Consider the following 57,140-nt stretch of genomic DNA (forward strand, 5'->3'; position numbering starts at 1 on the left):
ATGGCCGAGATCCACGTCCGCGGCGCGCAGGCCGCCGACGTGCTCGACTACGCGCTGGTCGGCAACCTGACCGGCGTGAAGCCGGGCCGTGCCCGCTACACGATGATCTGCGACGCCGACGGCGGCGTGCTGGACGACCTGGTCGTCTACCGGCTCGCCGACGAGGAGTACCTGGTCGTGGCCAACGCGGGCAACGCCGCCGTGGTCGCGGACGCGCTGGCCGAGCGGGTCGCCGGGTTCGACGCGGTGGTGGAGAACCGGTCCGCGGACACCGCGCTGATCGCGGTACAGGGCCCGAAGGCGGTCGACGTGCTCGCCGCGGTGACCGACGCGGACCTCGCGTCGCTGAAGTACTACGCGAGCGTGCCCGCCGTCGTGAAGGGCATCGACGTGCTGCTGGCCCGCACCGGCTACACCGGCGAGGACGGCTTCGAGCTGTTCGTGCCCGCGGCGCAGGCTCCGGCGCTGTGGCAGCTGCTGACCGAGGCGGGGCAGGAGCACGGCCTGGTCCCGTGCGGGCTCGCCTGCCGCGACACGCTGCGGCTGGAAGCCGGGATGCCGTTGTACGGCAACGAACTCAGCCGCGAGCTGAACCCGTTCGCCGCCGGTCTCGGCCGGGTCGTGAAGTTCGAGAAGCCGGGCGACTTCGTGGGCCGCGCGGCCCTGGAGGAGCTGAAGAAGGCCGACGTCCCGCGCGTGCGGGTCGGCCTGCGCGGCACCGGCCGCCGCGCCCCGCGGCACGGGTACGCCGTGCTGTCCGGGGATGCCACTATCGGGGAGATCACCAGCGGCGCGCTGTCGCCGACGCTGGGCTACCCGATCGCCATGGCGTATGTAGACCGGGAGCACGCCGAGCCCGGCACCGCGCTGTCCGTCGACATCCGGGGCCGCGTCGAGCCGGTCGAGGTCGTCGCCCTGCCCTTCTACTCCCGAGCCTGAAAGGCCCTAGCACCGTGAGCATTCCCCAGAACCTGTCCTACACCAAGGAACACGAGTGGCTGTCGGTCAACGACGGCGTCGCGACGGTGGGCATCACCGCGTTCGCGGCAGGCTCGCTCGGCGACATCGTGTTCGTGCAGCTGCCCGGCGTCGGCGACACCGTCACCGCGGGCGAGGTGTTCGGCGAGGTCGAGTCGACCAAGTCGGTCAGCGAGCTGTACTCGCCGGTCAGCGGCGAGGTGGTGGCGGTGAACGAGGCCACATCGGACACCCCCGAGGTCATCAACTCCGACCCCTACACCGAAGGATGGCTGCTGCAGGTGCGGCTCTCGGGCGACGTCCCGGAGCTGCTCGACGCGTCCGCGTACGCCGAGCTGACCCAGGAGAACTGATGACCGCCCCGTTCGACGCCCCCCTGTCCGAGGTGGACCCCGAGGTCGCCGCCGCGGTGGCCGCGGAGCTGGACCGCCAGCAGTCGACGCTCGAGATGATCGCCTCGGAGAACTTCGCGCCGGTCGGCGTGCTCGAGGCGCAGGGCTCGGTGCTGACGAACAAGTACGCCGAGGGCTACCCGGGCCGCCGCTACTACGGCGGCTGCGAGCACGTCGACGTCGTCGAGCAGCTCGCGATCGACCGGGCCAAGGCGCTGTTCGGCGCGGAGCACGCGAACGTGCAGCCGCACTCGGGCGCGCAGGCCAACGCGGCGGCGATGTTCGCGGTGCTGAAGCCGGGCGACACGATCCTCGGCCTCGACCTCGCGCACGGCGGCCACCTGACGCACGGGATGAAGATCAACTTCTCCGGCAAGCTGTACAACGTGGTCGCCTACCACGTCGACAAGGAGACCGGGATCGTCGACGTCGCCGAGATCGAGCGGCTGGCGGTCGAGCACAAGCCGAAGCTGATCGTCGCCGGCTGGTCGGCCTACCCGCGCCAGCTCGACTTCGCCGAGTTCCGCCGGATCGCCGACCTGGTCGACGCCAAGCTGATGGTCGACATGGCGCACTTCGCCGGCCTCGTGGCCGCCGGGCTGCACCCGTCGCCGGTGCCGCACGCGGACATCGTCACGACCACCACGCACAAGACCCTCGGCGGTCCGCGCGGCGGCCTGATCCTCTCCCGCCAGGAGCTGGCGAAGAAGATCAACTCGGCGGTGTTCCCCGGTCAGCAGGGCGGTCCGCTGGAGCACGTGATCGCGGCCAAGGCCGTGGCGCTCAAGATCGCCGCGACCGACGGGTTCCGCGAGCGTCAGGAGCGCACCCTGGAAGGCGCGAAGATCCTCGCCGACCGGCTGTCGCGCACCGACTGCGCCGAGGCGGGCGTCCGCGTCCTCACCGGCGGCACCGACGTGCACCTGGTCCTCGTCGACCTGGTGAACTCCCAGCTCAACGGCCAGGAGGCGGAGGACCGGCTGCACTCGGTCGGGATCACCGTCAACCGCAACGCGGTGCCGTTCGACCCGCGTCCCCCGATGGTCACCTCGGGCCTGCGGATCGGCACCCCGGCGCTGGCCACCCGCGGTTTCGGCGCCGACGACTTCACCGAGGTCGCCGACATCATCGCCGAGACGCTCAAGCCGGACTTCGACGAGGCCGCGCAGCAGGCGCTGCGCACCCGGGTCGAACTGCTGGCGAAGAAGCACCCGCTGTACGCGGACCTGAGCCGATGAGCGCGCAGCCCGAAGGGCGGAAGCTGTTGCGGCTTGAGGTGCGCAACAGCGAGACGCCGATCGAGAAGAAGCCGCCGTGGATCAAGACGCGGGTGCGGATGGGTCCGGAGTTCACCGAACTCAAGGGGCTCGTGCGCCGCGAAGGCCTCCACACGGTGTGCGAAGAGGCGGGTTGTCCCAACATTTACGAATGCTGGGAGGACCGGGAGGCCACGTTCTTGATCGGCGGGGACCAGTGCACCCGGCGCTGTGACTTCTGTCAGATCGACACGGGCAAGCCTGCTGCGCTGGACCGGACGGAGCCGCGGAAGGTCGCGGAGTCGGTGCAGGCCATGGGGCTGCGGTACTCGACGATCACCGGCGTGGCTCGTGACGATCTCGAGGACGGCGGGGCCTGGCTGTACGCGGAGACGGTGCGTCAGATCCACGCGTTGAACCCCGGTACCGGTGTGGAGTTGTTGATCCCGGACTTCAATGCGGAGCCGGATCAGTTGGCTGAGGTGTTTGGGTCGCGGCCGGAGGTTTTGGCGCACAACGTGGAGACGGTGCCGCGGATCTTCAAGCGGATCCGTCCCGGTTTCCGTTATGCGCGGTCGTTGGATGTGATCACGCAGGCTCGTGCGGCTGGTTTGGTGACGAAGTCGAACCTGATCCTCGGCATGGGGGAGACCCCGGACGAGGTCAGCGTCGCGTTGCAGGACCTCTTCGACGCGGGCTGCGAGATCATCACGATCACCCAGTACCTGCGGCCTTCCCCGCGGCACCACCCGGTCGACCGCTGGGTCAAGCCGGAGGAATTCGTCGAGCACGCGAAGACCGCTGAGGCCATCGGGTTCCCGGGCGTGATGGCCGGTCCCCTGGTCCGCTCGTCCTACCGCGCCGGACGGCTCTACGCCCAGACCAAGGCGCACCGCGGCGAGGCGCTCCCGGAGAACCTCGCCCACCTGACCGCCGAAGGACCGGCGGCGCAAGAAGCCAGCAGCGTGCTGGCGAGGAACTAAGAGAAGGGGCGGATCAATGGCGATCAGCGTCTTCGACCTGTTTTCGATCGGCATCGGGCCGTCGAGTTCGCACACGGTCGGCCCGATGCGCGCGGCCAAGACCTTTGTGGACGGTCTGGTCGAGGACGGCGTGCTCGAGACGGTCGCGCGAGTGCAGGCCGAATTGTTCGGCTCCCTCGGCGCGACCGGGTTCGGGCACGGCAGCGACAAGGCGGTGCTGCTCGGGCTTTCCGGGGAGCGTCCGGAGGAAATCGACACCGACACGGTGCCAGCCAAGGTGGCGGCGATCCGGGAGTCCGGGCGGCTGGCTGTCGGCGGGACGCACGAGGTCGCGTTCGTCGAGGACACCGACCTGACGATGCACCGGCGGAAGTCGCTGCCCGCGCATCCCAACGGGATGGTGTTCCGCGCGTTCGCCGCAGACGGTTCGCTGGTGCGGGAACGCACGTATTACTCGGTCGGCGGCGGCTTCGTGCGGGACGAGTCGTACGAGACCGACACGGTGTTCGTGGAGGACTCCACGCCGGTCCCGTACCCGTTCCGCACCGGGGCGGACCTGCTGAAGCATTGCTCGGACACCGGGCTTCCGGTCAGCGAGATCATGCTGCAGAACGAGCTTTCCTGGCGCAGCCACGAGGAAATCCGGGCTGGGCTGCTGCAGATCTGGCAGGTGATGGCCGAGTGCGTGCGCAACGGGTACACGCACGAGGGCGTGCTGCCGGGCGGTCTGAAGGTTCCTCGGCGGGCCAAGTCGTTGCACGACAAGCTGCTCGCCGAAGACGGCGCGGACGATCCGTTGTACGCGATGGACTGGGTCAGCCTGTACGCCCTCGCGGTCAACGAGGAAAACGCCGCGGGCGGACGCGTCGTCACCGCTCCGACCAATGGCGCGGCCGGGATCATTCCGGCGGTTTTGCATTACTACCAACGGTTTGTGCGCGGGTCTTCGGACGACGGCATCGTCACCTTCCTGCTCACCGCGGGCGCGATCGGCTCGATCCTCAAGCAGACCGGCTCGATCTCGGGCGCCGAGGTCGGCTGCCAGGGCGAGGTCGGCTCGGCCTCGGCGATGGCGGCTGCCGGGCTGACCGAGGTGCTGGGCGGGTCGCCCGCCCAGGTCGAGAACGCGGCGGAAATCGGGGTGGAGCATCACCTCGGATTGACGTGCGACCCGGTGGGCGGGCTGGTGCAGATCCCGTGCATCGAACGCAACGCAGTCGGTGCGTCCAAGGCGATCCACGCCGCGCGCATGGCGATGCGCGGCGACGGAAGCCACGTGGTGACGCTGGACAAGGCGATCAAGACCATGCGCGAGACCGGCGCGGACATGTCGGTGAAGTACAAGGAGACCGCACGCGGCGGGTTGGCCGTGAACGTCATCGAGTGCTGATTTTCGTTCCGTGAAGGGCTCCTTGCGGGAATCAGATTCCTTCGAGGAGTCCTTCACGGCGTTTCGGGGTGGCGAGGCGAAGGCCCACGGTCATCAGCCACCAGCCGAGCCGTTGCCGGGCAGGCGTTCGGGGCGGGAGGCGGACGGCGGCGGCGAGGAGTTCGCCCTGGCGGTCGGCGGCGAATTCGGGCAGGAACGGGTGCATCAGGATTCCCCCTGGTCTTCGGATGCGACGGTCGCGTGCGGGAACGCCGCCCACTGCGTGATCACCGTTTCGTCGCCGGGCCGGGCCGGACGGCGGTAGCGTTCGATCACCGCTTCGATTTCTTCGATCAGCCGTTGGGATTCGTCCGGGGTGAGCGGCATCCGGGTGCTGCTCAGCGTCGCGCTGTCCCGCCATTCGTCCGCCCAGCGCGGCAGTTCCGAGACGAACTGCGCTTGTTCGCGGTAGCGGATGTCCACGTGCTGGTGCAGGAAAGCCATGAGCGGCCCGGCCATCGCCGGGTCGTCGACGAAGTCGGCCGCGTGCATCCGGGTCGATTCCTGCGCCGCTTTCCACCAGCGTTCGCGCTTCGAGCCGCGGCTGGTGTCTTCCTCGACCAGCCCGGCGTCCGCGAGCTGGCGCAGGTGCCACGACGTGGTGCCGGAGCTTTCGCCGACGCGCTTGCCGAGCCCGGTCGCGGTGGCCGGGCCGTCGACGGTCAGCAGGTCGAGCAGTTCCATGCGCAGCGGATGCGCCAGCGCGCGCAGGGTGCGGGCGTCGATCTGGCGAGCGCGGCGTTCGTCGGGCATGCTCCGTACTGTAGACCGCAGAGAACTCTTTGCAAAGACTTCTCTGCAATCGGGCAGCATAGAATCGGGCAGGTGGAGTCGACCTCGGTGGTGAGCGCGAACGCGGCCCTGTTCCGGCCGGTGCGTGCCGGGAACGCCTTCGAGGAGACCGTCGAGCGGCTGTTGCAGGCGATTCGGCTCGGGGTCGTCGGCGCGGGGGACCGGTTGCCCTCCGAGCGCGAGCTGGCGGAACGGCTCGGCGTGAGCCGGGTGACGCTGCGGGAGGCGATTCGCGCGCTGGCCGACGCCGGGTACGTCGAGTCGCGGCGCGGGCGGTACGGCGGCACGTTCGTGAACGAGAAACTGCCGGAACCTGCCGAACGGGCGGTTGGCGAGGTGGACGCGGCCGGGCTGGAAGACGCGTTGTGCCTGCGGCATGTCCTGGAAACCGGCGCGGCGGAGGCAGCCGCGGCTCGGACGTTGAGCCCGGCCGACCGGCAGCATCTCACCGGCACCCTCGCGGAAGCGTCGGCGGCCAGTCTCGCCGATTACCGGCGCAAGGATTCGCGGCTGCACCTGGCGATCGCCGAGGTCACCGCGTCCGCGTCGCTCACCAGCACGGTCGCCGACGCGCGAACCCGGGTCAACCAGCTGCTCGACCGGATTCCGCTGCTCGAACCCAATCTGGAGCATTCGAACGCGCAGCACGAGGCGATCGTCGACGCGATCCTGGCCGGCGATCCGGTGGCCGCGCGGCAGGCGATGGCCGAGCACATCGAGGGCACCGCGTCGCTGCTTCGCGCGTTCCTCTCGTGATCAATTCACCGGGTCGACAGAACCTTGTCACTGGTTCAGCCGTCATCCATTCGTGGAGCCAGCCCCGGAGAGTGACCAATCCGCTGTTGCCCGTCGCAAGTGGCGCCGCATCCGCAGGGGTGCCTACTACCTGACCGGCTTCGCGGTCGGCGTGCCGCTGATCGCGTTCTGGATCGCCTACCTGCTGCTGGACGTCCGCAGTCCGCAGGACGTCCTCGCCTCGCTCGGCAAAACCGTCACGCTGAAGTACGCCGACGGCAGCGAGCTGCTGCGCATCGTGCCCCCGGAAGGCGACCGGCGGTTCGTGCCGTTCGACCAGATCCCGCAGAAGCTGCGCGACGCCATCGTCGCCACTGAAGACCCGACCTTCTGGGCCAACTCCGGCTTCGACCCGACCGGGATCGGCCGCGCGTTCCTGACCGGCGTCGGCGGCGGGTCCGGGATCACCCAGCAGTACATCAAGAAGTCGACCGGCGACGAGGATTCGACGCTCTCCCGGAAAATGCAGGAACTCGTGCTGGCCACGAAGATCACCCAGGAACAGAGCAAGGAACAGATCTTCGAGAGCTACGCCAACATCATTTCGTTCGGCCGCAACACTTTCGGCCCGGCGGCGGCGATGAACGCGTTCTTCGGCCGTCCGCTGGACAACAGCATCACCTGGAGCGAGGCCGCGTTCCTGGCCGGGATGATCCAGTCGCCGTCAGTGCACGATCCGGCGGTGTCCGGCGACGAACACGCGGCGAAGCGCTGGCGGTACGTGCGCGACAAGCTGGTCGAGCGCGGTTATCTGAAGAACTCCGACGGCATGGCTTATCCCGGCGCGGAGATCAAGCCGCCTGCCGAGACCCGGGTGAGCCTGAATTACGACCAGTACCACCTAAAACAGCGAGTGCTCACTGAACTGGAGGCGGCCGGGTTCTCGCTTTCCCGGTTGCAGCAAGGGAATCTGACCGTCCAGACTACCCTGGACCCAGGGTTGCAGACCGCCGCGCACGCCGCGCTGAGCGACCGGTTGAAGGGCGAACCAGCGGAGTTCCGCGGCGCGCTGGTGGCCGTCGATCCGGCCAGCGGTGCGGTGCGCGCGTACGACGGCGGCAACCACGGGGTCCGGGATTATGCGGCGACCGGTCATCCGCTCGGCTCCGCGTTCTACCCGTTCACCGCGGCGGCCGGCTTGAAGAACGGGATGTCGCTGGACGAGAAAGTGGCTGCTCCCCGGGAGATCCAGTACCTCGGCGAGAAGTTCGACTATCCGCCGAAGTGCCCGCAGCCGTGCACCTTGCGCAGCGCGTTGACGTCCGGGGCGGATACGCCGTTCATCACGGTCTCGAAGAAGATCGGCGTCGACGAGGTGAGCGAGGCGGCCCGGTCAGCGGGAATCCCGGACGAGGTGGACGGGACGCCGACCATGCGCGAACAGGACGGTGCCACGATCGGCTCGGGCATCGTCGTCGGCCGGTATCCGATGCGCCCGCTCGACGTCGCCGGGGCGTACGCGACCTACGCTGCCAACGGGATGCACGCGCCGGTGCACCTGGTGGACAAGGTGCTCGATCAGTCCGGGAAAGTCGTGTGGCAGCACGAAAACCAACCGGTCGCCGCCGTTCCGGAGCAGGTCGCGCAAGACGTGACTTCCGTTCTGCAGACGACGTTGCCGGACGGTCGCGCGGCCGCTCTGCGCACGGGCGAGTTCGAGCGCGGCAATTCGCGCGACAACCAGGACGCCTGGGCGGTCGGCTACACGCCGCAGCTGGCGACGGCGGTGTGGCTCGGCACCGATGACAACCGCAAGCTGCTCGACGCGACGGGCAAGAAGGTGACGGGTTCGTCGGTCCCGGCGGACGTGTGGCGGTCGTTCATGTCCCGCCGCTGAATCACGCCGCGCGGCGGCTGACCTTCGGGATCACCATCGGGCTCCCGCTTTCCGGGCATTCCATCACCCGGCACGGCAGCTCGAAAATCCGCTCCACGTTCTCCGCCGTCACGACCTCCTCCGGCGTCCCGGTGGCCAGCACCTTCCCGTCGCGCATCGCGATCAGGTGCGTCGCGTACCGGGCCGCGTGGTTGAGGTCGTGCAGCACGGCGACCAGCGTGCGGCCCTGTTCGCTGTGCAGGGTCGCGCAGAGGTCGAGGATGTCGAGCTGGTGCGCGATGTCCAGGTACGTCGTGGGCTCGTCGAGCAGCAGCAGGTCGGTCTGCTGGGCCAGCGCCATCGCCATCCAGACGCGCTGGCGCTGCCCGCCGGACAGTTCGTCGACCATCCGCTCGGCGAGGTCGTCGACGCCGGTCGCGCGCATCGAATCGGCGACCACCGTCGCGTCCTCGCGGGACCATTGGCGCAGCAGTTTCTGGTGCGGGTACCGGCCCCGCGCGACGAGGTCGGACACGGTGATCCCGTCCGGCGCGATCGAGCTTTGCGGCAGCAGGCCGAGCCGCCGCGCGACCTCCTTCGCGCCGTAGCTGGAGATCACCTCGCCGTCGAGGTAGACCGAGCCCGCGCGCGGCTTCAGCATCCTGGCGAGCGCGCGCAGCAGCGTGGTCTTGCCGCAGGCGTTGGGGCCGACGATGACCGTGAACGACTTGTCCGGGATGACCACGCCGAGCCGTTCGGCGACCGTGCGGCCGTCGTAGGCCAGCGTCAGGTCCTCGGCGTGCAGTCGGGTGTCTTCGCTCGTCCGTGCCACACAGGTAAGGCTAACCTAGTGACCCCCGTCCGGGGAGTTCCGTGGGTCGCATTAGCGAACAGTGACCGGCCGGTGCCATGATGCGTCCGGAGAATCCCGGCAGAGCGAGGGTGGGATGGACGACTACCGCGTCGTCGCGGACGAACTCGCCGCCGACATCGAAGCCGGCCGGCTGCGGCCCGGCGACCGGCTGCCGCCGCAGCGCAGGTTCGCGCGCGACCGCGGCATCGCCGGCTCCACCGCGGCCCGCGTGTACGGCGAACTCGTCCGCCGCGGCCTGGCGGTCGGCGAGGTCGGCCGGGGCACCTTCGTACGCGCGGCGAAGCCCGGCCCGGAACCGGCGCTGTCCGAACCCGGCGACGCGCGCGTGGATCTCGAACTCAACTTCGCCGTGCTGCCGACCCAATCGGCCAAACTGGCGCAGGCACTCGAACCTGTGCTGCGCGCGGACGTCTTCACCGACGCCCTGCATCCGCTCGGCGCGGCCGGCACCAAAGCGGTCCGCGAGGCGGCGGTCTCGATGCTCGCCCGGGGCACCTGGCGGCCGGATCCGGACCAGGTGCTGGTCGCGGGAAACGGGCGGCAGGGCATTGCCGCAGCGCTAGCGGCGTTCGTGCCGACCGGCGAGCGGCTGGCGGTCGAATCCCTGACCTATCCGGTGGTCAAGGCCGCGGCGACTCGGCTCGGCATCGAGCTGGTGCCGATCGAAACCGACGCGCACGGCCTGGTCCCGGCCGCGCTCGCGGCGAGCGCTCCGGTGCGGGCGCTGTACGTCCAGCCGACCCTGCACAACCCGCTCGGCACCACGATGCCGCCGCGGCGCCGCGCCGAACTGGCCGAGACCGTCCGCAGGCTGGACCTGCCGGTGATCGAGGACGGCATCTACACCTTCCTCCGCCCGGACACCGAACCGCTCGCCGCGCTGATGCCGGAGCGGACGGTGTTCGTGGACAGCCTGTCGAAACGCGTCGCGCCCGGGCTCACCGCCGGGTTCCTCGTGGTGCCGCCGCCGTGGGTCGCGCGGCTGGCGAGCGCGATCCGGTCCGGCGGCTGGTCGGCGTCGCGGTTCTCGGTGGAGGCGGCGCGGCGGTGGATCACCGGCGGCGTGCTCGCGGAGGTCGAAGCGGCGAAACGCGCGGACGCCGGGGCGCGGGCCCGGATTGTCGCGGAGCGGCTGGCGGGTTTCCAGGTGTACGGCGACGCCTCGGCCTACCACCGGTGGTGGGTGCTGCCGGACCAGTGGCGGGCCGAGACCTTCGTGGCCGCCGCTGCTCGCCGGGGAATCGCGTTGTCCCCGGCGGCGGCGTTTTCGGTGGTTCCGGGGCACGCGCCGAACGCGGTGCGGATCGCGGTGTCCGCGCCCTCGGAGGAGACGTTGGCGAGTGCGTTGGACGTGCTGGCCGGGCTGGCCAGCGGATCGCCGGACGACCTGCTGGTGGATTCGTGAGTGTCGTTGCCGGTTCTCACCGTGCTGAACACTCACGACGTCCTTAGGCCTTCCGCCGCCACACCAGCCGCGTCAGCGTCGCCGCGACCTTTGCCGAAGCGGGCTGGCGGGGCAGCTTTTTGGCTTCCGGCGCGGATTCCGGCATCACCCGGTAGACGAGGTGCGCCGCGAACCGCGCGAGGTCCGGCGCTGCCAGCGAGGCCAGTTCCGCGGCCCGGCCCTCGGGGAGGCTCAGGATCTGTGGTCGCCGTTCGATCGCCTTCACCACCAGCGCCGCGGCGCGTTCCGGTGAACTCGCGGGCAGCCCGCGGTACGAACCGGTCGGCGCGATCATGTCCGTGCGCACCAACGGCATCCGGACCGAGGAGAACGTGACGCCGTCGGACAGCGTCTCGCGCCCGGCGGTCAGGCTGAACTCCTCGAGCGCGGCTTTTGAAGCCAGGTAAGCGGAAAACCGCGGGGTGTCGGTCTGCAGGCCTTGCGTGGTGACGTTCACGATGTGGCCGAACCGGCGTTCGGTCATCGACGGCAGCAGCCCGAGGATCAGCCGCACCGGGCCGAAGTAGTTGATGGCCATGGTGCGTTCGTAGTCGTGGAACCGTTCCGTCGACAGCTGCACCGAGCGTCGGATGGAGCGTCCGGCGTTGTTCACCAAGACGTCCACCGCGCCGTGGTCGGCGAGGACCGCCTTCACGAGACCGTCGACCGCGTCGCCGTCAGTGAGGTCGCACGGGTACGTCGCTGCTTCGCCACCTGCTGCGGTGATCTCGCTACGCACGTCTTCGAGTTCTTCGGCACGACGCGCGATGAGAAGCACCTTCGCACCGCGTCGTGCGACAGCGAGCGCACTAGCGCGGCCAATGCCCGACGACGCACCGGTAATGAGGACAACGCGTCCTTCAAGCCCTGGGCGGCGAGCGTGGTCCGGATCAAGATGCGCGCGCCAGTAGCGGTAAAGCGGTTCTGCGTAGTCGCGAAGCTCGGGAAGGTGGACGCCGCTGCCGTACAGCTCCGAAGTGGTGCGCGCGGTGTCGAACTCCACCTCCATGTTCAGGTGGGGGAGTACTTCGAGCGGAATTCCCAGCTCGGTCAACACTGCTGCGCGCGTCGCACGTCCAGTCGGCAGGCGGTCGACAGCGGTCGCGAGGCGAGACGCTGTGCTGCGAAGCAGACCGGACGGCACCGTCGTGCGTACGCGCGGCGCTCCGGCAACGCGGGCGAAGGCGTTGTAGACCTCGTGCAGCTTCTGCGGTCGCGGCGAAGCGAGGTGATACGTACTGCCCGAAGGCGCTTCGCGGTGCATGAGGTTTTCCATCGCGGCGACGACGTAGTCGACCGGGACGAGGTTGGTGGCCCCGAAATCGGGCGCGGCGAGCGGCAGCTGCTTCGGCAGCGCGGCAAGGCGCGAGATGGCGGGCAGGAAGTAGTACGGACCGTCGATCTTGTCCATCTCGCCGGTGCGCGAATCGCCGACGACCGCGGAGGGCCGGTAGACGCGAAACGGCACGTCGGACTGTGCGCGGACCAGCTTCTCGGCCTCGAACTTCGTGGCGTGATACGGAGAACTGAAGGACTGTCCGAGGTCGAAATCGGCTTCGGTGAAGCGGCCGGCGTGATCGCCCGCGACGGCGATCGACGACACGTGGTGCAGCAGTCCCGCGCCCGCAGCGGCGGCGAATGCGAGCAGGTTCCGGGTGCCCTCGACGTTCGCGGCCTGGTTCGCCGCGTCGTCGGCGGTGAAGTCGTAGACCGCGCCGAGGTGGACGACGTGATCGACCCCGTCGTAGCCGGCCGGGTCGAGGCCCAGCAGCGGTTCGGTGAGGTCGCCGACGGCGGGGACCAGGCGGTCGGCGTTCGGCCAGTCCCGCGCCAGCGCGGCCAGGCGGTCGCGCGAGGTGTTGCGGACGAGCACGTGGACGGCGGTCGTGTCCCGCCGCGAGAGCAAGCGGGCGACCAGGCGCTTCCCGAGGAAGCCCGTCGCGCCCGTGACGAAGTAGGTGGTCATGGCCGGCACCTTTCGGGGTCTGCGGGTGCCGACTCTACCTACTCATGAGTAGGAACGGTAGTTGTCAGTCGGTTCCGGTGCGTCGCGCCGACGTCGCGGTGGCCACCACGGCGTCGCGCAGGGCCGCGCGCAGCCGCCCGACCTCCAGCGGCCCCAGCACGGCCGCCTCTCCCGGTGGCGCGACCAGGACGACTTTGTCGTCGCTGCTCACGAACACCGTCACGTCGCGCCGCCTGCCCGCCAGGTCCCGGCAGCCGACCGTCCACTCGTTCCGCACTGCACTGTCGTCCCGCGCTGTCACGGCCCTCGCCTTCCGATCACGTAGCACCCGTGTCCTTCGTGCGGGGGTGTGACCGCGCCCTCCGCGGCGGCTTACGCCGGTTCACCCGAATTGCCTACCGGCCGGTTTTCCACGGGGTGTGACCAGCCGCATACCGGAGTAGCGTCGGCCACCGCACGCCGCGGGCACTCAGGAGGACGCATGTCGGAACCTCGGAAAATCGTCATCGTCGGAGCCGGACTGGCCGGTGCCACCGCCGCGGCGACAGTGCGAGAACGCGGTTTCGACGGTGAGATCCTGCTGCTGGGAGCGGACACGCACCGGCCGTACGAGCTGCCGCCGCTGTCGAAGGCGGTACTGCTCGGCAACGCCGACGAGCCTGACTGGGTGCGCGAAGAGGGCTACTGGAGCGAGCACGACATCCAACTGCTCTCCGGCACCACCGCAACCCGGGTTGAACTGGGCGCCCGCCTGGTCCTTGACGACGCTGGCGACGAACACCGCTACGACCGCCTGGTCTTAGCGACCGGTTCACACCCGCGGACGCTGAAGGTGCCCGGCGGCGACCTACCCGGCCTCTACATGCTTCGCACTCTCGACGACTCCCTGCGGCTGCGTGCGGCCTTCGAAGCTGCGAAGCGCGTACTGATCGTCGGTGCGGGCTGGATTGGTACTGAAGCCGCCGCTGCCGCGCGTACGCACGGTGCCGAGGTCACTGTGGTCGCCCCGGAGAAGCTGCCGCTCGCGAACGTGTTGGGCGACGAAGTGGCCGGAACGTTCTACCGCCTGCACGAAGAACACGGTGTGCAGTGGCGTCTTGGCGAAGGCGTCGCAGCGATCACCGGTGACACCGCAGCGACCGGCGTCCGACTGTCGAGCGGCGAAGAGCTGTACGCCGACGTTGTCCTTATCGCCGTCGGCGCGGCCCCGAGCGTCGAACTGGCGCACGCCGCCGGTCTCGAGCTGTCAGACGACGGCGGTGTCGATGTCGACGCAGGTCTGCGTACAGCGGCACCTGACGTTTACGCGATCGGCGACATCGCTTCGCAGTTCCATCCGCGCTACGGCCGCCGCGTACGCGTCGAGCACTGGGCGACAGCGCGTACGCAAGGCGAGCACGTGGCGGCCAACCTCTTTGGCGCGAACGAGCCGTACTTGAACAGCCCGTACTTCTTCTCCGACCAATACGACCCAGACCGCGGCGGCCCGGCGATCGGCTGCGAATACCGCGGCCTGCCCGTCTTGGACCGAGACCGCGTCGTCGTGCGCGGGGACCTCGCGACCTACGACTTCACGGCGTTCTGGGTAACCCCGGAGAGCGAGGTCTCGGCCGCGATGAACGTCAACCAGTGGGACGACGGGGACGCGCTGCAAAAGCTGGTCGACGAACGCATCGCGGTCACCGACGACCAGCTGCGGAGCGGAAATCTCGCCGATCTGGGCTGACCGCCAGCGTCGCGAACGACAGCCAAGCGACCACCCCGAACCCGGCCATCACCGCGGTCATCGGCACCGCCGTGCCCGGCCCGCCGAGCCCGACCAGCGGCGTCGCGATCCCGCCGATCGCGAACTGCAGCACACCCAGCAGCGCCGACGCCGCCCCCGCTGTGCGCGCGTGCCCCGCGAGCGCGAGCGAACTGGCGTTCGGGTTGATGATTCCGATGCAGGAAACCATGAGCAGCAACGGAATCAGCAACGCAGGCAACGGCAGCCGCATGACCGCGGCCGCCAGCGTGGCCAGACCGGAGAGGGTCGACACCGTCAGCCCCGTGCGCAGCAGCGTCCGTTCGGGGAAGCGACCGACGAGCCACCCGTTGAGCTGCCCAGCGAGCACGATGCCCACCCCGTTGAGCCCGAAGACGACGCTGTATTCCTGCGGACTCAGCCGGTAAACGTCCTGCAACGCGAACGACGACCCCGAGATGTACGCGAACAACGCGGCGAAATTCAACCCGGCGGTGAGCGCGTAACCAAGGAACGTGCGGTCGGTGAGCAGGTGCCAGTACGTCCGAAGCACCCCACCCAACCGCGCCGGATGCCGCCGCTCGACCGGCAACGGCTCCGGCAGCGCGAACGCGACCGCAGCGAGCAACAGCGCACCGAACCCGGTGAGGACGACGAACACCCCGCGCCAGGACGTGAACGTGAGCAACTGCCCGCCGAGCACCGGCGCGAGGATCGGCGCGAGACCGTTGACCAGCAGGAGAAGCGAGAAGAACTTCGTCATCGCCGTGCCGGTGTAGAGATCGCGGACGGTCGCGCGGGCGATCACGATCCCCGCCGCCGCGCCGAGCGCCTGGATGCTCCGCGCCGCGATCAGCAGCTCAACGCCCGGACTCACCGCCGCCGCGACCGACCCGACGATGTACAGCCCCAGCCCGACCAGCAACGGCCGCCGCCGCCCGAAGGAATCCGACAACGGCCCAGCGATGATCTGCCCGACCGCGAGCCCGACGACGAAGGCGGTGAGCGTCAGTTGGACGGTGGTGTCGGAGGCCTGGAAATCACCCGCCATCCGGGGGAGAGCGGGGAGGTACATGTCGATGGAGAGCGGGCCGAAGGCGGAGAGACCGCCGAGAATGAGGAGACGTCGGATCTTGCCCTGGCGGGGGTGCTCGGGGAGGGTGACGGAGTGTTCGAGGGAGGGATATTCCACGCTGGCTGCGGTGGGGTGGTCAGCCGCGGAGTGATCCGGGGTGGGTTGGTTTGCCGCGGTTTGATCCGGGGTGGGGCCGTGGGCTGCGGATTGATCCGGGCTGGGGTGGTCGGCTGCGGAGTGATCCGCCGCGGAGTGATCCGGGGCGGGGCAGTCGGCTGCGGAGTGATTGGCTGCGGAGTGTCCGGGCGTGGAGTGATCCGCGGTGGAGGGTTCGGCAACGGAATGCTCCGCGTCGGAGTATTCCGTTGCAGAGTGATCGGCCGTGGAGTGGTTTGCCATGGGGTGATTGGCCGTGGAGTGGTCGGGCGTGGCACGGTTCGCCGTGGGGTGGTCGGCCCTGGAGTGATCGGGCGTCGAATGATCCGCCACCGATCCCTGAGCCCTGGAATGCTCCGTGCCGAAGGCATCAGCGGCGGAGTATTCAGCTCCGGAATGATCCGACGTCACGCGGTCCGCTGTGGAGTGATCCGTCGCGGAATGATCAAGAGCCAGGTGATCGTCCGCCGAATAATCAGCAGCGGAGCGCTCCGGAGCGAGCATCCACGAGCCGTCCGGCAACGGCACTGCCCGCTCAGCGGCACACCATTCGCCGCCTGCGCCGCCTGCGCCGCCTGCGCCGCCTGCGCCGCCTGCGCCGCCTGCGCCGCCTGCGCCGCCCGAGTCGCCGGAACCGTCCGCGCCGACTGCCGGAGCGCCAGCCATGTTCGGGTTCTCCCGGCGATCGCGCCGGTTCACATCACCGGGCTCACGCACCCCGCCCTCGTCGCCGATGCCCCGCAGGCCTCCCTCGTCGCCGATGCCCCGCAGGCCTCCCTCGTCGCCGAGGCCCCGCAGGCCTCCCGCGTCAGAGCTGTCCCGCGGCCCCTTCATCGGCCCCGAATCTCCGCCGCTGCCCGCCCGCGCCTCGCTGCCTTCCCCGCCGTCGCGCGAATCGCCGCTCGCCCGTCCCCGCGGCCCAGCCGCATCCCCAATCGCCATCCGCGCCGCACCGTCTCCCTCGCTCTGACGGGACAACCCCGCCACGACGAGTGTCCGTTATCCGCCCGCCAGCCCGGTGATCGGATCAATTTCCGCACCAAATCCCGCTTCCCTCTAGATCTGTCGCCCTCCGGTGCGCTATACATCGGATGTATCGCGAGAACGGTGTCGAGAGAGGGGTTCGTCCGTGCGGTTTGTGCGTCTCGGGGCAGCGGGGGCTGAGCGTCCGTTCGTCCGTGCCGGTGACGGCACCCTCCACGACCTCTCCGGGGTCACGCCGGACATCGACGGCGCGTTCCTCGCCGGCGACGGACCGGCCAAGGCCGCGCGGGCGCTCGAAGCCGGGGAACTGCCGGTCGCCGACGGGGCCGGGCTGCGGGTCGGCGCGCCGATCGCCGCGCCGGGCAAGATCGTCTGCATCGGCATGAACTACCGCCGTCACGCCGAGGAAACCGGCGCGGCCGTGCCGACCGAACCGGTGCTGTTCATGAAGGCGCCCGACGTGATGGTCGGACCGTTCGACGAGGTGCTCGTCCCGCGCGGCTCCACGGCCACCGACTGGGAGGTCGAGCTCGGCGTCGTCATCGGGAAAACCGCGCGGTACCTGGAAAGCGCGGACGAAGCGCTGGCGCACGTCGCCGGGTATGTCGTGTCCAACGACGTCTCCGAGCGCGATTTCCAGCTGAACCGCGGCGGCCAGTGGGACAAGGGCAAGAACTGCGAGACCTTCAACCCGCTCGGCCCTGAACTCGTGACCGCCGACGAAATCCCCGACCCGCAGGCGCTCGGCCTGCGCACCTGGGTCAACGGCGAGAAGGTGCAGGATTCGTCCACAAAGGACATGGTGTTCGGCGTCGCCGAGATCATCCGTTACCTGAGCCAGTTCATGGTGCTGCGCCCCGGCGACCTGATCAACACCGGCACCCCGGAGGGCGTCGCGCTCGGGCAGCCGGAACCGAAGCCGTACCTGCGCGCGGGCGACGTCGTCGAACTGGAAATCGACGGCCTCGGCAAGCAGCGCCAGACCTTCGGGCAGGCCTGACATGGCGAAAATCGTGGCCATGGAGGTCCGGGACGTCCGCTTCCCGACGTCGCGCGACCTCGACGGTTCGGACGCGATGAACCCGGATCCGGACTATTCGGCGGCCTACGTCGAATTGCACACCGATGCCGGACCGGATGGTTACGGCCTCGCGTTCACCATCGGCCGGGGCAACGACGTGCAGGCCGCCGCGATCCGTGCGCTCGCGCCGCATGTGGTCGGCCGCGATGTTCCTGAAGACGCAGAAGCGCTCGGTGCGCTCTCTCGGGCCTTGGTCGGCGACTCGCAATTCCGTTGGCTGGGACCGGAAAAAGGCGTGGCACACATGGCGATCGGCGCGATCGTCAACGCCGCGTGGGACCTTGCCGCACGGCGTGCCGGACTTCCATTGTGGAAGTTCGCGTCGCGGATGACGCCGGAGGAGCTGGTGTCCCTTGTGGACTTCCGCTACCTCTCCGACGCGCTCACCGAAGAGGAAGCGCTCGACATCCTGCGCGCCGCCGAGCCCGGGAAAGCAGAGCGGATCGCCAAGCTCGAAGCCGACGGCTATCGCGCGTACAGCACGTCGGCGGGTTGGCTCGGTTATTCCGACGCGAAATTGGTACGACTGGCCGAACAAGCCGTTGCCGACGGTTTCGAGATGATCAAACTGAAGGTCGGCGGGAATCTCGAAGACGACGTCCGGCGAATGAAGCTGGCCCGCGAGACTGTCGGCCCGGACATCCGGATCGCGGTCGACGCGAACCAGCGCTGGGATGTCGCGACGGCAGTGTCGTGGATGACTGCGCTGGCACCGTTCGATCCATATTGGATTGAAGAGCCGACCTCGCCGGACGATGTTCTTGGCCATGCGGCCATCGCGAAGGCGCTCGCACCGATCAAGGTCGCCACCGGCGAGCATGTCCAGAACCGCGTGGTGTTCAAGCAATTGCTGCAGGCTAACGCGATCGACGTGCTGCAGCTGGACGCCGCACGCGTCGGCGGGGTGAACGAGAATCTAGCGATCCTGTTGCTGGCAGCCAAATTCGGCGTCCCGGTGTGTCCGCACGCCGGTGGGGTCGGATTGTGCGAACTGGTGCGGCATCTGTCCATGTTCGACTTCGTGGCAGTGTCCGGTTCGGAGAGCGACCGGTCCATCGAATGGGTCGACCACCTGCACGACCACTTCACCGACCCGGCCGTCGTGCGCGACGGCCGCTACCTGGCCCCGACCGCACCGGGCTTTTCCGCGCGCATGCACGACGCTACGCTGCGCCGGTTCAGCTTCCCGGACGGTCCTGAATGGACGGAGAACGCGCAGTGAGCGAATTCGACGGGCTGGTCGCCGCGGTCACCGGCGGCGCTTCGGGCATCGGCCTGGCCACGGCGAACCTGCTGGCCCAGCGCGGCGCGCAGGTGGCCGTGCTCGACCTCAAGACCGACGAGGTGCCGGAGCCGCTGGCCGGATTCCGCTGCGACGTGACGTCCGACGCCGAGGTTCGCGCCGCCGTCGACGCGGTGGCCGAACGCTTCGGCCGGCTCGACATCCTGATCAACAACGCGGGAATCGGCGCGCAGGGCGACGTCACCGCGAATGACGACGACGAGTGGCACCGGGCGTACGACGTGAACGTGGTCGGCATGGTGCGCACTGCGCGGGCAGCCTTGCCGCACTTGAAAAACTCGCCTGCGGCAGCGGTCGTGAACACGTGCTCGATCGCCGCCTGGGCCGGACTGCCCGCGCGGGCGCTGTACTCGGCCACGAAAGGCGCGGTGCTGTCGCTGACCCTCGCGATGGCCACCGATCACCTGCCGGACCGGATCCGCGTCAACTGCGTGTGCCCCGGCACCGCGGACACCCCGTGGGTCGGCAGGCTGCTCGACACCGCCGCGGACCCCTCGGCCGAGCGGGAGGCGCTCGCCGCCCGCCAGCCGATGGGAAGGCTGGTGACCGCGGACGAGGTCGCGAACGCGATCGCGTACCTGGCCAGCCCGCTTTCGGCATCGACTACCGGCACCGCGCTCGCGGTGGACGGCGGCATGTACGGCCTGCGCCCGCGCGGACCCGTGCAGAACTGATCTGCTTAGCCAACAAGGCCTGTCATCAAGGAGGATGCGGTGCGTACGAAGGTGATCCGGCTGGCCGCCGCGGTGGCCGCCTGCGGTTTGGTGCTCGGTGCGTGCGGGTCCACTAAGGACAAACCGGCGGCAGCGGCGAGCGGCGGCGGCACCGGCAAGGTCGGGGCGACGCTGCCCCTGCTGACCTCGCCGTTCTGGCAGGCCTACAACAAATACGTGCCGCAGATGGCGAAGGAGCAGGGCCTCGACGCGCTGCCCACGGTGAACGCCGACAGCGACCCGGCGAAGCTCATCACCGACATCGGCACGCTGCTCAGCCAGGGCGTGAAGGGTCTCGTCGTCACCCCGCTCGACTCGGCCGCGGTCGTCGCCGGGCTGAAGCAGGCCGAGAACAAGGGCGTCCCGGTGGTCGCGGTGGACGTCGCGCCGGAGAGCGGCAAGGTCGCGATGGTGGTGCGCGCGGACAACAAGGCGTACGGAACCAAGGCGTGCGAGGAAATCGGCAAGCGCGTGAAGAGCGGCAAGGTCGTGCAGGTGATGGGCGACCTCGCGTCGGTCAACGGCCGCGACCGGTCGGCCGCGTTCCGCGAGTGCATGAAGCAGAAGTACCCGGACGTCAAGGTTCTCGAGGTCGCCGCGGAATGGAAGGCGGACAAGGCTTCGTCCGGTTTGGACAGTCTGCTGACCGCGAACCCGGACATCAAGGGCGTGTACATGCAGGCGGGCGGCGTCTACCTCGCGCCGACCGAGCAGGCGCTCAAGCGCAAGAACCTGTTCTTCCCGGTCGGCGACCCGAAGCACGTGGTGCTGGTGAGCAACGACGGCATCCCGCAGGAGCTCACCGCGATCCGCAACGGCGAACTGGACGCGACCGTCTCGCAGCCTGCCGACGCCTACGCCAAGTACGGGATGTACTGGCTCAAGAAGGCGATGGCGGGCGAGACGTTCAAGCCCGGCCCGACCGACCACGACTCCACGATCGTCGAGATCAGCCCCGGCATCCTGGAAGACCAGCTGCCCGCGCCGGTCGTGACCAAGGACAACGTGGACGACAAAGCGTTGTGGGGTAACAACCTGTGAGCGCGCCGGTAGTGCAGGCGGACGGCGTCGGGAAGCGGTACGGGCCCACCGTGGCGCTGCACGACGTCAGCCTCACCGTGCGGCCCGGCGAGTCCCACGCACTCGTCGGCCGCAACGGGGCGGGCAAGTCCACGCTGGTGTCCATCCTCACTGGACTGTCCGAAACGGACACCGGCAGCGTTTCCTTCGGTGGCGTATCGGCACCTTCCTTGTCCAAACAGGACGACTGGAAGGCGCACGTGGCGTGCGTGTACCAGCACGCGATGGTGGTACCGCAGCTGACCGTCGCGGAGAATCTGTTCCTGAACCGGCAGGCCAGGGGCGGATTCGCGATCGGCTGGAAGAAGCTTCGCCGGCAGGCGCGGGAGCTGCTGGACTCGTGGGACGTACGGGTCGATGTGGACACTCCGGCGGGCGATCTGTCCGTTGAGGACCGTCAGTTCGTCGAGATCGCCCGCGCGTTGAGTTACGGTGCCCGGTTCATCGTGCTGGACGAACCGACCGCGCAGCTGGACAGCCAAGCCATCGAGCGGCTCTTCGAGCGCATGCGGCAGATGCAGGAGAACGGGGTCACGTTCCTGTTCATCTCGCACCACCTGCACGAGGTTTACGAGGTGTGCCAAGCGGTTACCGTCCTGCGCGACGCCTGTCACGTGCTCACCGCACCCGTCGAGGAGGTCAGCCGCGCGGCACTGGTCGACGCGATGACGGGGGAGCAGGGCGGCCTCGCCGTCCGCGACGCCGCCACCCGCGACCCGCTCGCAGTCGACGCCGAAGAGGTCCTCGCCGTAGATGACCTGTCCGGCGACGGATTCCACGATGTCTCGCTACGGATCCACCGCGGTGAGGTCGTCGGACTCGCGGGCAGCAACGCAAGCGGCAAGCACCAGGTAGCCGAGACGGTCTACGGCCTGCGCAAGCCCACCTCAGGAACCGTTGTGGTGAACGGAAAACGCCTGCCCTCCGGTGACATTACTGCTGCCCTGCGCGCAGGCATCGGCTGTGTCCCGCGGGACCGGCACCACGAAGGTCTGGTGCTGGAACACTCCATTATGGACAATGCGACCCTGTCGGTGCTCGACCGGATGGGCCGTGCCGGTCTGGCGTCCCCGAAGGCCCGCCGCGAACGCGGATCGCGCGCCCTGGCCGACTACGACATCGTCGCGGCCGGTCCGGACCAGCCGGTTTCGGATCTGTCCGGCGGGAACCAGCAGAAAGTCGTGCTCGCCAGGGCTCTGGAGAGCGATCCGCGCGTGGTGGTGCTGATCAACCCCACCGCGGGAGTGGATGTGAAGTCGAAGGAGGCCCTGCTCGCGGTCGTGGACCGGGTGCGGGCCGAGGGGAAGGCGGTGCTGCTCGTGAGCGACGAGCTGGACGACCTGCGCCTGGCCGACCGGGTGCTGGTGCTGCGCGCCGGCGAGGTGGCCGCCGTTCACCAGGCCGGCTGGTCCGACGGGGACCTGGTGGCGGATATCGAAGGAGTCGGGCTCCATGACTGACCTGATGAGCGACCCGCAGACGGCGCTGCCCGCGGCGGCGCCGAAGCGCCGGAAGTCGGCGTGGCTGCGCGAACTGGCGCTGCTGCCCGCGCTCGTGGTGGTGTTCGTGATCGGCGGGCTGATCAGCGACACGTTCTTCACCTTCGACAACATCATCAGCATCCTTTCCGCGGCGGCCGCGTTGTCGCTGGTCGTGCTGGGCGAGTCGCTGGTGCTGCTGACCGGCAAGTTCGACCTGTCGCTGGAATCCACGATGGGCATCGCCCCCGCGATCGGCGCGATGCTGGTCATTCCCGCGGCGTCGTCCGGCTTCGGCACCGAATGGCCTTCGGTGCTCGGCTTGGTAGCGATCCCCGTGGTGGGCGCCTTGATCGGCTTCGTGAACGGCTTCCTGATCGTGAAGCTGAAGCTGAACGCGTTCATCGTGACGCTGGCGATGCTGACGGTCCTGCGCGGAACCCAGATCGGCACGACGAACGGCAAGACGCTGTTCGACCAACTGGACGCGTTCACCGCACTGGCGACCACGACGTTTGCCGGCTTGCCGATGTCAGTCTGGCTCGCGGCGGCCCTGTTCGTGCTCTTTGGACTGGGCCTGCGCTACCACCGAGTCGGCCGCTCCCTGTACGCGATCGGCGGCAACCGAGAAGCGGCGCGGGCCGCGGGCATCCGGGTGGACCGGATCTCGTGGGCGGTCTTCGTTGTGGCCGGAGTACTGGCTGCCATCGGCGGCCTGGCATACACCGGCTACGTCGGCGCCCTCGGCGCTGACCAGGGCGACGGACTGATCCTCCAGGTTTTCGCCGCAGCGGTAATCGGCGGCGTCTCCCTGGACGGCGGTCGAGGCACGCTGGTCGGAGCGCTGACCGGGGTGTTGTTGCTGCAGTCGGTGGACAGCCTGCTGCGCATCGCCCAGGTCCCGGCGGAATGGCTGAAGGCGATTTACGGAGGGATCATTTTGATCGCCTTGATCATCAGCCGGTACGCCGGCGGAAAGCCCCAGACCTGATCGGCGGAGGTTCGGTGATCATCCGACCTTATGGGGGCATGCGCTCGGTCTGGTCGGTGGCTTCGTCTCCGACCTCGGTGCTGCCGGGACCGGGGCGGCCGCTGCGGTCGGGTTCGGTGGGCGAGCGATTGGCCAGTGCCAGTGCCAGTGCCGCAGCTGGTGCCGGTGCCGGTGCCGCGGTTGGTGCTGGTGCGGTTGCTGCCGGTTGCGCTCCCGTTTCCGCCGCACCACCCCTCGCCTCCGCTGGTGGTGCGGCAGAAGGAACCTCCGCATCACCAGCGCCGGAGTTAATGAAGGGTCCCTTCATTCCGCCCGTCGACGAGCGAGTCCCCGCCACTTCAGCCGAGCGCGCGCGATGGGTCCCCTCGCCGTTCCCATTTCGACGCTTGCCGGTCTACGCCGCGCCCGTTGCGCGAAAGTCCCCCTCGCTCCGGCTGGGCGTGCGCGATGGGTCCCTTCGCTTCGATGGTCCCGGAGCGTCGGCCCCTGCTGCTCCCGCTGTTCGGGTGCGAAGGTCCCCTTCGCTCCAGTCAGGCGTGCGGGGTGGGGCTTTTCGGTTCGGCGGTCGTGGCGTGATGGGTCCCGTCACTCCGGCCGTGCGGGTGCGAAGGTCCCCCTCGCTCCAGTCAGCCGTGCGGGGTGGGGCTCTTCGTTTCGGCGGTCGTGGTGTGACGGGTTCCGTCACCTCTACCGTGCGGGTGCGAAAGTTCCCCTCGCTCCAGTCACGCGTGCGCGATGGGTCCCCTCGCTCCGATGGTCATTGTGTGACGGGTCCCGTCGCTCCCGCCGCTCAGGCGCGAAAGTCCCCCTCGCGTCCCTCGAACAAAAGTGACGGGTCCCTTCACTCCTATCAGCAAGGAGTGAAGGGACCCGTCACTGCAACAAACCGCTCAGGAGCCGTCGCCGCTCGGTCAGGAAGCAGCGGGTTCGGCCTCATCGCCGGGCGCGTCGTCTTCGACCAGCGTGCTTCGCAGCCACTGTTCGACTCCCGCGACGTGCACCGTCGCCCACGAGCGGGCCAGTTCGGGTTCCCGTGCGGCGATCGCGTCGTAGATCGCGGCGTGTTGTTCCCGGGTTCGGGCCACCGCGCCCTCCTGGGTGAGGCCGCGCCAGATGCGGGCTCGCGCCGTCGGGCCGGACAGGCTTTCGAGAAGCGAGCAGAGCACTGGGTTGCCCGAGCCGTCCGCGATTTTGCGGTGGAACTGCAAGTCGTTGGCCACCAGTGCCTCGACGGTCGGCGAATCCTCCAACTCGCCGAGCAGCGCGCCGAGTTCGGCGACGTCCTCGTCGCGCATGTGCAGCGCTGCCATCGCGGTGGCAGCGGGCTCCAGAATCCGCCGCACAGCAAGGAAATCGAGCACGGTGTCGTCGCGGTGGAAGTCGACGACGAAGGTCATCGCGTCGAGCAGCAGGTTCGGTTCCAGGCTGGTGACGTACGTGCCGTCGCCCTGGCGCACGTCCAGCACCCGGATCAGGCACAGCGCCTTCACCGCTTCCCGCAGCGAACTGCGGGAAAGCCCCAGCCGCTGCGCGAGCTCGGCCTCCTTGGGGAGCCGGTCGCCCGGGGCCAGCTCGCCCGAAATGATCATGTCCTTGATCTTGTCGATCGCGACATCGGTGACGGGCATCGGGACCGCCCTCCCTGCAGAGACCTCGGATGTTTACCCCCTACAGCGTGCCACGACTCCCGTCAGGAGGAACGATGACCCACGGCCCGGCGCCGCAAACGGTCGCATTGCGCACCCGGCTCAAGCCCGGAATGGAGAAAACGTACGAGGAGGTGCACGCGGTGATCCCGCAGGACCTGGACGCCGCACTGCGCCGCGCCGGCGTGCGGTCGTGGCGGATCTGGCGCGACGGGCTCGACCTGTTCCACTTCGTCGAGGTGGACGATTTCGAGCGGATGCGCGCGGAACTCGCCGGCGATCCGGCCGACATCGCGTGGCAGAAGCGGATCAACGAACTGCTCGACCTCGACCACTCCGACGTCGCGCACGGCCTCGGGCTGGTGTGGCAACTCCCGGCGGAGGCGTGACCGTGGACCTTCCTCCGCTGGGACTCGGCGGCGCTCAGCTGGGCAATCTCTACCACGCGGTGCCGGACGAAACCGCCGCGGCGAGCGTGCGACGGGCGTGGGACGAGGGGATCCGTTATTTCGACACCGCGCCGCACTACGGGCTCGGGCTGTCCGAACGCAGGCTCGGAGCCGCGCTGGCGGCGTATCCGCGCGGCGAATACGTCCTGTCCACAAAAGTCGGTCGCGTCCTGGAACCGCGCGCGGCGGCCCCCGGGGAACGCGACGACCAGGGCTTCGATGTCCCGGGGACTTACCGGCGCCGCTGGGATTTCAGCCGCGACGGGGTGTTGCGTTCGCTGGAATCGAGCCTGAATCGGCTGGGTCTCGACCACGTCGATCTCGTGTACGTGCACGATCCGGACGATCATTTCGAGGAAGCGGTTTCGGGTGCGTTCCCAGCATTGCTGGAGTTGCGCGAGCAGGGCGTCGTGGGGGCGATCGGGGCTGGGATGAACCAGGCTCCGATGCTGGCGGAATTCGTGCGCCGATTCGATCTTGACCATGTTCTGATGGCCGGTCGCTACACCTTGCTGAACCAGCCGGCGTTGGACGAGTTGTTGCCGCTGTGCGTCGAACGCGGCGTCGGCGTCGTGGCGGGCGGGGTGTTCAACGGTGGAATCCTCGCCACTGAACAACCCGGCGCGATCTACGATTACGCGGCCGCGCCCGCGGATCTCGTGGAGAAAGCCCAGAAGATCGCGGAAATCTGCGCACGGCACGGTGTTTCGCTGCCCGAGGCCGCGCTCGCGTTGCCGCGTACGCACCCGGCGGTGGTGTCGGTGGTCGTCGGGGCCCATGACGCCGAGCAGGTGTCGCTGAACGTTCGCCGCGCCGCGGCGAAAATCCCGGCCGTACTGTGGGACGACCTCGCCGACGCTGGCCTCCTGCGGCCGGCTGCCCGCCCCGTCGTGTCCGGAGGAACCCAGTGATCGATTCGCATCACCACCTGTGGGATCCCGCGCGTCGCGAGTACCCGTGGATGTCCGGTGACGCACTGGCCCCGATCCGCAAGCCGTACACCGTCGACGATCTGCGCGCGGTGACCACTGCGGCGGGCGTCCACGCTACCGTGCTGGTGCAGACCGTCTCGGACGAGGCGGAAACCGAGGAATTCCTTGCCACAGCCGCGTCCGAACCCGTGGTGGCCGGCGTCGTCGGCTGGGTCGACCTCGCCGCTCCGGACGTGGCCGACCGGCTCGCGCGGCTGCGCGAACTCGGCCCGCTGGTCGGCATCCGACACCAGGTCGAGGACGAACCGGACCCGGATTGGCTGCTGCGCCCGGAAATCCTGCGCGGCCTGACCGCGGTCGCCGCTGCGGGCCTGGTCTATGACCTGCTGGTGGCACCAGCGCAGCTCGCCGCCGCCCGGCAGGTAGCCGAACGCCTGCCGGACCTGCGGCTGGTCCTCGACCACGCCGCGAAACCTGGCATCGCAGCTGGCGAGTGGCAGCCGTGGGCGAACGGCGTGGCCTCGCTCGCCGAGCACGGCAACTTGCACTGCAAGCTGTCCGGCTTGGTGACGGAAGCCGACTGGCGCGAATGGCAGGTGGGCCATCTGCGCCGCTACGCAGACCACGTTTTCGAGTCGTTCGGCGCGAACCGGGTCATGTTCGGCTCCGACTGGCCAGTGTGCGAACTGGCGGCAGCGTACGAAGTCGTACTGGACGCGGCGGTGTCGCTGACCGGTGCGCTGAGCGACCCGGAACGGCTCGACGTCTTCGAGCACACGGCGGCACGAGTTTATGAGTTGAGCTGAGAGATGCGGCGGGTAAAACCAGAGTGCCGCGCGAAACCGAGCCTGTCGACCTATTCGGCGGTCCGCGGCGGCCTTCCAGCCGTTCGAGTGACCAAACGGCTCAGAAGTCCTGGCCCTGCACCATCTCGCGGAGCTTGGACAACGCACGGTGCTGCGTGACGCGGACGTTGCCGGCCGAAATGCCCAGCGTCTCGGCCGTCTCGTTCGCGCTGAGGCCGACAACGATGCGCAGCGCCAGGATCTCCTGCTGCAGCGGGGCGAGGCGGGTGAGCAGTTCCTGGAGGCGGCTGCCGAGGTCGAGGCGCAGCGCATGCGATTCCGGCTCGTTGCCGCCGGAGAGCGGGTGCTCCGGAAGCTCGGGCACCGGCTCGGACCGGTCGCGCGCGACCGCCCGGTAGGCGTCAGCGACCTTGTTGGCCGCGATCGCGTGCACGAGGTAAAGGAAGGAACCGCCGCGGTCCTGGTAGTCCGGAAGGGCCTTGAGGACAGCCATGCAGACGTCCTGTGCGACGTCGTCGGCGGCGAGGTAGGAGAGGTCGCGGCCGCCCATCCGGGCCCGGCAGTAGCGGGCGACGACGGGGCGGAGCACGTGCAGCAGGTCGGCGACCGCGGCTTGATCGCCCTGTCCTGCCGCGCGTACGAGCGGGTCGAGGTCTTCTTTGGTCAGGCGTCCGCCGGACCGGGGCAGCGTCGCGGGGCTCACGTAGCCCTCGACGCCGGACACCGCAGTTCGGGACGTCTTCGACGGTGCTGTCATGGTCGTCTCCCCGGCAACCCTGCGACCGTCGCTGTCTCGGGGTCAACACTCTGTGATGTTGCGGTCGCAAGTACTCCAATCGAACGGGGGGAGCACTGCGATCGTTGCGACGCTCCGTAACCTTAAGCGGCCGGAGGCCGACCGTCCACATTTCAACTACGAATACCCCGTTAGCAGCAGTGGTCTTGACACAAACGAGACCAGCCGACGCACAGTACGAATCCGGCCTCGCAGCATGTGCGGATGTCCGGTTTTGTACGTCACGAAGAGTGATAGCGGGGTAGCGCAACAGAGAGTGGTCGCACTGCGGGTAGAACGGGTTCCACTACCGTTGGTGATCTTGTGCCGCGTCCGCTCGCCGAGCCCGCGCGAACACCCACCACCGCAGAACGGCGAACCGGACGACCCCGCCGACGAAGCTGGCCGCGAGAAGCACGGCGGTTTGCTGCCCGGCGGAGGGATGCGGGACGACTGCGTCGAGAGCGGCGAGAACGACCGATCCGTAGCCGGCGTAGAAGGCAAAAGTGACGAGATCCTGAAGGTGGCGCTTGCCCGCGCGGCTGCTCCGGTTGGCGAACGTGACGCGGCGATGGAACTCGGTGTTGCCGACCGTCGTGATCGCGAGCGCGGCGAGATTCGCCCATTGCGCGCCGATTTCCGGCCGGAAGGCCAGGAAGAGAACGGCCTGGAGTCCGGTGGTGACGACACCGGCGGCCAGGTACCAGGCAGCATGACTGCCCATCTCGCGGCGGCGAGTGGTGCGGTCTTCGGGGTTTGGCCGATTATCGGCGACGCTCGGAGGTGCTGGGTGCTTGATGGGGGCTGCGGCGGGAGTCAGGTGGGGCTGGTGGTGACTGGGCTCGGCTGCTGGATCCGTCGCTGCTCGCGGTTGGCGGGCTTCGGCGGCGCTGTAATTGGCGGGTTGTTGCGGCAGCAGGTCTGTGTCGCTCGGCGCGTGGGTCGGTTTCGCCGTTGAATGGCGACTGGGTTTGTCGCTGGACTCCCGCCGTGGCTGTTCGGCGCAGTCGGTTGCCGTTTTACGGCGATCGGAGCTTGAGTTCGTCGGCAGCCGGCGAGGGCTGTTGTCTCCGGGCTTCGCCGGTAGCTGGTCAGCGTCGCGATCAGTCGTTGCCTGGCGGTCGGCGCGCGGATTAGCCGCTGAGGGGCGACGGGTGTTCTCACCATGGCGGTCGGCGGCGGAGTCCAGCAGGTCGCGGCGAGTGTCGATCTCGTCGGCGAGCGCGGCCAGGTCGTTGGCGGCTGCGCGGTGCTGGTCGGCGGCCTCGTCGAAGTCCGGGGAGCGGTGGCTCGGAGTCTCGTCGAGCGTGCGGAACTCCGGCTGCGCGTCATCGCGGACCGGGTCGTCGCTGGCTTTGCGTCGGGGGCGGAGACCGATCCGGCCGCGCGGCTTCCACCGGGTGGTGGTCATGTCCTGACGCTAGCTCTGCTTCGCCTGCTGACGCCCTGGCAGACCCAAGGAAACGCTGTGATTCCGACGACAGCCGTTCGGCCCGTTTCACTCGAAGTCGCCTCGGGTAGCTCACCACGAACAAATCCGGACTTTCGGGAGGTGCCCGTGAGCGATCCCGGTGACGACACTCTCCGCGAGAGTGAAGCGCCCGGTGCGGACGGCTCTCGTGTCGACTCGTTTCGTGCGTCCGGCTCCATGGGCGCGTCAGCTTCCGGCGAGGTCCGGGAAAGCCAGCGTGCCGGGGACGAGCCGGAGGTTCGGCCGCCGGTCCACGCTGCTGGGGAGGCCGGCGGAGGCGACCCCGAACTGGGGTCGCTCGGCTCGGCCGGGGATGGCTGGCCCCCGGTGCCCGGACAGGGCGAACGGGTCGACCACGGAGGAGGCACGGTTGCCGACGCGATCCGGTCGGCCATGGCCCGAAGATCCTGATCTCAAACGTATTTGTGACAGGTTCCACCGTCGCGGCAAACGGCCTAGCGCTCACACTGCGCGACCGTCATGCCGCCTTTAGCGTGAAAAACCACCCTGCAACCAACCGCGCGCATCCGACTGCGACGAAGGGAAGGCCGAAAGATGCTGACCGTTACCGAAGCCGCCGCCGAGGCGATCACCGCGTTGACCGCTGAACAAGGCAGTGACTCCGAGAAGAGCGGCCTACGCTTCGCGCTGCAGAGCATGGAAGGCGACGGCGCCCAGTTGGCGCTGTCGGTAGCCCCGGCCCCGGAGGACGGCGACCGCATCGTCGGCGCCGACGGCGGAGCCAAGGTCTTCCTCGAGCCTCAGGCAGCGGCATTGCTCGACGACAAGGTCCTCGACGTTCAGCAGGACGACACTGGCGACGTCGCCTTCGCCGTCCTGCCGCAGCAGCAGTCCGCCTGACGGGCTGCGCGAGCAAGCTCCCGGCCACGGGGGTCGGCGCGGCGGTGTCCGTCCGCTGATCCCGTGTGCCGCTCGCCGGCGCCTCCGGAGGTCTCAGGACGTCCGGGGCCGGTGAGTTGATTCATGGCCGATCCCTGGGCGGTGCTGCCGCCCAAGAGGCGGGTTGTCCAGACGGCGGGGTGGCTGCGTTGTTGTGTGGAACGCTCCCGCGGCTTGATCGCGGGGGCGTTCTGCTACGTAGTGCGCAGCCAGTCCCGCACTAGCACTCCGGCCCGTTCGCGCAGCAGTTCCGCGGCGTGCGAGCGGGCGTAGTCCAGCGACGGCGCGTGGTCGATCAGCGCGCTGCTGCCCACGACTCCCAAGCCGGCCAGCGCGTCCGCGTCCAGCTGGATCCGTCCGGCGAGCACCAGAAGCGGGACGCCCGTCTGCCCCGCGCGAGCCGCGATGCCTGCCGGGGCCTTGCCGGACAGCGACTGTTCGTCCAGCGAGCCCTCCCCGGTGATCACCAGGTCAGCACCGGTCAGCGCGGTGTCGACGCCGGTCAACGCGGCGATCAGATCGAAGCCGGACTCGACCGTCGCACCGAACCCCGCGATCGCTCCCGCCGCGACACCTCCGCCGGCCCCGGCTCCGGGCAGGTCGGAGACGTCCGGTGCGCCAGCCTGCACAAGCGCCCTAGACCAGTGGGACAGGCTTTCGTCCAGCGTGCGGACGTCGTCCGGCGCCGCACCTTTTTGCGGACCGAACACGGCCGCCGCCCCGTTCGCGCCGAGCAGCGGATTCGTCACGTCCGTCGCGACTGCGACCGGCACTGCGCCCAGCCGCTCCCGCACCGGGCCCAAGTCGACGCGCGCGACTTGCGCCAGCGACCCGCCGCCGAGACCAACCGGCGCACCGGACGCGTCGAGGACCTCGGCACCCAGCGCAGCCAGCATCCCGGCACCGCCGTCGGTGCTCGCGGTGCCGCCGACGGTCAGCACGAGCCGCCGCGCTCCGCGGGCGAGGGCGTCGTTCAGCAGCTCGCCGACGCCCCACGTGTGCGCGGCCAGTGCGACTTCCCGGCTCGGCGTCACGAACTCGATCCCGCACGCCCGCGCCGATTCGACGTAGGCCGTGCCGTCGAGCAGCACGTACCGAGCGTCGACCGGTTCGGCCAGCGGACCGCGCACCGACAACCGCACCATGGAGCCGCCCGCGTTCTCGAGCACCTCCAGCGTCCCTTCGCCACCGTCGGCGACTGGGCACGCGGAGATCTCGGCATCCGGCAACGCATCGCGCACGCCGTGCGCGATCGCTTTCGTCACCTCGACCGCGGTCAGGCTTCCTTTGAACTTGTCCGGTGCGATCACGACCCGGGTCATCGGCCCACCTCCGTCAGCGGATCGGCACCGGCGAGCACCGAGACGACGTTGCGTGCGGCCAGCACCGCCATCGCCGTACGCGTTTCCACCGTCGCCGAGCCGAGGTGCGGTGTGAGCACCACGTCGTCGCGCTCCAGCAACCGGGGCTCGACGTCCGGTTCCTTTTCGAACACGTCCAACGCCGCGCCCGCGATCTCGCCGGCCGCGAGCGCGTCAGCCAGCGCCGACTCGTCGACGACCGGACCACGAGTGGTGTTCACCAGGTACGCACTCGGTTTCATGGCCCGCAAGGCGTCCGCGTCGACAAGGTGTCGGGTCTCGGGAGTCAGCGGACAGTGCAGCGACACGAAGTCGGAACGCCGCAGCAGTTCGTCGAACGACACGAACTCGCCGTCGAAGTCCGGTTTCGCCGACCGTCCGGAGTAGACGACCCGCATCCCGAACGCCGCCGCCCGCTTCGCCACCGCGCGGCCGATCTGCCCGAGCCCGACGATGCCGAGCGTCTTGCCCTGCAGTCCGGACCCGAGCAGGAAGCCGAGGTGGAACGACCACGGCTGCCGCGCGCGCAGCAAACGTTCGCCTTCGCCGAGCCGCCGCGAGACGGCCAGCAGCAATCCGAACGCGAGATCCGCGGTGGCGTCGGTGAGCACGCCCGGCGTGTTGGTGACCACGACCCCGCGCTCGGCCAGTGCACTGACCTCCACGTTGTCGTAGCCCACCGCGACGTTCGCGACGACCTTCAGTCCGGGACCCGCCGCGTCAGCGACTGAGCCGTCGATCCGGTCGTGCAGCATCGACACCACTGCGGCCGATCCGGCGACGAACTTCCGCAGTTCCTCGGGCGTGAGCGGCCGGTCCTCCGGCGAGATTTCGACTTCGCCTGCTTCGCCGAGCACCTGCACGGCCTCGTCCGGGATCCAGCGGGTGACAGCGATCTTCGGCATGCCGAGCAGCCTAATGCCGACCGTGCCGCCCGAGCGAGGTTCGCGGCGCGCTCACCGCCGGACACCCGCCTGAGCTGCGACGGAGCGTCCAACCGCGACAGAACGCCACTGACGCCGGCAGGGCCCGAATTCCGCATTGCGGTACCACGCAACGAAATCCCGGTCTGCCGACGGCCGCGCCGCCCTGTGCCGCCGCGAAACCCGTTCGCCGACTCCTAGCGCACCGTGTTGTCTTATCGCATCACCTCTCTTCCCTCGCAGTTCGCAAAACCTCGCGTCGTCTTGTGCCGTCTCTCCGGACGTCCGCTTCACCCTTTGGCACTCCCGCGGGCGGCCGGATCGTGCTATGTTCTCATGTAGAACTTCTGTGCGCTATGCGAACACGCTAGCACGGAACGACAGAAGCAGGAAGATCCAGACGGAAGGGCTCGTGATGGCAAGGGTGCTGTCGCTCGGCGAGGCGATCGCCGAGCTGGTGCACGACGGAGACACCGTCGCTCTCGAGGGCTTCACGCACCTCATTCCCGTGGCGGCCGGGCACGAGATCATCCGTCAGGGCAGGCGGAACCTCACGCTCGTGCGGATGACGCCGGACATCGTCTACGACCAGCTCATCGGCGCGGGCTGTGCGAGCAAGCTGATCTTCTCGTGGGGCGGAAACCCCGGGGTCGGCTCGCTGCACCGGTTCCGCGACGCCGTGCAGCACTCGTGGCCGGTGCCGCTGGAGATCGAGGAGCACAGCCACGCGGGCATGGCGAACCGTTATGTCGCAGGCGCTTCCGGGCTTCCGTTCGCGGTGCTGCGCGGGTACACCGGCACCGATCTGTCCGCGCAAACGGACACGATCAAGCCGATCACCTGCCCGTTCACCGGCGAGCAGCTCACCGCGGTGCCCGCGCTGAACCCGGACGTCACGATCGTGCACGCGCAGCGCGCCGACCGGGCGGGCAACGTCCAGCTGTGGGGCATCGCAGGTGTGCAGAAGGAAGCGGTGCTCGCGGCGAAGCGGTCGCTGGTCACCGTGGAAGAGGTCGTCGACGAGCTGGAGCCCCGGCCGGGCGCGCTGGTCCTTCCGTCCTGGGCGGTCACCGCGGTGGCCGAGGTGCCGCGCGGCGCGGCGCCGTCGTACGCCGCTGGGTACTACGAGCGGGACAACGCGGCGTACCAGGCGTGGGACGAGATCGGGCGGGACCGAGAGGAATTCGCCCAGTGGCTGAACGATCTGACCGGGGTGAAGGCATGAGCGAGTACACCGCCGACGAGATGATGAGCATCGCCGCGGCCCGCGCGCTCGGCGAGGGCATGTCGTGCTTCGTCGGGATCGGATTGCCCAGCACGGCGGCGAACCTGGCCCGGCGCACGCACGCCCCGAACCTCACGCTGATCTACGAATCGGGTTGTCTCGGCGCGAAACCCAGCAGGCTGCCGCTGTCGATCGGCGACGGCGAGCTGGCCGACACCGCCGACGCGGTGGTCAGCGTGCCCGAGGTGTTCAACTACTGGCTGCAGCCCGGCCGGATCGACGTCGGGTTCCTCGGCGCCGCGCAGCTCGACAAGTTCGGCAACATCAACACCACGGTCATCGGTTCCGACTACCACGATCCGAAGGTGCGCCTTCCCGGTGCGGGCGGGGCGCCGGAGATCGCCGCGTCCTGCAAGGAAGTGTTCGTCGTGCTGCGTCAAAGCAAGCGGACGTTCGTGGACAAGGTCGACTTCGTGACGTCGTTCGGCCATGGCTCCGGGCGCGGCGACCGCGAACGGCTCGGCCTGCGCGGAGCGGGGCCGACGCTCGTGGTCACCGACCTCGGCCTCATGCGGCCCGACCCGGACACCGCGGAGCTCACGCTCACCGAACTGCACCCCGGGGTCGAGCTAGACCAGGTCGTGGAAGCGACGGGGTGGACACTGAAGACGGCCGCGGACCTCAAGACCACCCCCGCGCCCACCGAACGCGAACTGACCCTGCTCCGCGAACTGAAGAAGGCCGGCGAATGAGCGACGCTTACGTACTCGACGCGATCCGCACTCCCTTCGGGCGCTACGGCGGCGCTCTCTCCGGAGTGCGTCCTGACGACCTGGCCGCGGGTGTCCTGCGCGCGCTGGCCGAGCGCAACGGGCTCGATCCGTCCACTGTGGACGAGGTCGTGCTCGGCGACGCCAACGGGGCGGGCGAGGACAACCGCAACGTGGCGCGGATGGCCGCGCTTCTCGCCGGCTGGCCGACGTCGGTGCCAGGTGCGACGGTGAACCGGCTGTGCGGGTCCGGAGTCGAGGCGACCATGCAGGCGAGCCGGGCGATCCAGGTCGGCGACGCTTCGCTGGTGGTCGCGGGCGGCGTCGAATCGATGAGCCGCTCGCCGCTGGTGATGCCGAAGCCGGACAAGGCTTTCCCGGCCGGCAACCAGACGTTGTACAACACGGCACTCGGCTGGCGGATGGTCAACCCGGCGATGCCGTCGCAGTGGACCGTTTCCCTCGGCGAGTCCACGGAACTGCTCGCCGAGCGCTATGGCATCGGCCGCGACGAGCAGGACGCGTTCGCCGCGCGCAGCCACGTGAACGCCGCACGGGCGTGGGACGAGGGCTTCTACGACGACCACGTGGTCCCGGTCGAAGGTGTAGAGCTGACCCGGGACGAGGGTATCCGGCCGGATTCCTCGCCCGAGAAGCTCGCGAAGCTGAAAACCGTGTTCCGCAAAGAAAACGGCACCGTCACGGCGGGCAACGCGTCACCGCTGAACGATGGTGCGTCGGCGTTGCTGCTCGGCGACGCGGCCGCGGCCGAGCGGCTCGGCAAGACGCCGCTGGCCCGCATCGCCGGGCGCGGCGCCGCGGGGGTCGACCCGGACGTGTTCGGCATCGGCCCGGTGCGCGCGGCGGAGATCGCGCTCGAACGGGCGGGCATCGGCTGGGACGACCTCGCCGCGGTGGAACTCAACGAGGCGTTCGCGGCGCAATCGCTGGCCTGCCTGAAAGAATGGTCGAAGCTGGACCCGGAGATCGTCAACGTCAACGGCGGGGCCATCGCGATCGGGCACCCGCTCGGCGCGTCCGGCGGCCGGATCATCGGCACGCTGGCGCATCAGCTCCGCCGCACCGGCGGCCGCTGGGGCCTCGCGGCGATCTGCATCGGCGTCGGCCAGGGTCTCGCTGTCGTGCTCGAGAATCGCTGAGAAAGGGGAGGCATCGTGGCCACACCGACCGAGCGTCGCCTGCCGCAGTACCGGCCCGATCCGGAGGGCACCCACCCGCCGCTCGATTACGCGCCGTACCGCTCCACCGCGCTGCGGCATCCGAAGCAGCCGCTGGTCCTGCTGCCGCAGATGCTCACCGAGGTGACCGGTCCGCTGCTCGGCCCGGGACGGCTCGGCGAACTCGACAACGACCTCACCCGCCAGCACGAGGGCGAGCCGCAGGGCCAGCGGATCATCGTCACCGGCAGGCTTCTCGACGGCGACGGGCGGCCGATCCGCAACTCGCTCGTGGAGATCTGGCAGGCCAACGCGGGCGGCCGCTACCGGCACACCGGCGACCGCTGGCCGTCCCCGCTCGACCCGAACTTCGACGGGCTCGGCCGCACGCTGACCGACGACGACGGGCGCTACGAGTTCACCACCATCAAGCCCGGCGCGTACCCGTGGAAGAACCACGACAACGCCTGGCGCCCCGCACACATCCACTTCTCGGTGTTCGGCTCGGCGTTCACCCAGCGGCTCGTCACGCAGATGTACTTCCCGGACGATCCGCTGTTCTCGCAGGACCCGATCTTCAACTCCATTCCGGACGAGAAGGCGCGGCAGCGGATGATCTCCCGGTTCGACCTCGACCGCACCGAGGAGGAATGGGCGCTGGCATTCCAGTTCGACATCGTGGTGCGCGGGCGGGAACAGTCGGTGTTCGAGGACGAGGAGGAGGACGAGTGAGGCTGGAAGGCACGCCTTCGCAGACCGTCGGGCCGTACCTGTCCATCGGGCTGCCGTGGGACGACGGGCCGTTCGTGGTCCCGGAAGGCACCGAAGGCGCCGTGTGGATCCGCGGCGGGGTGTACGACGGCGCGGGCAACCCGGTTCCCGACGCGATGATCGAGACGTGGCAGGCCGATCCGGACGGCGGGTTCGACCACCCCGATGACCCGCGCGGAAAGTCCGCCGGTCCATTCCGGGGGTTCGGTCGGTGCCCCACCGACGAGCAGGGCCAGTACCGGATCCTGACGCTGCTGCCCGGGGTCGTGCCGGACGAGTCCGGGGCTCCGCAGGCGCGGCACATCGACGTCTCGGTGTTCGCTCGCGGGCTGCTGAACCGGGTCGTCACGCGGGTGTACTTCGAGGACCAGGACAACGCCGGCGACGCCGTGCTGGCGAGCGTTCCCGAGGAACGGCGGGACACGTTGCTGGCCAAGAAGGACGGTTCCGGCTACCGGTTCGACGTGCGTTTGCAAGGCGAAGGCGAGACGGTGTTCTTCGCGGTCTGACCGGCCGTGTCCATTGTGGAGGTTTAAGCGTGAGCAGTGTCCGGGTGCACCGGGTCGTCGAAGGCCCGGCGGCGGGTCCGGTGGTGGTGTTCTCCAACTCGATCGGCAGCGACCACCGGATGTGGGAGCCGCAGGTCGCGCCGTTGACCGAACGCGGATTCCGCGTGGTCCGGTACGACACGCGGGGCCACGGGTCGTCGCCGGTGCCGCCTGGGCCGTACGACCTGGCCGATCTGGGTGGCGACGTGCTGGGGTTGCTTGATGACCTCGGGGTCGAGCGCGCGCACTTCGTCGGTCTGTCGCTCGGCGGGATGACCGGGATGTGGCTCGGTATCAACGCCGCCGAGCGGTTGTCGAGCCTCACGTTGTGCTGCACGTCAGCGCTGCTCGGGCCGCCCGAGATGTGGGCCGATCGCGCGCGGCTCGTGCGGGCTGAAGGCACCGGGGCGGTCGCGGAAGCCAGCGTCGGGCGCTGGGTCACGCCGGGCTACGCGCAGGCGCATCCGGACCAGGTCGCGTACCTGCGCGAGATGGTCGCGGCTCAGCCGGACGAGGGATATGCCGGATGTTGCGAGGTGATCGAGCGGATGGACCTCACCGGCGACCTGCCGAAGGTCTCCGCCCCGACGCTGGTGATCGCCGGTGCGGACGACCCGTCGACGCCCGCCGAGCCGCACGGTCGGGTCATCGCGGACGGGATCCCCGGTGCCCGGCTCGAGGTCGTAGCCTCCGCCGCGCACCTGGGCAGCTACGAGCAGCCGGAGGAATTCACCCGGCTGATCCTCGAACGGATCACGGAGGAGCAGTGACCGGAGACCGCTACGAGGCGGGCATGCGGGTGCGCCGCGAGGTGCTCGGCGACGACCACGTCGACCGGGCGGTCGCGCGGACGACCGAGTTCAGCAAGCCGTTCCAGGAGTACATCACCGAAGCGGCGTGGGGTTCGGTGTGGACGCGGGACGGCCTCGACCGACGGACTCGCAGTTGCATCACTCTGGCCGCGCTCACCGCGCTGCACTGCCACGACGAACTGGCGATGCACGTCCGCGCGGCGGTGCGCAACGGGCTCACCGCGGACGAGATCCGCGAAGTCCTGCTGCACACCGGCGTGTACGCGGGAGTTCCGGCGGCGAACACGGCGATCGGGATCGCCCAGCGCGTCCTCGCGGAGCTGGGAGAACCCACCGCTCAGCCGCCGGCCGGATAGGGTTCGCCGCATGGAATCCGACGACCAGGCCGAACGCGGTGCGCACCACGTGCAGTCGCTGGAACGCGGACTGGCGGTGATCAAGGCGTTCAGCGCCGAGGCGCCGCATCCGACGCTCAGCGACGTCGCGCGCGTCACCGGATTGACCCGCGCGGCCGCGCGCCGGTTCCTGCTGACGCTCGTGGACCTCGGCTACGTCCGCACCGACGGCAAGTACTTCTCGCTCACCGCGCGCGTGCTGGAGCTCGGCTACGCGTATCTGTCCAGCCTCAGTCTGGCCGAGATCTCGCAACCGCACCTGGAACGGCTCTCGGCGGAGGTCCACGAGTCGAGTTCGGTGTCGGTGCTGGAGATCGCCGACATCGTGTACGTCGCGCGCGTCGCGGTGTCGCGGATCATGACGGTGAGCATCAACGTCGGCACGCGGTTCCCCGCGCACGCCACGTCGATGGGGCACGTGCTGCTCGCCGACATGGACCGGACCGAACTCAACACCTACTTCGTCGTCGCCGACCTCGACCGGTTGACCCCGCACACGCTCACCCACCGCACCGCGCTCGAAGCCGAGCTGGCCAAGGTCCGGGAGCAGGGCTGGGCGATGGTCGACCAGGAGCTCGAAGAGGGCCTGCGTTCGGTCGCCGCGCCGATCCGCAACCGGGCGGGCCGCGCGGTCGCCGCGGTGAACATCTCGACGCACGCGAGCCGGACGCCGGTGGAGACCGTCCGGACCGAGTTCGTTCCGCCGCTGCTGGAGACCGCGGCTGCCATTTCGGCGGAGCTCGCCGCGGTCGCGCCCGGGCGAGCGATCAAGGGCTGAGGAGCGCCGATGCCGGAATCGGTTGCCGGATTGCTGCTCGCCGCCGGGGCGGGGAGGCGGTTCGGCGGGCCCAAAGCGCTGGTCGAGTACGACGGGGAGCCGCTGGTCCAGCGGGCGGTCCGGAACCTGGCCGAGGCCGGATGCGCCTCGGTGCGGGTGGTCGTCGGTGCGTCGGCTGAGCAGGTCCGGGAGCTGCTGCCACCGGAGGTCACTGCGGTGTCCGCGGCGCGGTGGCAGGACGGGATGGGCGAGTCGCTGAAAGCCGGGCTCGAATCGTTGGCGGGGGAGCCGTCGGCGGCCGTGCTCGTGCACCTGGTGGATCTGCCGTGGGTACCGGCGGCGGCGCTCGCGCGGATCGTCGGGGAGGTTTCCGAGGACGCCGTCGTCCGGGCCGCGTACCAGGGGGTTCCGGGACATCCGGTGCTGTTCGGGCGGCGTTGGTGGGGAGAGATCGCGGATTCGGCGCACGGTGACCACGGGGCGCGGGACTGGTTGCGTGGGCGCGGCGACGTGCGGCTTGTCGAGTGCGGTGACCTCGGGAGCGGCAGCGATGTCGATCGGCCTGGGGACCTGGCCGGGCCTGGCGCGGAGCGGCGATGAACGGTGCCGACGCGGTCGGATGGCCTGGCAGCGTTAGGGCGCTGACGGAGCTTGTCTGGTCAGGAACGCGTGCGTTATGAGCCTCTGAGCGACGCGGTGAACGGCGAACTGGGCGGTCTCGGATCTACGATCGGGGGCGTGACAGAGTCCCTCGCCTCGCCCGACGCGCTCGCGGCCGCCCTCGACACCACCGGTTACCTCGCCGACGAGGGGCTGGCCACCGCGGGATTTCTCGCGACGCATATGCAGCGGCCGCTCTTCTGCGAAGGCGAGCCGGGCACCGGGAAGACCTCGCTGGCGCTTGCCTTGTCCGAAGCGTTGAAGTGGCCGTTGGTGCGGCTTCAATGCCACGAGGGCATCGACGCCGCGCAGGCGCTTTACGAATGGGACTTCCCCCGTCAGCTGCTGCACCTGCGTGCACTCGAAGCGGCAGACGGCGGACGGCTCGACGCGGAAACTGCCGAGCGCTCGCTGTACACGGAGCGTTTCCTGCTTGCACGGCCGTTGCTGCAGGCGCTCACCACGACACCGTGTGTGCTGCTGGTGGACGAGATCGATCGCGCGGACGACGAGTTCGAGGCGTTCCTCCTGCAGTTGCTGGACGAGTACACCGTCACGATCCCGGAGTACGGCGAGGTGCGGGCGGAGCAGCCGCCGCTGGTCGTGCTGACGTCGAACCGGACTCGCGAGGTGCACGACGCGCTCAAGCGACGGTGCCTCTACCACTGGCTCGAACACCCGGACCTGGCTCGGGAGATCAGCATCCTGCGCCGTCGGCTGCCGGGGATCGGCGAGACGCTCGCCCGGCAGATCGCCGACGCGGTGCACCGGCTGCGGGCGATGGACCTCCTCAAGCCGCCCGGGGTCGCCGAATCTCTCGACTGGGCAAGGGCTTTGCTCGCGCTCCAGCGCGACGAACTGGACGCCGCGACGGCCGCGCGGACCCTCGGTGCGGTGCTGAAGTACAGCGAGGATCTCGACCGGGTGCGGGCGAAGCTGGACACGCTGTTCTCTTGAGTTTTTGTCTACTGTGGACGGTCAAGTAATTCCGTTGCGGCGGGGTGCGGGATCGGGCATGCTTGAAGCATCACTGGATGACTTCGCCGACTTCATTGATGAGTGCCTGATCTTGTGACTGCGACTGTGCCGGAAGGAGGGCTCGTGACCGACTTCGTCCGGACTGCCCTCCCGGCTGTCCGCTGAGTTCCCGTTCTTTCCTGAAGGTTCCGCGCGCCCGCCTTGCGCTACCGAGGCTGGCCGCTGCGCGCAACCACGGCTCGCGCACGCTGTCCCGGAGGCGGGACGGCGTGCGCGGCCGCCCTTCGTCGCCGCCGTGAGCGGTGTGGTGGGGCCTGGGGGAGTTTCGCGCGGCGGAGGGTTGGCTGAACCGAACCGCCCGGGAACGCGGCGCGGGGGTTGGCTGGCTGGCGGCGGTGTCGGGATGCCTTGGCGTGGTGGCGAGGCTTGCCTGGCGGGCGGAGGTGCCAGGTTGTCTGGGCGTGGCGCGGGGCCTGGCTGGCGGGTGGAAGTGCTGGGATGCCTCGGTGCGGTGCGGTGCGGTGCGGTGCGGTGCGGTGCGGTGCTGGCTGGCGGGTGGAAGCGCCAGGAATCCTGCGCGCGACGCGGAGGTGGCTAGTGGGCGGAAACGTCGGCAAGCCTTGGTGCGGTATGGGGTTGGCCGACGGATGCTGGATGGAGCGGTGTGCGGGTCGCGGGGAGCGGCGAGTTGGCGCAAGCCGGAACATCTGCGGGGCCGACGCGGTTCACACTGGAATGGCGCTGCGGAGGAACACTGGCGAGCTGGAGCAGCTCAAGCCGGGACCTTGGCGTGCCCAAGAACCCGCCCCAGAACCTTCGAGTGGCCGAGCGCTTGCCCCAGAACGTTCGCGCGGGCGAGAACTCGGCCAAGAACTTGCCCAAGAGCCTCTGAGTGAATCGGAACTCGGCCAAGAGCCGCCGCGCGGCCGGGAGCCCGGCCAAGAACTCGATCAAGAACCGTTGCGCGCCAAGACCGCGGCTGACAACTCGCAGCCCGCAGCCGGACGACCGCGGCTCCGGGCGGCTGAACCGGTCGCCGCCGGAGTGAGTGGAGGGCGTCCGAACCAGGCAGGATCGGCTGTCGCGGCGCGGTTTTCGGGGGTGGGGTCACAATGGGGGACATGAGCACCGAAGTCGCTGACCCGCTTGCTGGCTATGCGGGGTTCGCGGCGGCATTGCGGGAGGCGGGCGTCGCCTGTGACGCGCGGCGGGTGCAGGCTTACCTGGCCGCGGTCGCGGAGGTCGATGTCGCCCGGCCGACACAGTTGTACTGGGTTGGGCGGTTGACGCTCTGCTCCGACCCCGACGATCTGCCTCGGTACGAGGAAGCGTTCGCGCGGTGGTTCGAAGGCGATGACAGTCCGAAGGCGACGTCGGGGACTCCGGTGCGGAAGCAAGCCCGGATCGCTCCGCTGGTCGCGGCGGCCGGGGACGGGGGCAGCGCCGAGGAATCGCACGACACGCTGCGGGTCGCGGCTAGCGATCACGAGGTTCTCCGGCATCGGGATCTCGCCGAGTTGACCAAAGCTGAGCGGGCGCACTTGCGGGAATTGCTCGCGACGTTGCGTCCGGTACTGCCTCGGCGGCGGGCGGCGCGGCGGGCGCCTGCGCATCGTGGTGCGCTTGACCCCGCGCGGACTCTGCGGGCGATGCTTGCGTCCGGTGGTGAGCCAGTGCGGCTGGCGCATCATCGAAGGGGGACGCGGGCGCGGAAGGTCGTCTTGCTGATCGACGTTTCCGGCTCGATGAGCCCGTATGCCGACGCGTTGCTGCGGTTCGCGCACGTCGTCGCGCGGGCTGCTCCGATGTCGGTCGAGGTGTTTACGCTGGGTACTCGGATGACGCGAGTGTCCCGGCAGCTTCGGCAGCGCGATCCGGAGCAGGCGATGCTCGCGGCCGGTACCGCGGTGCCCGATTTCGCTGGTGGGACACGGCTTGGCGAGACGCTGCGGGTGTTTCTCGACCGGTGGGGACAGCGCGGGTTTGCGCGACGCGCGGTAGTCACCGTGTTCTCCGACGGGTGGGAGCGCGGCGACGTCAGCCTGCTGGCCGAGCAGCTCGGCAGGCTGCGCCGGCTCGCGCACGCCGTATTCTGGGTGAATCCGCACGCAGGGCACGAGGGTTATGCTCCGGTCCAATCCGGCATCGTGGCCGCCCTGCCGCACATCGACCGCTTGCTGGCCGGGCACAGCCTGGCGACGTTGGAACGACTCCTCGGGGAGATTGCCGATGCGTGACGTACTGGACGACGTGTACCGCCGCTGGCAGGCGGGCGAAACGGTCGGGCTCGGCACGGTGGTGGCGACGTTTTCGTCGGCCCCGCGGGCACCGGGTGCGTCGATGATGGTCGCGCCGGACGGCACGGTCGTCGGGAGCGTGTCCGGCGGCTGCGTCGAAGGCGCGGTGTACGAGCTGGCCAACGAGGTCGTCGCCGAGCGGAAGCCGGTGTTGCAGCGCTACGGCGTCAGCGACGACGACGCCTTCGCGGTCGGGCTGACCTGCGGCGGGATCATCGACATCTACGTCGAGCCGGTGGACCGCGAATCGATGCCGGAGTTGGAGCGCGTCGTCGAGTCGGTGCGCAGCGGCGAGCCGGTCGCGGTCGTCACGATCGTGGAGCACGAGACGCCGGGGCTGGTCGGCGAGCACATGATTGTGTGGCCGGATCGGGTCGAGGGGTCCCTTGGCTCGTCCCGGATGGACGACGCGGTCGCGGACGATGCGCGTGGGCTTCTTGCCGCCGGACGCACCGGGACTCTCCATTACGGACCCGACGGGCAGCGGCGCGGCGAGGGCATGGCTGTTTTCGTGAATTCTTTCGAACCGCCGCCGCGACTGCTGGTGTTCGGGGCCATCGATTTCGCCGCCGCAATGGCACGGATGGGTGCTTATCTCGGGTACCAGGTGACGGTCTGCGACGCGCGTCCGGTGTTCGCGACCAGCAGCCGGTTCCCGGAGGCGCACGACGTGGTCGTCGACTGGCCGCACCGTTACCTGAAGGCCGAGGCCGACGCGGGCCGGATCGACGCGCGGACGGCGATCGCGGTCCTCACGCACGATCCGAAGTTCGACGTGCCGCTGCTGGAGGTCGCGCTGCGGCTCGATGTCGGGTACGTCGGCGCGATGGGTTCGCGCAAGACGCACGACGACCGGTTCGCGCGGCTTCGCGAGGCGGGGATCACCGAGGGCGAGCTGGAACGCCTGTCGTCGCCGATCGGCCTCGACCTCGGCGCGCGCACGCCGGAGGAGACGGCGGTGTCGATCGCGGCGGAGATCATCGCGCTTCGTTGGAGCGGCACCGGACGGAGGCTGGCGGCGTTGAGCGGGCGGATTCACAGCTGACCTGGCTGGTGGCCTGGGAAGCTGGGGAAGTGTTGCGGCGGGGCTTGGCGGCTGGTGGCGTTGAGCAGGCGGATTCCTAGCCGACCTGGCTGGTGGCCTGGGAGGTTGGGGAACTGTCGCGGCGGGCTTGGCGGCTGGCGGTGTTGGGCGGGCGGATTCCTAGCTGACTTGGCTGGTGAGCTGGGAGGCCGGGCAAGCGTTTGCGGTCGCTCGGTGGCTGGTGCGGGCGGGCATGCGGGGCTTCCGGCGGTGCTGCCTGGCCGGACTTTGGTGCCTGACGGCGCTGTGCACGCAGTTGACGCGGCAGGTGATTCCGGGGTCGGGATGTAGCAGCGGGGCCGCAACAGGCCGGATGCGCAGCCGACGCGGCAGTTGCTGCGAGGACCCGGCAGCAGGTGTACCGCAGTTGGGCGACCCGCAGGGCGAACCATCCGGACCGAGGCTTGGCACTGTGCGAGGCGACCCGGAGTGGCGCATCCCCGGCGGCTGCGGGCAGCAGCCGCTAGTCATGCAGCAGCAAAGGCGAGAAGCATGCCTGGGCACCCAGACAACGCGCCAGATGCTGTGAGAACCCGGCCGCAGGTGCATCGAGGACGCAGCTAGCCGAAAACGCGGCACCACGCCGAACCGCCCAGGCCGAGACCCCACAGCCCTGCCACGACGCACCCGCCAGGCAGTGCGATCCGCGAGGAAAACCCCGTCCAGCAACGAAACCCGGTGAACCACCGACTCGAAACCGCGGCCACTCGGGAAGATCCGCCGCTCGAAAAATCACCCGTCCGGCTTCACGCATCTGCGTCTCCATGCATACAAAAAACCCGCATCTGCGGAACCGTCAGGGCGACGTGCGACATCAGGACTTGTCCGCGCGCGAAAGGCGTAGCACGCTCCCCTGTGAGGCCGATCACGATCGCGCCTTGGCCGTTCCCGAACCGGCCCGCCGCCTCCGCCGGGGCTGGCGGGCATTTGCACTTGGAGGCCTTTGATGCGCATCACCGTCACTGTCGACGGCACGAAATACACCGATGACGTCGAGCCGCGCACCCTGCTCGTCCACTACTTACGGGAACGCGTCGGGAAGGTGGGCACCGTCGTCGGGTGCGACACCAGCAACTGCGGCGCGTGCACCGTCCATCTCGACGGGCACAGCGTGAAATCCTGTTCCGTTCTCGCCGTGCAGGCCGACGGATGCGAGGTCACCACCGTCGAGGGGCTGGCTCGCGACGGGCAACTGCACCCGGTCCAGCAGGCTTTCCACGACAACCACGCCCTGCAGTGCGGGTTCTGCACGCCGGGCATGATCATGCAGTCCATCGACCTGCTGGCGGACAATCCGGACCCGGACGAGCAGGCCGTTCGCGAGGGGCTCGAGGGCAATCTTTGCCGCTGCACCGGCTACCAGAACATCGTGAAGGCGGTGCGCGACGCCGCGAAGCACATGAGTCCCGGTGCGGGGCCCGAAGCCGAGAAGATCGATCAACCCAACCACGTCGGCGTGGGTGGTGAATGATGACTGCCACGATCGAGCCTGAGGTAGGGAAGTCCCGGCGCCGCAAGGAAGACGAGCGGCTGATCACCGGGCGCACCCGGTGGACGGACAACATCGCGTTGCCGGGGATGCTGCATCTCGCGGTGCTGCGGAGTCCGCTGGCGCACGCCAAGATCGTTTCGATCGACACGTCCGCGGCCAAGGAATCCGCTGGTGTCGTCGCCGTTTACACCGCCGCCGACCTCGATCCCGAGGGTGCCATCGGCATGCCGTGCGCGTGGCCGATCACGCCGGACATGGCTGCGCCGCGGCGTCCGGTGCTGGCCTCGGACCGGGTGAATTTCGCCGGCGAGGGCGTGGCGGTGGTGGTCGCTCGATCGGCCGCGGAGGCGCATGACGCGCTGGAGGCGATCGAGGTCGAGTACGAAGACCTGCCGCCGGTCCTCGACCTGGAAGCGGCGCTCGCCGAAGACGCGCCGCTCGTGCACGAGGAACTGGGCAGCAACAAGAACGCCTTCTGGGTGTTCGACTCGGCCGAGGCCGGGACCGGCGGGAATGTCGAGGAAGCACTGTCCTCTTCGGAGGTCGTGCTGAAACGGCGGTTCCGCCAGCAGCGGCTGGTGCCCGCGTTCATGGAGCCGCGCGCGTGCGTGGTCGACCCGACCGGCGCGCAGCTGACCATGTGGTCGGCCACCCAGGTGCCGCACATCCTGCGCGTGATGTCCGCGCTGACGCTCGGCATCCCCGAGCACAAGCTGCGCGTGATCGCGCCGGACGTCGGCGGCGGGTTCGGCGGCAAGATCGGCGTGCTGCCCGAGGAAATGATGACCGTGCTGGTCGCGAACAAGCTCGGCAAGCCGGTGAAGTGGAACGAATCCCGGTCCGAGACGATGCTCGCCGCGCACCACGGCCGCGACCAGATCCAGGACATCACGATCTCGGCGAAGGCCGACGGGACGGTCACCGGGCTCAAGGTCGAACTGCTCGCCAACCTCGGCGCGTACAACGGCCTGGTCGGGCCGGGCGTGCCGATCCTCGGCGCGTTCATGTTCAACGCGATCTACAAGATCCCGGCCTACCACTTCGCCTGCACCAACGTGTTCACCACGACCACGCTCACCGACGCCTACCGCGGCGCGGGCCGTCCGGAGGCGACGTTCGCGATCGAGCGGATCATGGACGAGCTGGCCGACGAGCTGGGCATGGACCCGGTGGAGCTGCGCGAAAAGAACTGGATCAAGCACGAGGAATTCCCGTTCACCACGGTCTGCGGGCTCACCTACGACTCCGGCAACTACGAGGCCGCGACCGAGAAGGCGAAGGAGCTCTTCGGCTACGACGCGCTGCGCCGCGAGCAGAAGGAGCGCCGCGAGGCGAACGAACCGGTGCAGCTCGGCATCGGGATCTCGACGTTCACCGAGATGTGCGGGCTCGCGCCGTCGCGGGTGCTGGGTTCGCTCGACTACGGTGCCGGCGGCTGGGAGTACGCGTCGCTGCGGATGTTGCCGACCGGCAAGGTCGAGGTCACCACGGGTGCGTCGGCGCACGGTCAGGGGCACGAGACGGCGTGGAGCCAGATCGTGGCCGACCAGCTCGGCGTGTCCTTCGAGGACGTCGAGGTGCTGCACGGCGACACGCAGTCCTCGCACAAGGGCCTCGACACCTACGGTTCGCGTTCGCTGGTCGTCGGGGGTATCGCGATCGTGAAGGCGGCGGAGAAGGTGGTCGCGAAGGCGAAGCCGATCGCCGCGCATCTGCTGGAGTGCTCCGAGGACGACCTCGAGTTCTCCGGCGGCAAGTTCACCGTGAAGGGCACGGATTCGTCGACGACGATCCAGGACATCGCGCTCGCCGTGTTCGCCGCGCACAACCTGCCGGACGGCGTCGAACCGTCGCTCGATTCCGACGCCACCTTCGACCCGGAGAACTTCTCCTTCCCGCACGGCACCCACTTGTGCGCGGCCGAAGTGGACACTGAAACGGGCCAGGTGAAACTGCGTTCGTACGTCTGCGTCGACGACGTCGGCAAGGTGGTCAACCCGCTGATCGTGGAAGGACAGGTCCACGGCGGGCTCGCGCAGGGCATCGCGCAGGCGCTGTTCGAGGAGGCCGTGCACGACGAGAGCGGCACGCTCACCACCGGCACGTTCGCCGACTATCTGCTGCCCTCGGCGGCTGACCTGCCGTCGTTCACCACGGACCGCACGGAAACGCCATCGACCACGAACCCGTTGGGAGCCAAGGGCGTCGGCGAGGCGGGCACGATCGCCTCGACGCCGGCCGTGGTCAACGCGGTGGTCGACGCGGTGCGCCAGTTCGGGGTGAACGACATCGAAATGCCGCTCACGCCGATGCGCGTGTGGAACGCGGTGCGCCATGGCACCGCCAATGCCGGCGGACCCGGCGGCGAGGCCGGCGGCGGCCTCGGTTCGATCGACGCCTCCGGAGGTGCCCAGTGATCCCGGCTCCGTTCGACTACGTCGCTCCGTCCACGGTGGACGAAGCCGTGCAGGCGCTCGCCGCGGCGGGCGAGGACGCCAAGGTGCTGGCGGGCGGGCAAAGCCTGCTGCCGGTGCTGCGGATGCGCCTGGCCGCGCCGACCACGCTGGTCGACCTCGGGAAAGTCGCCGAAATGCGCGGAGTGCGCGAGGACGGCGACGCGCTCGTGGTCGGGGCGATGACGACGCATTACGAGGTCCAGCGCGACCCGTTGATCGCCGAGCACGCCGCGCTGGTGAAGGAGGCGACCGACACGGTCGCGGATCCGCAGGTGCGGCACCGCGGCACGTTCGGCGGCGCGATCGCGCACGCGGACCCGGCGGGCGACCTGCTGGCCCCGGTGCTCGCGCTGGACGGCGAGCTGGTGCTGGCCGGGCCGAACGGGCGGCGCACGGTGTCCGCGGCGGAGTTCTTCCAGGACTACTTCACCACCGCGCTGGCCCCGGACGAGCTGCTCGTCGAGGTGCGGCTGCCCAAGCACACCGGCTGGCGGGCGCACTACGAGAAATTCAACCGGGTCGCCCAGGCCTGGTCGATGTGCGCGGTGGCGGCCACCGTGCGCACCGAGGGCGGCGTGATCGAGGAAGCCCGGGTGGCGCTCACCAACATGGGCGCGACCCCCGTCCGGGCGACCGGCGTGGAGCAGGCGTTGCTCGGCGCGCAGGCCAACGCGGACACGATCCGGGCGGCCGCCGCGCACGCGGCCGAGGGCACCAACCCGGTCGCGGACGGCAATTCCGACGTCGAATACCGCCAGCACCTCGCGCGGGTGCTGACCGGGCGTGCCGTCGCGGCGGCGGTGGGCGCCTGAGCTGACCGGGACGTGAAGGACTCCTTGGGGGAATCAGAGTCCCCCAAGGAGTCCTTCACGGACCGCTTCGCGGGAGACGGCCGTAAGGTGGACGGCAACGGCTCGAAGCAGTGTGCAGGAGAGGAGGTCGGCCCGTGCGGCTCGACCACGAATTCACCGTCCCCGCCCCGATCGGGGAGGTCTGGCAGGCCGTCATCGACCCGGAGCGGGTCGCCCCGTGCATGCCGGGCGCCTCGCTCACCAAGGTGGAGGGGGACACCTTCGCGGGCACGGTGAAGGTCAAGCTGGGGCCGATTTCGCTGCTGTACAAGGGAACCGGCGAGTTCCTGGAGAAGGACGAGGCGGCGCGCAAGGTCGTCATCAAGGCGTCCGGCAAGGACTCTCGCGGCGGCGGCACGGCGGCCGCGACGGTCACCCTCACGCTCACCGAGCGCGACGGCGGCACGCACGGCGCGGTAGCCACCGACCTGGCGATCACCGGACGTCCGGCGCAGTTCGGCCGCGGCCTGATCTCCGAGGTGGGCGGCAAGATCCTCGACACCTTCGCGGGGAACCTCGCGGCGTCGCTGGAGACCCCGGCCGAAGAGGCTCCCGCGGCGAAGCCGGAGGAGAAGGCCGAAGAGAAGCCCGCGGAAAAGCCCGCGGCCGAGCCGGTCGCCGACGAAAAGCCGCATCTGCGGAGCGTTCCGGCGGGCGGTTCCACCGGCGAGACCGAGGCGATCGACCTGCTCGACTACGCGGGCCAGTCCGTCGCGAAGCGGCTGGCTCCGGTGGCCGCGGGCGCGGTCGTGCTGCTGATCGTGCTGGCCATCGTGCGGAAGCTGCGCCGCCGCTGACCCAGCCCGGAAGTTGCCCGCCCGCTCTACCCAGAGCGTGCCCGGTGGGCAGTTCGCGGAGGAGTTTTCGCTCGGTTCGGCTAGCTGCGGAGCGGACCCGCTACCCTGGGCAACTTCCGTAGGCCGAATTTCGCGTGGGGGCGCCCGTGACCCAGGCACCTGTCCCCATCGGGGTGCGCGGCGCGGTGACGTCCTGGAGAGGCTGGCCGCCGCGCTGGGCGATGTGGGCGGTCGCGCGGCGGCGATGGATCGGCTACGCGATGGCGTGCGAGGCCCTCGCCGTGGCGCTCACGGCGACGGGCCTCGCGACCGGGTTCGGCGGGCCGGTGCAGTTCAGTTCGTTCGGCGTCCTCGTCGGGCTGGGCATCGCGCAGGCCGAGATGTCGCGCCGGATCGAGCGGCTGCGGCGGTGGATGAGCGGCCAGACGCACATCAATGTCACGTCCGTCTGGTACCTCGCCGGTGCGTTCCTGCTTCCGCCGGCGTGGGTCGCGTTGCTGGCGTTGGTGCTGTACCTGCATCTGTGGCTGCGAGTGTGGCGCCACGTGCGTACGCGGCCCGCGCATCGCTTCGCGGCCAGTACCGCGTGGGCGATGCTGTCGTGCTTCGCAGCATCTGCGGTGTTGACCATCGGCGGTCTGGATCAGGCGCGGCTCGACACCGCGTACGGCGTCCTCGCGCTCGTACTGGCAGCAGCCGCCTTTGAACTGGTGAACGTCGTGCTCGTAGCGACGGGCATCTACCTGTACACGAACAGCCGCTCGCCCGCGGACCTCATCGGCACCTGGGAGGACAACGCCTTCGAGTTGGCGACGCTGTGTCTCGGCGGGCTCGCTGCGCTGGCGTTCGTCCATCAGCCGGTGCTGGTGGTGTTCGTGCTGCCGCCGTTGCTGTTGCTGCACCGCTATCTCCTGCTGAAGCAGCAGTTGCAGGTGGCGGTCGTGACCGACGAGAAGACCGGGCTGCTCAACACCGCGGGCTGGCACGAGCTGGCGACCCGGGAATTCACCCGGGCGCGGCGGCGCGGGACCGGCAGCGGGTTCGCCGTGCTGATGATCGATCTCGACCACTTCAAGCGCATCAACGACACGTACGGGCACCTCACCGGCGACGAGGTGCTGGCCGCGGTGGCCGTGGCGATCGAGGCTTCGGTGCGGCAAAGCGACACCGTCGGCCGGTTCGGCGGAGAGGAATTCGTGGTCCTGCTGCCCGCGACCGGCGGCACCGACGTGCTCGGGATCGCCGAACGGGTGCGGGTCGCGGTGGGGGAGCTGACCGTCGCGGTGGGAGGTCCGCTGCGGATCAGCGGACTCTCCGTGTCCGTCGGGGTCGCGTGTTATCCGCAGGCGGGCAACACGCTCGACGAGGTGCTCCGGTCGGCCGACGCCGCGCTGTACCGGGCGAAAGACGGCGGCCGGAACCGGGTCGCGGTCTGAGCCGGAAATACCGGGCGCGGGCAATTGTTGAACGTTGTATGAGCACTGCGGATCACGAGACCGACGTCGTGGTGATCGGGGCCGGGCAGGCCGGACTGTCGGCGGCGTATCACCTGCGCCGGGCCGGGTTCGCCAACGAACGCGGGTTCGTCGTGCTCGACCACGGCAAACGCGCGGGCGGGGCGTGGCAGTACCGGTGGCCGTCGCTGGTGGTCGGGAAGGTGCACGGGATCCACGACCTGCCGGGGATGGCGTTCGGGACCCCGGATCCGGCGCGCCCGGCGAGCGAGGCCGTGTCCGAGTACTTCGGGCGCTTCGAGAAGACGTATGACCTGCCGGTGCACCGCCCGGTCGACGTGACCGCGGTGCGGCGTGCGGGGGAGCGGCTGGTGGTCGAATCGCCGGCGGAGACGTGGGCGGCCCGTGCGGTGATCAGCGCGACCGGGACGTGGGATCGGCCGTTCTGGCCGCGTTATCCCGGCACCTTCGCCGGACGGCAGCTGCACACGGCGGATTACCGCGGCGCGGAGGAATTTCGCGGCCAGCGCGTGGTGGTCGTGGGCGGCGGGACGTCGGCGGTGCAGTTGCTGATGGAGATCGGTCCGGTCGCCCGTTCGACGGTGTGGGTGACGCGGCGTCCGCCGGTGTGGCGCGAGGAGGAGTTCAGCGAGGACTGGGGACGGATGGCGGTGGCGAAGGTCGACCAGCGGGTGCGGGCCGGGCTGCCGCCGGAGAGCGTCGTGAGCGTGACGGACCTGCCGGTGACGCCGCAGGTGCTCGCGGGCCGGGCGGCGGGATACCTGGACCGGCGGCCGATGTTCTCGCGCTTGGTCGCCGACGGCGTCGTCTGGGAGGACGGCAGTTTCGAGCCCGCGGACATGATCCTGTGGGCGACCGGGTTCCGGGCTTCGATAGACCACCTGGCTCCGCTGCATCTGCGGACTCCCGGCGGAGGGATCCGGATGGACGGGACTCGCGTGGTCGCGGAACCGCGGCTGCATCTGGTCGGGTACGGACCCTCGGCCAGCACGGTGGGGGCGAACCGGGCCGGACGCGCCGCGGTGCAGGAGGTGCGGCGGCTGCTCCAGCACTGACGGTCCGTGAAGGGCTCATTGAGGGAATCTGAGTCCCTGAAGGAGTCCTTCACGGCACTTCACCGGACGGGAGCGGGACGTTCCGCTGATCGGGCGGTCTTGATCGTTTCACGTCCGTTCCGGGCTTGTCGGGGGAAACCGGGCCCGCTACTCTGCCGTTTTAGTTAGGAAACTTTCTTAACGCAACGAGACGCCGCAGAACCGTAACGCCGCCGCCCTGTTCCCGTCCGGCCCGAAGGAGTGCGACGTGTCCTCGTCCCGTGTCCGAAGTTTCGCCCGGTTCGCCTTGCCGGCGGCCGCGGTGGTGCTGTTGCCAGCCGCGGTGTCGCCCGCGCGCGACGCCAGTGCCGCTGCCGCCGATGTGCTGCTGTCCCAAGGAAAACCCGTCAGCACGTCCACGCTCGAGACGTCCACGTTGAGCGGCGAGAACGCCGTCGACGGGAATCTCAAGACCCGCTGGGCCAGTGCGGTCAGCGCCGACGCGCAGTGGCTGCGCGTCGATCTCGGCCAGGCCGCCACGATCCACCGGGTCAAGCTGAACTGGGAAGCGGCGTACGCCAAGAAGTACCGCATCGAGATCTCCGACGACGGCGAGAACTTCAAGTCGATCGCGACGATCACCAGCGGCGACGGCGGTACCGACGACCTCACCGGGTTGTCCGGGCACGGCCGCTTCCTGCGCTTCGTCGGCACCGAGCGCGCCACGAAGTACGGCTACTCCCTGTGGGAACTTCAGGCGTACGGCACCCCGGACTCGTCCGGCGACACGCAGGCACCCACCGCTCCGTCGAACCTCGCCGCGGGCGAGATCGGCTCGAACAGCGTCGGGCTGACCTGGGCCGCTGCGACGGACAACGTCGGCGTCAGCGGGTACGAAGTGCTGCGGGACGGCAAGTCCGTCGCTACCAGCACGAGCACGTCCTACACCGACAACGGCCTTTCGCCGGACACCGACTACACCTACACCGTCCGCGCCAAGGACGCCGCTGGCAACGCGTCGCCGGCCAGCACCGCGGTCAAGGTGCACACCAAGCCGGGGACTGCGGGCAACACGTTCGTCCTCGCCGCGGCCGGCGACATCGCCGAACAGTGCACCGCCAGCAGCTCCAGCTGCATCCACCCGAAGACCGCGAAGCTCGTCCAGTCGATGAACCCCGCCGCGGTGATCACCATGGGCGACAACCAGTACGACGCCGAGGACACCGGTCTGACGCTGCAGAACTTCAAGGACTACTACGACAAGACCTGGGGCAAGTTCAAGAGCATCACGCACCCGATCCCGGGCAACCACGAGACCTACGACGACAACAAGCCGTTCGAGGCCTACGAGCAGTACTTCGGCAAGATCGCCACGCCGAACGGGAAGCGGTACTACAGCTGGGAAATGGGCAACTGGCACTTCATCGCCCTCGACTCCAACGGCTTCGTCGACGACAAGGACGGCGGCGAGCTCAAGGACACCGACCAGATGAACTGGATCAAGCAGGATCTGGCGAAGAACACCAAGGGCTGCGTCGCGGCGTACTACCACCACCCGCGGTGGAGCTCGGGCGACCACGGCGACCAGCGCGGTTCCAAGCAGCTGTGGGACCTGTTCGCGCAGAACAAGGTCGACCTGATCCTCAACGGCCACGACCACCACTACGAGCGGTTCGTGCCGCAGGACGCGAGCGGCAAGGCGAACCCGGCCGGTCCGGTCGAGATCATCGGCGGCATGGGCGGGGCGAACCCGTACCCGGTCCACTCCGCGCACCCGACCACGGCGAAGCTGCTGAAGGACACCTTCGGCGTGCTGAAGCTGACGATGACCGACAACACCTTCTCCGAGCAGCTGATCGGTCTCGACGGCAAGGTCCAGGACAGCAGCCCGACCTACACCTGCCACAACTAGGGGCCGGTCATGTACATCGCGACAAGCCGTAGTTCGGACGTCGCGGCGGGCACCGACCGGAAGGCCGGCCTGCGCCGGGTGTCGGCGAACGTCGTCGCACTCGGCGCGGTCAGCCTGGTCACCGACATCTCCTCGGAGATGGTGACCGCGGTGCTCCCGCTGTATCTGGTGCTCGGCCTCGGGCTGAACCCGCTGCAGTTCGGCCTGCTCGACGGGCTTTACGCGGGAGCCACCGCCGTGGTCCGCGTGCTCGGCGGGCATCTGGCCGACCGGTGGCGGCGGCTCAAGGCGGTCGCCGGGTTCGGCTACGGCTTGTCCGCGGTGTGCAAGCTCGGCCTGGTCGCGGCCGGTTCGTCGGTCGCGGCGATCGGCGTGGTGCTCGCCGCCGACCGCACCGGCAAGGGGCTGCGCACGGCCCCGCGCGACGCGTTGATCTCGCTCAGCAGCGAGCCCGACACGCTCGGCCGGTCGTTCGGCGTGCACCGCGCGATGGACACCGTCGGCGCGTTCCTCGGCCCGCTCGTCGCGATGGCCGTCCTGGCGCTGAGCCTCGGCAGCTACACGTCGGTGTTCTTCACCAGTTTCTGCATCGCGGGGATCGCGGTCATGCTGCTGGTGCTGTTCGTCCGCGATCACAAGCAGGAAATCGCCGACCGGGCCGCGGTGTCCGTGCGGGCGGCGTTCGGGTTGTTGCGAGAGCGGGGTTTCCGCCGCGTCGCGATCTGGGCGGCGCTGCTGGGGTTCGTGACGCTCGGCGATTCCTTTGTGTACCTGGTGCTTCAGCGGCGCTGGGACGTCGCGGCGACGTTCTTCCCGTTGCTGCCGCTCGGCACCGCCGGGGTGTACCTGGTGCTGGCGGTCCCGCTGGGCAAGCTGGCCGACCGGATCGGGCGCTGGCCGGTGTTCCTCGGCGGGCACGTCGCGCTCGTCGCCGCGTTGATCGCGTTGTGCGGGCCGGTTTCCGGGTTCTGGCTCGCGGCTCTCGCGTTGGGCCTGCACGGCGTGTTCTACGCGGCCACCGACGGGGTGCTCATGGCCGCGGCCGGACCGTTGGTTCCCGCTGACCTCCGGGCGACCGGGCTCGCGGTGGTCCAAACTGGACAGGCCGCCGCACGGATGCTTTCGTCGGTCCTCTTCGGACTCGCCTGGACGTTGTGGGATCTGCAGCCCGCAGTTCTCGTGGCGGCCGGAGCTCTCGCTGTCGTGGCGCTCGGCGCCGCTTTCGCAAGGCCGGTGCGCAAATGAAAAAGGTTCTTCTCGCCGTTGTCGGAACTGTGGTGCTCGCGGCTGCCGCGGTGGTTTACACCGTTGCCGCGCGGCCCAGTCCGGCTGAGCCCGCGAAGGTGGAGCACCTTTCGCTCGCGCCGGGGCAGTTGTTCTTTCGCAGCACTAAAACGGGCAACGTCGGCGTTGTTCCGCTCGCGAATCCTGGTGCCACGCCGAAGTTCAGCGATCTGAAGTGCGACCGGTTCGCCGTGTCCGCGTCGACGGGGATGTGCCTTGCCGTGCGACCCGGCACCTTGCCCGCGGTCAGCGATTTCAGCATCCTCGACCGGAATTTCGCCACTACGCACAAGGATTACCTGCCGGGTACCCCGAGCCGCGCGCGCGTCTCGCCGGACGGCAAGCGGGTGTACTGGACGGTGTTCGTCACCGGCGATTCCTATGCCGCCACCGGGTTTTCGACGCGCGCCGGGATTTACCAGCTGGACAACGGCGAACTGGAGAAGACGATCGAGGAGTTGCCGGTCCTGGTCGACGGGAAGCGGTACTTCTCCTCGGACGTCAACTACTGGGGCATCACGTTCAGCAAGGACGGCAAGCGGTTCTACTCGACACTGGGCACCAAGGGCAAGACGTATCTGATCGAAGGTGACTACGACACCTACCGCGGTAAAGCGCTGCGGGAAAACGTGGAATGTCCGTCGCTGTCGCCGGACGAGACGCGGATCGCGTTCAAGAAGAAGGTCGGCGAGGGCGTCTGGCGGTTGTCCGTGCTCGACCTCAAGACGATGCGGGAGACCGCGCTCGCCGAAACCCGCAGCGTCGACGACCAGGCGCTCTGGCAGGACGACCACACAATCCTCTACGGACTGGACAACGCCGTGTGGTCGGTGCCCGCGGACGGGACCGGAGCCCCGCGCAAGCTGGTCTCTGACGCCGCGTCGCCGGCCGTCACCCACTGATTCGACATCTCTTTACGTCGTATAGTACCCTCGCGTCCGGCGATACTTTACGACGTAAAGAGATGAGATGGCTGAAGCTACTCTGCACGACGGAACGCGGATCGAAGCGCAGGTGCACGGGGACGGGCCGGTGCTGCTGCTTCCGGTCGACCCCCGGCCGGCCGAAGGACCGGAGGCCGAGGCGGCCCGGCAGTGGGGCGCCGATCCGGAGCTGGGCCGTTCGCTGATCGAGGGATTCGCCGGGTTCCGGGTGGTGGCCTTCGACTACCAGGGCCACCGGATGGCGCATCCGGCTGAGCTGACGCCGGACGCGATCGCGGCGGACTTCCTCGCCGTGGCAGATGCGGTCGGGGCGGCGCGGTTCTCCTATTACGGGTACTCGTGGCTGGCGCTTTCCGGGTTGCAGCTGGCCTTGCGGACGGATCGGCTGGACGCGCTGGTGATGGGCGGGTATCCGCCGCTGGACGGGCCGTATGCGGCCATGCTCGCGGTGACGCGGGCGACGCACGAGATGGCGCTTGCTGGGCCTACTGCTGAAACCAAAGGCGAGCCGGGGGACTGGGATTCGGTGGACGTCACGTTGTCCACCGGGCAGACGAAGCAGTTCGTGACGCTTTATGAGGCATTGCGGTATTTCGACGACCGGGCGGTCGAGCTGTCCTGCCCGCGGTTGTGCTTCGCCGGCTCGGAGGACCGGATCGGGTACAGCGAACGGTGGGGCGGGGTAACCGTCGACATCGCCGGGCCGCTGCTGCGCGAGCGCGCCGAACTGGAGGCGCGCGGGTGGACCGTCGAGGTGCTCGACGGTCTGGACCACATGAGCGCGATGCAGGCGGCCGCAGTGCTGC

General features: G+C 69.3%; 52 protein-coding genes (2 of these 52 running past the window's edge). 41 read left to right on the top strand and 11 right to left on the bottom strand.

Translation table 11 applies throughout. From position 1 onward, the window contains the following. The 5 genes in view from gcvT to EIZ44_RS05330 are tightly spaced (at most 16 nt apart) and all read left to right on the top strand, a layout consistent with a single transcriptional unit that may run on beyond the window. Positions 1-939 carry the 3' portion of a glycine cleavage system aminomethyltransferase GcvT gene (gene gcvT, locus EIZ44_RS05310; protein ID WP_037811638.1) on the top strand. It extends 150 nt beyond the left edge of the window, so only the last 939 of its 1,089 coding nucleotides appear in the window; the start codon falls outside the window, past its left edge; it ends in the stop codon at positions 937-939. Positions 940-953: 14 nt separating this feature from the next. Further along, entirely contained in the window at positions 954-1,331 is a 378-nt protein-coding gene (gcvH, locus tag EIZ44_RS05315) for a glycine cleavage system protein GcvH (protein ID WP_037811636.1), read from the top strand. Continuing rightward, entirely contained in the window at positions 1,331-2,608 is a 1,278-nt protein-coding gene (glyA, locus tag EIZ44_RS05320) for a serine hydroxymethyltransferase (RefSeq protein WP_134727863.1), read from the top strand. Before gcvH ends, glyA begins: the two co-directional genes overlap by 1 nt. Continuing rightward, positions 2,605-3,609, top strand: a complete 1,005-nt coding sequence (gene lipA / locus EIZ44_RS05325) for a lipoyl synthase (protein ID WP_134727864.1) — start codon at positions 2,605-2,607, stop codon at positions 3,607-3,609. Before glyA ends, lipA begins: the two co-directional genes overlap by 4 nt. Before the next feature lie 16 nt (positions 3,610-3,625). Continuing rightward, positions 3,626-4,999, top strand: coding sequence for an L-serine ammonia-lyase (locus tag EIZ44_RS05330; protein WP_134727865.1), 1,374 nt, complete (start codon positions 3,626-3,628; stop codon positions 4,997-4,999). A 31-nt stretch (positions 5,000-5,030) separates the two neighbouring features. On the opposite strand, the gene EIZ44_RS44580 is transcribed toward EIZ44_RS05330, so the two are convergent. Both EIZ44_RS44580 and EIZ44_RS05335 read right to left on the bottom strand, forming a co-directional pair. Beyond that, the gene (locus tag EIZ44_RS44580) at positions 5,031-5,204 is read right to left on the bottom strand and encodes a hypothetical protein (RefSeq protein WP_167753969.1); all 174 of its coding nucleotides are present in this window, start codon (positions 5,202-5,204) and stop codon (positions 5,031-5,033) included. Beyond that, positions 5,204-5,791 carry an ArsR/SmtB family transcription factor gene (locus tag EIZ44_RS05335; protein WP_134727866.1) on the bottom strand — a complete coding sequence of 196 codons (588 nt, stop codon included), beginning with the start codon at positions 5,789-5,791 and terminating at the stop codon, positions 5,204-5,206. The genes EIZ44_RS44580 and EIZ44_RS05335 overlap by 1 nt, the downstream gene beginning before the upstream one ends. Positions 5,792-5,863: 72 nt before the next feature. On the opposite strand from EIZ44_RS05335, the gene EIZ44_RS05340 reads away from it, so the two are divergent. After that, the gene (locus tag EIZ44_RS05340; protein WP_037810150.1) at positions 5,864-6,586 is read left to right on the top strand and encodes a FadR/GntR family transcriptional regulator; all 723 of its coding nucleotides are present in this window, start codon (positions 5,864-5,866) and stop codon (positions 6,584-6,586) included. Between the two features lie 52 nt (positions 6,587-6,638). Further along, positions 6,639-8,462 carry a transglycosylase domain-containing protein gene (locus EIZ44_RS05345; RefSeq protein ID WP_037810151.1) on the top strand — a complete coding sequence of 608 codons (1,824 nt, stop codon included), beginning with the start codon at positions 6,639-6,641 and terminating at the stop codon, positions 8,460-8,462. Between the two features lies 1 nt (position 8,463). Here EIZ44_RS05345 and EIZ44_RS05350 read toward each other — a convergent pair whose 3' ends face one another. After that, positions 8,464-9,273 carry an ABC transporter ATP-binding protein gene (locus tag EIZ44_RS05350; RefSeq protein WP_037810152.1) on the bottom strand — a complete coding sequence of 270 codons (810 nt, stop codon included), beginning with the start codon at positions 9,271-9,273 and terminating at the stop codon, positions 8,464-8,466. A gap of 115 nt (positions 9,274-9,388) precedes the next feature. Between EIZ44_RS05350 and EIZ44_RS05355 the strand changes: the two genes are divergently transcribed. Next, positions 9,389-10,720 carry an aminotransferase-like domain-containing protein gene (locus EIZ44_RS05355; RefSeq protein WP_134727867.1) on the top strand — a complete coding sequence of 444 codons (1,332 nt, stop codon included), beginning with the start codon at positions 9,389-9,391 and terminating at the stop codon, positions 10,718-10,720. A 43-nt stretch (positions 10,721-10,763) separates the two neighbouring features. Here EIZ44_RS05355 and EIZ44_RS05360 read toward each other — a convergent pair whose 3' ends face one another. Both EIZ44_RS05360 and EIZ44_RS05365 read right to left on the bottom strand, forming a co-directional pair. Continuing rightward, entirely contained in the window at positions 10,764-12,725 is a 1,962-nt protein-coding gene (locus EIZ44_RS05360) for an SDR family oxidoreductase (RefSeq protein ID WP_134665481.1), read from the bottom strand. A 64-nt stretch (positions 12,726-12,789) separates the two neighbouring features. Continuing rightward, positions 12,790-13,026, bottom strand: a complete 237-nt coding sequence (locus tag EIZ44_RS05365; RefSeq protein WP_037810157.1) for a hypothetical protein — start codon at positions 13,024-13,026, stop codon at positions 12,790-12,792. Positions 13,027-13,206: 180 nt separating this feature from the next. Between EIZ44_RS05365 and EIZ44_RS05370 the strand changes: the two genes are divergently transcribed. Beyond that, positions 13,207-14,451: an NAD(P)/FAD-dependent oxidoreductase gene (locus tag EIZ44_RS05370; protein ID WP_134727868.1), complete on the top strand. Its 1,245-nt coding sequence runs from the start codon at positions 13,207-13,209 to the stop codon at positions 14,449-14,451. On the opposite strand, the gene EIZ44_RS05375 is transcribed toward EIZ44_RS05370, so the two are convergent. Then, positions 14,405-15,601 (bottom strand): multidrug effflux MFS transporter, encoded by a 1,197-nt coding sequence (locus EIZ44_RS05375; RefSeq protein WP_439098584.1) that lies wholly within the window; start codon positions 15,599-15,601, stop codon positions 14,405-14,407. The two genes, EIZ44_RS05370 and EIZ44_RS05375, sit on opposite strands and share 47 nt — an antisense overlap. A 1,228-nt stretch (positions 15,602-16,829) precedes the next feature. Here EIZ44_RS05375 and EIZ44_RS05380 point away from each other — a divergent pair. Genes EIZ44_RS05380 through EIZ44_RS05405 form a run of 6 tightly spaced genes read left to right on the top strand, consistent with a single transcriptional unit; the run spans position 16,830 to position 23,330 of the window. Further along, a complete protein-coding gene (locus EIZ44_RS05380) occupies positions 16,830-17,684 on the top strand; it encodes a fumarylacetoacetate hydrolase family protein (protein WP_134665477.1) in 855 nt (284 codons plus the stop codon). Between the two features lies 1 nt (position 17,685). Continuing rightward, positions 17,686-18,987 (top strand): enolase C-terminal domain-like protein, encoded by a 1,302-nt coding sequence (locus EIZ44_RS05385; RefSeq protein ID WP_134665475.1) that lies wholly within the window; start codon positions 17,686-17,688, stop codon positions 18,985-18,987. Further along, the gene (locus EIZ44_RS05390; protein ID WP_134665473.1) at positions 18,984-19,742 is read left to right on the top strand and encodes an SDR family NAD(P)-dependent oxidoreductase; all 759 of its coding nucleotides are present in this window, start codon (positions 18,984-18,986) and stop codon (positions 19,740-19,742) included. The genes EIZ44_RS05385 and EIZ44_RS05390 overlap by 4 nt, the downstream gene beginning before the upstream one ends. A gap of 39 nt (positions 19,743-19,781) precedes the next feature. Continuing rightward, on the top strand, positions 19,782-20,822 hold the full coding sequence (locus EIZ44_RS05395; RefSeq protein ID WP_037810163.1) for a sugar ABC transporter substrate-binding protein: 1,041 nt from the start codon (positions 19,782-19,784) through the stop codon (positions 20,820-20,822). Further along, positions 20,819-22,321, top strand: coding sequence for a sugar ABC transporter ATP-binding protein (locus EIZ44_RS05400; RefSeq protein WP_134727870.1), 1,503 nt, complete (start codon positions 20,819-20,821; stop codon positions 22,319-22,321). The genes EIZ44_RS05395 and EIZ44_RS05400 overlap by 4 nt, the downstream gene beginning before the upstream one ends. Then, entirely contained in the window at positions 22,314-23,330 is a 1,017-nt protein-coding gene (locus tag EIZ44_RS05405) for an ABC transporter permease (RefSeq protein ID WP_134665469.1), read from the top strand. Before EIZ44_RS05400 ends, EIZ44_RS05405 begins: the two co-directional genes overlap by 8 nt. A gap of 911 nt (positions 23,331-24,241) precedes the next feature. On the opposite strand, the gene EIZ44_RS05415 is transcribed toward EIZ44_RS05405, so the two are convergent. Continuing rightward, a complete protein-coding gene (locus tag EIZ44_RS05415) occupies positions 24,242-24,958 on the bottom strand; it encodes a FadR/GntR family transcriptional regulator (protein ID WP_037810166.1) in 717 nt (238 codons plus the stop codon). Positions 24,959-25,032: 74 nt separating this feature from the next. Between EIZ44_RS05415 and EIZ44_RS05420 the strand changes: the two genes are divergently transcribed. From EIZ44_RS05420 to EIZ44_RS05430, 3 genes are read left to right on the top strand one after another with little or no spacing between them, the layout of a single operon-like run. Continuing rightward, a complete protein-coding gene (locus EIZ44_RS05420; protein WP_037810167.1) occupies positions 25,033-25,365 on the top strand; it encodes an L-rhamnose mutarotase in 333 nt (110 codons plus the stop codon). Further along, on the top strand, positions 25,362-26,336 hold the full coding sequence (locus tag EIZ44_RS05425) for an aldo/keto reductase (protein ID WP_037810168.1): 975 nt from the start codon (positions 25,362-25,364) through the stop codon (positions 26,334-26,336). Before EIZ44_RS05420 ends, EIZ44_RS05425 begins: the two co-directional genes overlap by 4 nt. Then, the gene (locus EIZ44_RS05430) at positions 26,333-27,163 is read left to right on the top strand and encodes an amidohydrolase family protein (protein WP_037810169.1); all 831 of its coding nucleotides are present in this window, start codon (positions 26,333-26,335) and stop codon (positions 27,161-27,163) included. Before EIZ44_RS05425 ends, EIZ44_RS05430 begins: the two co-directional genes overlap by 4 nt. Positions 27,164-27,263: 100 nt before the next feature. Here EIZ44_RS05430 and shbA read toward each other — a convergent pair whose 3' ends face one another. Both shbA and EIZ44_RS46230 read right to left on the bottom strand, forming a co-directional pair. Next, positions 27,264-27,920 (bottom strand): RNA polymerase sigma factor ShbA, encoded by a 657-nt coding sequence (gene shbA / locus EIZ44_RS05435; RefSeq protein WP_037810171.1) that lies wholly within the window; start codon positions 27,918-27,920, stop codon positions 27,264-27,266. A 325-nt stretch (positions 27,921-28,245) separates the two neighbouring features. Beyond that, positions 28,246-29,349, bottom strand: a complete 1,104-nt coding sequence (locus tag EIZ44_RS46230; protein WP_199817467.1) for a GtrA family protein — start codon at positions 29,347-29,349, stop codon at positions 28,246-28,248. 615 nt (positions 29,350-29,964) lie between these two features. Here EIZ44_RS46230 and EIZ44_RS05445 point away from each other — a divergent pair. Continuing rightward, positions 29,965-30,270, top strand: a complete 306-nt coding sequence (locus tag EIZ44_RS05445) for a hypothetical protein (protein WP_009074268.1) — start codon at positions 29,965-29,967, stop codon at positions 30,268-30,270. Between the two features lie 233 nt (positions 30,271-30,503). Here the strand turns inward: EIZ44_RS05445 and EIZ44_RS05450 are convergent, their stop codons facing one another. Beyond that, entirely contained in the window at positions 30,504-31,631 is a 1,128-nt protein-coding gene (locus EIZ44_RS05450; protein WP_134727871.1) for a glycerate kinase, read from the bottom strand. After that, positions 31,628-32,575, bottom strand: coding sequence for a 2-hydroxyacid dehydrogenase (locus EIZ44_RS05455; RefSeq protein ID WP_037810175.1), 948 nt, complete (start codon positions 32,573-32,575; stop codon positions 31,628-31,630). The genes EIZ44_RS05450 and EIZ44_RS05455 overlap by 4 nt, the downstream gene beginning before the upstream one ends. Before the next feature lie 433 nt (positions 32,576-33,008). Between EIZ44_RS05455 and EIZ44_RS05460 the strand changes: the two genes are divergently transcribed. From EIZ44_RS05460 to EIZ44_RS05565, 22 genes are all read left to right on the top strand, one after another. Next, positions 33,009-33,818 (top strand): CoA transferase subunit A, encoded by an 810-nt coding sequence (locus tag EIZ44_RS05460; RefSeq protein WP_037810177.1) that lies wholly within the window; start codon positions 33,009-33,011, stop codon positions 33,816-33,818. Further along, on the top strand, positions 33,815-34,570 hold the full coding sequence (locus tag EIZ44_RS05465) for a CoA-transferase subunit beta (RefSeq protein ID WP_043833033.1): 756 nt from the start codon (positions 33,815-33,817) through the stop codon (positions 34,568-34,570). Before EIZ44_RS05460 ends, EIZ44_RS05465 begins: the two co-directional genes overlap by 4 nt. Next, positions 34,567-35,748: a thiolase family protein gene (locus EIZ44_RS05470; protein ID WP_037810180.1), complete on the top strand. Its 1,182-nt coding sequence runs from the start codon at positions 34,567-34,569 to the stop codon at positions 35,746-35,748. The genes EIZ44_RS05465 and EIZ44_RS05470 overlap by 4 nt, the downstream gene beginning before the upstream one ends. Before the next feature lie 15 nt (positions 35,749-35,763). Next, the gene (pcaH, locus tag EIZ44_RS05475; protein ID WP_037810181.1) at positions 35,764-36,498 is read left to right on the top strand and encodes a protocatechuate 3,4-dioxygenase subunit beta; all 735 of its coding nucleotides are present in this window, start codon (positions 35,764-35,766) and stop codon (positions 36,496-36,498) included. Further along, positions 36,495-37,046, top strand: a complete 552-nt coding sequence (gene pcaG, locus EIZ44_RS05480; RefSeq protein WP_134727872.1) for a protocatechuate 3,4-dioxygenase subunit alpha — start codon at positions 36,495-36,497, stop codon at positions 37,044-37,046. The genes pcaH and pcaG overlap by 4 nt, the downstream gene beginning before the upstream one ends. A gap of 29 nt (positions 37,047-37,075) precedes the next feature. Further along, on the top strand, positions 37,076-37,855 hold the full coding sequence (pcaD, locus tag EIZ44_RS05485) for a 3-oxoadipate enol-lactonase (RefSeq protein WP_134727873.1): 780 nt from the start codon (positions 37,076-37,078) through the stop codon (positions 37,853-37,855). Then, a complete protein-coding gene (gene pcaC, locus EIZ44_RS05490) occupies positions 37,852-38,253 on the top strand; it encodes a 4-carboxymuconolactone decarboxylase (protein WP_037810186.1) in 402 nt (133 codons plus the stop codon). The genes pcaD and pcaC overlap by 4 nt, the downstream gene beginning before the upstream one ends. A 10-nt stretch (positions 38,254-38,263) precedes the next feature. Further along, on the top strand, positions 38,264-39,070 hold the full coding sequence (locus EIZ44_RS05495) for an IclR family transcriptional regulator domain-containing protein (protein ID WP_037810187.1): 807 nt from the start codon (positions 38,264-38,266) through the stop codon (positions 39,068-39,070). A 9-nt stretch (positions 39,071-39,079) separates the two neighbouring features. Beyond that, entirely contained in the window at positions 39,080-39,670 is a 591-nt protein-coding gene (locus tag EIZ44_RS05500) for a nucleotidyltransferase family protein (protein WP_134727874.1), read from the top strand. 138 nt (positions 39,671-39,808) lie between these two features. Further along, complete coding sequence (locus EIZ44_RS05505; protein WP_134727875.1) at positions 39,809-40,687, top strand: AAA family ATPase; 879 nt, start codon at positions 39,809-39,811, stop codon at positions 40,685-40,687. Positions 40,688-41,829: 1,142 nt separating this feature from the next. Then, entirely contained in the window at positions 41,830-42,945 is a 1,116-nt protein-coding gene (locus EIZ44_RS05510; protein ID WP_134727876.1) for a vWA domain-containing protein, read from the top strand. After that, entirely contained in the window at positions 42,938-44,050 is a 1,113-nt protein-coding gene (locus EIZ44_RS05515) for an XdhC family protein (RefSeq protein WP_037810189.1), read from the top strand. The genes EIZ44_RS05510 and EIZ44_RS05515 overlap by 8 nt, the downstream gene beginning before the upstream one ends. A gap of 985 nt (positions 44,051-45,035) precedes the next feature. Continuing rightward, positions 45,036-45,560, top strand: coding sequence for a (2Fe-2S)-binding protein (locus EIZ44_RS05520; protein WP_043833048.1), 525 nt, complete (start codon positions 45,036-45,038; stop codon positions 45,558-45,560). After that, positions 45,560-47,998: a xanthine dehydrogenase family protein molybdopterin-binding subunit gene (locus EIZ44_RS05525; RefSeq protein WP_134727877.1), complete on the top strand. Its 2,439-nt coding sequence runs from the start codon at positions 45,560-45,562 to the stop codon at positions 47,996-47,998. Before EIZ44_RS05520 ends, EIZ44_RS05525 begins: the two co-directional genes overlap by 1 nt. Then, positions 47,995-48,849 (top strand): FAD binding domain-containing protein, encoded by an 855-nt coding sequence (locus EIZ44_RS05530; protein WP_037810193.1) that lies wholly within the window; start codon positions 47,995-47,997, stop codon positions 48,847-48,849. Before EIZ44_RS05525 ends, EIZ44_RS05530 begins: the two co-directional genes overlap by 4 nt. A 134-nt stretch (positions 48,850-48,983) precedes the next feature. Further along, positions 48,984-49,685 (top strand): SRPBCC family protein, encoded by a 702-nt coding sequence (locus EIZ44_RS05535; protein ID WP_037810194.1) that lies wholly within the window; start codon positions 48,984-48,986, stop codon positions 49,683-49,685. 221 nt (positions 49,686-49,906) lie between these two features. After that, positions 49,907-51,121, top strand: a complete 1,215-nt coding sequence (locus tag EIZ44_RS05540) for a GGDEF domain-containing protein (protein WP_037810195.1) — start codon at positions 49,907-49,909, stop codon at positions 51,119-51,121. A gap of 38 nt (positions 51,122-51,159) precedes the next feature. Then, positions 51,160-52,215 carry an NAD(P)-binding domain-containing protein gene (locus EIZ44_RS05545; RefSeq protein WP_134727878.1) on the top strand — a complete coding sequence of 352 codons (1,056 nt, stop codon included), beginning with the start codon at positions 51,160-51,162 and terminating at the stop codon, positions 52,213-52,215. A 247-nt stretch (positions 52,216-52,462) separates the two neighbouring features. Further along, positions 52,463-54,106, top strand: coding sequence for a discoidin domain-containing protein (locus EIZ44_RS05550; protein WP_134727879.1), 1,644 nt, complete (start codon positions 52,463-52,465; stop codon positions 54,104-54,106). Between the two features lie 9 nt (positions 54,107-54,115). After that, on the top strand, positions 54,116-55,351 hold the full coding sequence (locus EIZ44_RS05555) for an MFS transporter (protein WP_037810198.1): 1,236 nt from the start codon (positions 54,116-54,118) through the stop codon (positions 55,349-55,351). After that, a complete protein-coding gene (locus tag EIZ44_RS05560) occupies positions 55,348-56,292 on the top strand; it encodes a TolB-like translocation protein (protein ID WP_134727880.1) in 945 nt (314 codons plus the stop codon). Before EIZ44_RS05555 ends, EIZ44_RS05560 begins: the two co-directional genes overlap by 4 nt. 67 nt (positions 56,293-56,359) lie before the next feature. Continuing rightward, a protein-coding gene (locus EIZ44_RS05565; protein WP_134727881.1) for an alpha/beta fold hydrolase crosses the window boundary here: on the top strand, positions 56,360-57,140 show its 5' portion. 38 nt of this gene lie beyond the right edge of the window; the window shows 781 of its 819 coding nt (coding positions 1-781); its start codon is at positions 56,360-56,362; the stop codon falls past the right edge of the window.

This window comes from Amycolatopsis nivea (assembly GCF_004522235.1).
Classification (GTDB): Bacteria; Actinomycetota; Actinomycetes; order Mycobacteriales; family Pseudonocardiaceae; genus Amycolatopsis; species Amycolatopsis nivea.

What these genes read in the sequence shown, in the direction of transcription:
- EIZ44_RS05445 (WP_009074268.1), top strand. Translation starts at nt 29,965, where the DNA reads ATGCTGACCGTTACCGAAGCCGCCGCCGAGGCGATCACCGCGTTGACC.
- shbA (WP_037810171.1), bottom strand. Translation starts at nt 27,920, where the DNA reads ATGACAGCACCGTCGAAGACGTCCCGAACTGCGGTGTCCGGCGTCGAG.
- EIZ44_RS05525 (WP_134727877.1), top strand. Translation starts at nt 45,560, where the DNA reads ATGACTGCCACGATCGAGCCTGAGGTAGGGAAGTCCCGGCGCCGCAAG.
- EIZ44_RS05465 (WP_043833033.1), top strand. Translation starts at nt 33,815, where the DNA reads ATGAGCGAGTACACCGCCGACGAGATGATGAGCATCGCCGCGGCCCGC.
- glyA (WP_134727863.1), top strand. Translation starts at nt 1,331, where the DNA reads ATGACCGCCCCGTTCGACGCCCCCCTGTCCGAGGTGGACCCCGAGGTC.
- EIZ44_RS05540 (WP_037810195.1), top strand. Translation starts at nt 49,907, where the DNA reads ATGTGGGCGGTCGCGCGGCGGCGATGGATCGGCTACGCGATGGCGTGC.
- EIZ44_RS05500 (WP_134727874.1), top strand. Translation starts at nt 39,080, where the DNA reads ATGCCGGAATCGGTTGCCGGATTGCTGCTCGCCGCCGGGGCGGGGAGG.
- EIZ44_RS46230 (WP_199817467.1), bottom strand. Translation starts at nt 29,349, where the DNA reads ATGACCACCACCCGGTGGAAGCCGCGCGGCCGGATCGGTCTCCGCCCC.
- EIZ44_RS05515 (WP_037810189.1), top strand. Translation starts at nt 42,938, where the DNA reads ATGCGTGACGTACTGGACGACGTGTACCGCCGCTGGCAGGCGGGCGAA.
- EIZ44_RS05335 (WP_134727866.1), bottom strand. Translation starts at nt 5,791, where the DNA reads ATGCCCGACGAACGCCGCGCTCGCCAGATCGACGCCCGCACCCTGCGC.
- EIZ44_RS05330 (WP_134727865.1), top strand. Translation starts at nt 3,626, where the DNA reads ATGGCGATCAGCGTCTTCGACCTGTTTTCGATCGGCATCGGGCCGTCG.
- EIZ44_RS05385 (WP_134665475.1), top strand. Translation starts at nt 17,686, where the DNA reads ATGGCGAAAATCGTGGCCATGGAGGTCCGGGACGTCCGCTTCCCGACG.
- EIZ44_RS05460 (WP_037810177.1), top strand. Translation starts at nt 33,009, where the DNA reads ATGGCAAGGGTGCTGTCGCTCGGCGAGGCGATCGCCGAGCTGGTGCAC.
- EIZ44_RS05420 (WP_037810167.1), top strand. Translation starts at nt 25,033, where the DNA reads ATGACCCACGGCCCGGCGCCGCAAACGGTCGCATTGCGCACCCGGCTC.
- EIZ44_RS05545 (WP_134727878.1), top strand. Translation starts at nt 51,160, where the DNA reads ATGAGCACTGCGGATCACGAGACCGACGTCGTGGTGATCGGGGCCGGG.
- EIZ44_RS05360 (WP_134665481.1), bottom strand. Translation starts at nt 12,725, where the DNA reads ATGACCACCTACTTCGTCACGGGCGCGACGGGCTTCCTCGGGAAGCGC.
- EIZ44_RS05450 (WP_134727871.1), bottom strand. Translation starts at nt 31,631, where the DNA reads ATGACCCGGGTCGTGATCGCACCGGACAAGTTCAAAGGAAGCCTGACC.
- lipA (WP_134727864.1), top strand. Translation starts at nt 2,605, where the DNA reads ATGAGCGCGCAGCCCGAAGGGCGGAAGCTGTTGCGGCTTGAGGTGCGC.
- EIZ44_RS05370 (WP_134727868.1), top strand. Translation starts at nt 13,207, where the DNA reads ATGTCGGAACCTCGGAAAATCGTCATCGTCGGAGCCGGACTGGCCGGT.
- EIZ44_RS05510 (WP_134727876.1), top strand. Translation starts at nt 41,830, where the DNA reads ATGAGCACCGAAGTCGCTGACCCGCTTGCTGGCTATGCGGGGTTCGCG.
- EIZ44_RS05455 (WP_037810175.1), bottom strand. Translation starts at nt 32,575, where the DNA reads ATGCCGAAGATCGCTGTCACCCGCTGGATCCCGGACGAGGCCGTGCAG.
- EIZ44_RS05415 (WP_037810166.1), bottom strand. Translation starts at nt 24,958, where the DNA reads ATGCCCGTCACCGATGTCGCGATCGACAAGATCAAGGACATGATCATT.
- EIZ44_RS05405 (WP_134665469.1), top strand. Translation starts at nt 22,314, where the DNA reads ATGACTGACCTGATGAGCGACCCGCAGACGGCGCTGCCCGCGGCGGCG.
- EIZ44_RS05555 (WP_037810198.1), top strand. Translation starts at nt 54,116, where the DNA reads ATGTACATCGCGACAAGCCGTAGTTCGGACGTCGCGGCGGGCACCGAC.
- EIZ44_RS05355 (WP_134727867.1), top strand. Translation starts at nt 9,389, where the DNA reads ATGGACGACTACCGCGTCGTCGCGGACGAACTCGCCGCCGACATCGAA.
- EIZ44_RS05560 (WP_134727880.1), top strand. Translation starts at nt 55,348, where the DNA reads ATGAAAAAGGTTCTTCTCGCCGTTGTCGGAACTGTGGTGCTCGCGGCT.
- EIZ44_RS05520 (WP_043833048.1), top strand. Translation starts at nt 45,036, where the DNA reads ATGCGCATCACCGTCACTGTCGACGGCACGAAATACACCGATGACGTC.
- EIZ44_RS05495 (WP_037810187.1), top strand. Translation starts at nt 38,264, where the DNA reads ATGGAATCCGACGACCAGGCCGAACGCGGTGCGCACCACGTGCAGTCG.
- EIZ44_RS05470 (WP_037810180.1), top strand. Translation starts at nt 34,567, where the DNA reads ATGAGCGACGCTTACGTACTCGACGCGATCCGCACTCCCTTCGGGCGC.
- EIZ44_RS44580 (WP_167753969.1), bottom strand. Translation starts at nt 5,204, where the DNA reads ATGCACCCGTTCCTGCCCGAATTCGCCGCCGACCGCCAGGGCGAACTC.